Below are 56,893 nucleotides of genomic sequence, written 5' to 3'. Positions count from 1 at the left end.
GGGGAACAGCCTGGGAGTTACTCTCCAGAGAAGATTCCATTATGTTCATCGTCTTTCACGCCGCAGATGCGTTGGCTTCATCTGCTCACCCGGGCATAAGCTCCTGGGGATTCCCAGATTTGCCGCCTTTCTGCAACGCGTAGTACATAGAACATATACCGGTAAGGACTGCAACCCGCAGCCCGCTAACTGCCTGAAAAATCAATACGTCTTACGCCATTGCTGCGTTGATGATCTGTCTGGCAAAATGGGTCATTCCGTAAAATTTCTTGTTTTAACAAGGTTCGACACGGAAACGGTTACATTATTCCACTGCTAACCTTGTTATAGCAAGATGACTTTTACCATTTATCACCCGGTTACTCACAGTTTTTTCACTTCCTCATGGTGATTGGTTTAATAACCAGCAAATTGGTCATGTTGAACGTGAGTAACAGGATATAGAAGTAAATATAAGCATAGAAAAATGAGTGGCGCTAATCCTTATGGCTATTTAGAATCGGCCCCCATGAAAACTGAGACTCCATCCGTAAAAATAGTTGCCATTACTGCCGACGAAGCGGGGCAACGCATCGATAACTTTTTGCGCACGCAACTCAAAGGCGTACCGAAAAGCATGATTTACCGCATTTTGCGTAAAGGCGAAGTGCGGGTGAACAAAAAACGCATCAAACCGGAATATAAGCTCGAAGCCGGGGATGAAGTGCGTATTCCGCCGGTGCGCGTCGCCGAACGCGAAGAAGAGGCCGTTTCGCCGCATTTGCAAAAAGTGGCGGCGCTGGCCGATGTCATTTTGTATGAAGATGACCATATCCTTGTGCTGAACAAACCTTCCGGTACGGCGGTGCATGGCGGAAGCGGGTTGAGCTTCGGCGTTATCGAGGGGCTGCGCGCGTTGCGGCCAGAAGCGCGTTTCCTGGAACTGGTGCATCGTCTGGACCGCGATACTTCTGGCGTACTGCTGGTTGCGAAAAAACGCTCAGCGCTGCGTTCTTTGCATGAGCAACTGCGTGAGAAGGGGATGCAGAAAGATTATCTGGCGCTGGTTCGCGGCCAGTGGCAGTCGCATGTTAAATCGGTACAGGCGCCTTTATTAAAGAATATTCTGCAAAGCGGCGAACGTATTGTACGTGTGAGTCAGGAAGGAAAACCCTCCGAAACGCGCTTTAAGGTTGAAGAGCGCTATGCGTTTGCGACGCTGGTGCGCTGTAGCCCGGTGACGGGACGTACGCATCAGATTCGTGTGCATACGCTGCATGCGGGCCATCCGATCGCGTTTGACGATCGTTACGGCGATCGCGAATTTGATAAGCAGCTTGCGGGAACGGGGCTGTCACGGCTTTTTCTGCACGCGGCAGCGCTGAAGTTTACCCATCCGGGGACTGGCGAGGTGATGCGTATCGAAGCGCCGATGGATAACCAACTCAAGCATTGCCTTCAGGTGTTACGTAACAAAGCCTGATGCGCGTTGCGATATTATCGCGCTAAACCTGTAGGCCGGATAAGACGTTTACGTCGCCATCCGGCATCTTTACTGATGGCGCTGTGCTTATCAGGCCTACGGGCATTGCTCCGCTGTGGGCCTGATAAGATGTTTTAGCGTCGCCATCAGACGCATCCACTATGCCATCAGCGGGTTCATCTCTTCCCGGCGCAGCATCTGGCACAGCGCAATCAGCGGTAGCCCAATAAGGGTATTGGGATCTCGCCCCTCCAGGCGCTCGAAAAGGGCAATGCCAAGACCTTCGCTTTTAAAACTTCCGGCACAATGCAATGGACGCTCTTTGCGGACATAGTCCTCTATTTCCGTTTCGCTTAAATGGCGGAAATGTACATCAAACGGTTCGACTTCCGTTTGTAAATGTCCGGTTGCAGAATTATAAAGCGCCAGTCCGGTATAAAACGTCACAATATTACCGCTGGCTTTGGTTAATTGCTGGCGCGCTTTTTCTTCGGTTAACGGTTTGCCGGTAATTTCGCCATCCAGAACGCAAATTTGATCGGAGCCAATAATCAGATGATCGGGGAAACGGTGGGCGAGCGATTGTGCTTTCGCCTGTGCGAGGCGAGAGACTAAATGGCGCGGCGCTTCGCCAGACATGGGCGTTTCGTCAACCTCGGGAGCCGCGCACTCGAAAGGGATCGCCAGTTTTTCGAGCAGCGCGCGACGCCAGGGAGAGGTAGAAGCAAGGATGAGACGGGGCATATTTTTTCCCTCAGATATAGCGTATTAATGAGAGCCATCTTAAACTATGCTCTTCGTCCTTCAAGCATGACATACAGTCACGGTTTGAGCGAAAATAAGTCTGTAACCCGCAATGTGTGCGAATTATTGGCAAAAGGCAACCGCAGGCTGCCTTTTTCTTTGACTCTATGACGTTACAAAGTTAATATGCGCGCCCTATGCAAAAGGTAAAATTACCCCTGACTCTTGATCCGGTTCGTACGGCTCAAAAACGCCTCGATTATGAAGGTATCTATACTTCTGATCTGGTAGAGCGCGTCGCCGATTCTGTAGTCAGTGTGGACAGTGATGTGGAATGCTCCATGTCGTTCGCTATCGATAACCAACGTCTCGCCGTTATTACGGGTGATGCGAAGGTGACGGTATCGCTCGAATGCCAGCGTTGCGGGAAGCCGTTTACCCATCAGGTTCACACAACGTATTGTTTTAGTCCGGTTCGTTCTGACGAACAGGCTGAAGCACTCCCGGAAGCGTATGAGCCGATTGAGGTTAACGAATTCGGTGAAATCGATCTGCTTGCAATGGTTGAAGATGAAATCATCCTCTCCTTGCCGGTAGTTCCGGTGCATGATTCTGAACACTGTGAAGTGTCCGAGGCGGACATGGTCTTTGGTGAACTGCCTGATGAAGCGCAAAAACCAAACCCATTTGCCGTATTAGCCAGCTTAAAGCGTAAGTAATTGAGGAGTAAGGTCCATGGCCGTACAACAGAATAAACCAACCCGTTCCAAACGTGGCATGCGTCGTTCTCATGACGCTCTGACCGCAGTCACCAGCCTGTCTGTAGACAAAACTTCTGGTGAAAAACACCTGCGTCACCACATCACTGCCGACGGTTACTACCGCGGCCGTAAGGTCATCGCTAAGTAATCACGCGCAAGCGTGATGAAGCTTAGTGAGGATTTCCCCGCGTAAGCGGGGAAACACCAAACCAGGCAGCGACGATACCTTGACACGTCTAACCCTGGCGTTAGATGTCATGGGGGGAGATTTCGGCCCTTCCGTGACAGTGCCTGCAGCACTGCAGGCACTGAATTCTAATTCGCAACTCACACTTCTTTTAGTCGGGGATCCCGATACCATCACGCCATTACTTGCCAAAGCTGACTTTGAACAACGTTCGCGTCTGCAGATTATCCCTGCACAGTCAGTTATTGCCAGTGATGCCCGGCCTTCGCAGGCTATCCGCGCCAGTCGCGGCAGCTCAATGCGTGTGGCCCTGGAGCTCGTGAAAGAAGGTCGAGCCGAAGCCTGTGTGAGCGCCGGTAATACGGGCGCGCTCATGGGACTTGCGAAATTATTGCTCAAACCCCTTGAGGGCATCGAGCGTCCTGCGTTGATGACGGTTTTACCGCATCAGCAGAAAGGAAAAACGGTGGTGCTGGATTTAGGCGCCAACGTCGATTGTGACAGTACCATGTTGGTGCAGTTTGCCGTGATGGGGTCCGTGATGGCGGAAGAGGTGATTGGGATAACCAATCCCCGCGTGGCGTTGCTCAATATTGGTGAAGAAGAAACCAAAGGTCTCGACAGTATTCGTGATGCCTCTGCGTTGCTCAAAACAGTCCCTTCCATCAATTACATTGGTTATCTTGAAGCCAATGAATTATTGACGGGAAAAACTGATGTGCTGGTATGTGACGGATTTACAGGTAATGTCACATTAAAGACAATGGAAGGGGTTGTCAGGATGTTCCTTTCACTGCTGAAATCTCAGGGTGAGAGTAAAAAACGGTCGTGGTGGCTGCTGTTATTAAAACGTTGGTTACAAAAAAGCCTGACGAGGCGATTCAGTCACCTCAACCCCGACCAGTATAATGGCGCCTGTCTGTTAGGATTGCGTGGCACGGTGATTAAAAGTCATGGTGCGGCCAATCAGCGAGCATTTGCCGTCGCGATTGAACAGGCAGTGCAGGCGGTGCAGCGACAAGTTCCTCAGCGAATTGCCGCTCGCCTGGAATCTGTATACCCAGCCGGATTCGAACTGTTGGAAGGTGGCAAAAACGGACACTCACGGGTGCACAATTAACGGTGTAACCTGAGCGCAACCAACATACCAGCAGTTTGCACGCGGTGGTATATAACCGAAAAGTGACTGAGCGTACATGTATACAAAGATTATTGGTACTGGCAGCTATCTGCCTGAACAAGTGCGTACTAACGCCGATTTGGAAAAGATGGTAGAGACGTCTGACGAGTGGATTGTCACGCGTACAGGCATCCGTGAACGCCATATTGCAGCGCCAAACGAAACAGTCGCGACGATGGGCTATACAGCCGCAAACCGCGCGCTTGAAATGGCGGGCATCGATAAAGACCAGATTGGCTTGATTGTGGTGGCGACCACGTCAGCAACACATGCTTTCCCAAGCGCAGCATGCCAGATTCAGAGTATGCTGGGCATTAAAGGCTGCCCGGCGTTTGACGTTGCAGCGGCCTGCGCCGGTTTTACCTACGCGTTAAGCGTTGCCGATCAGTATGTAAAATCAGGCGCCGTTAAATATGCGCTGGTCATCGGTTCCGATGTCCTGGCGCGCACCTGCGATCCCACCGATCGTGGGACGATCATTATCTTTGGTGACGGCGCGGGCGCAGCGGTTCTGAGCGCATCCGAAGAGCCAGGCATTATTTCGACGCATCTTCATGCAGACGGCAGCTACGGTGAGTTGCTGACGCTGCCAAACGCCGATCGCGTCAATCCAGAAAATCCGATTTATCTGACGATGGCGGGCAACGAGGTGTTTAAAGTGGCGGTAACTGAACTGGCACACATCGTTGACGAGACGCTGGCGGCGAATAATCTGGATCGTTCCGCTCTGGACTGGCTGGTTCCGCACCAGGCTAACCTGCGCATCATCAGCGCGACAGCGAAAAAGCTGGGTATGTCGATGGATAATGTGGTGGTTACGCTGGACAGACACGGCAATACCTCTGCGGCCTCTGTGCCGTGCGCACTGGACGAAGCCGTGCGCGACGGGCGGATTAAAGCCGGGCAGTTGGTATTGCTTGAGGCCTTCGGGGGTGGATTCACCTGGGGCTCCGCGCTGGTTCGTTTCTAGTATAAGGATTTAAACATGACGCAATTTGCTTTTGTGTTCCCGGGGCAGGGTTCCCAGACGGTTGGGATGTTGTCTGAAATGGCAGCCAGCTACTCGATCGTAGAAGAAACCTTTGCTGAAGCTTCTGCGGCGCTGGGTTATGATCTGTGGGCGCTGACGCAGCAAGGGCCTGCGGAAGAACTGAATAAGACCTGGCAGACTCAACCCGCATTGCTGGCCGCTTCCGTTGCGCTGTATCGCGTATGGCAGCAGCAGGGCGGTAAAGCGCCTGCGCTGATGGCGGGACACAGCCTGGGAGAATACTCCGCGCTGGTATGCGCTGGCGTCATCGATTTCGCCGACGCGGTTCGTCTGGTTGAACTGCGCGGCAAATTCATGCAGGAAGCAGTGCCGGAAGGCACCGGCGCAATGGCGGCGATCATCGGTCTGGATGATGCGTCCATCGCCAAAGCGTGTGAAGAGGCGGCTGAAGGCCAGGTGGTTTCTCCGGTGAACTTTAACTCTCCGGGCCAGGTGGTTATCGCCGGGCATAAAGATGCGGTTGAACGTGCGGGCGCAGCCTGTAAAGCCGCTGGCGCAAAACGTGCGCTGCCGCTGCCGGTAAGCGTGCCGTCACACTGTGCGCTGATGAAACCTGCGGCAGATAAGCTGGCGGTTGAATTAGCGAAAATCACCTTCAATGCCCCGACCGTACCGGTTGTGAATAACGTTGACGTGAAGTGTGAAACCGACGCTAACGCTATCCGTGATGCGCTGGTACGCCAGCTGTACAACCCGGTGCAGTGGACGAAGAGTGTAGAATTTATCGCAGCACAAGGTGTTGAACACCTTTATGAAGTGGGTCCAGGTAAAGTCCTCACTGGTCTGACTAAACGTATTGTTGACACCCTGACGGCCTCGGCGCTAAACGAACCGGCGGCACTGTCAGCGGCGCTTGAGCAATAAAAGAGGAAAACCATGAGTTTTGAAGGAAAAGTCGCGCTGGTTACCGGTGCAAGCCGTGGCATTGGCCGCGCAATTGCTGAGACGCTCGTTGCCCGTGGCGCGAAAGTCATCGGTACTGCTACCAGCGAAAATGGCGCTCAGGCCATTAGCGAATACTTAGGTGCGAACGGTAAAGGTCTGATGTTGAATGTGACCGATCCGGCATCTATTGAATCTGTTCTGGAAAATATTCGCGCAGAATTTGGTGAAGTTGATATCCTGGTCAATAATGCCGGTATCACTCGCGATAATCTGCTGATGCGAATGAAAGATGATGAGTGGAACGATATTCTCGAAACCAATCTGTCATCTGTTTTCCGTCTGTCAAAAGCGGTAATGCGCGCTATGATGAAAAAACGTCATGGACGTATTATCACTATCGGTTCTGTGGTTGGTACCATGGGAAATGCGGGTCAGGCCAACTACGCTGCGGCGAAAGCGGGTCTGATTGGCTTCAGTAAATCACTGGCGCGTGAAGTTGCGTCGCGTGGGATTACTGTCAATGTTGTGGCTCCGGGCTTTATTGAAACGGACATGACGCGTGCGCTGTCTGATGATCAGCGTGCGGGTATTCTGGCGCAGGTTCCTGCGGGTCGCCTCGGCGGCGCTCAGGAAATCGCCAGTGCGGTTGCATTTTTAGCCTCTGACGAAGCAAGTTACATCACTGGTGAGACTCTGCACGTCAACGGCGGAATGTATATGGTTTAACCACGAAAAATATTTGCGTTATTGTAGGTCTTGGCCTCAAAATAACGTAAAATCGTGGTAAGAACTGCCGGGATTTAGTTGCAAATTTTTCAACATTTTATACACTACGAAAACCATCGCGAAAGCGAGTTTTGATAGGAAATTTAAGAGTATGAGCACTATCGAAGAACGCGTTAAGAAAATTATCGGCGAGCAGCTGGGCGTTAAGCAGGAAGAAGTTACCAACAATGCTTCTTTCGTTGAAGACCTGGGCGCAGATTCTCTTGACACCGTTGAGCTGGTAATGGCTCTGGAAGAAGAGTTTGATACTGAGATTCCGGACGAAGAAGCTGAGAAAATCACCACCGTTCAGGCTGCCATTGATTATATCAACGGCCACCAGGCGTAAGTGAACATCTCCAGGCGGTCATTCGACCGCCTGAGTTTTATCTTTTTGTCCCACTAGAATCATTTTCCCTCCCTGGAGGACAAACGTGTCTAAGCGTCGTGTAGTTGTGACCGGACTGGGCATGTTGTCTCCTGTCGGCAATACCGTAGAGTCTACCTGGAAAGCTCTCCTTGCCGGTCAGAGTGGCATCAGCCTGATCGACCATTTCGATACTAGCGCCTATGCAACGAAATTTGCTGGCTTAGTAAAGGATTTTAACTGTGACGACATCATCTCGCGCAAAGAACAGCGCAAGATGGATGCCTTCATTCAATATGGAATTGTCGCTGGCGTTCAGGCCATGCAGGATTCTGGCCTTGAAGTAACGGAAGAGAACGCAGACCGTATTGGCGCCGCTATCGGCTCTGGTATCGGCGGTCTCGGACTGATCGAAGAAAACCACAGTTCCCTGGTGAACGGTGGGCCGCGTAAGATCAGCCCGTTCTTTGTTCCGTCGACGATTGTTAACATGGTGGCAGGTCACCTGACCATCATGTACGGCCTGCGTGGGCCAAGCATCTCTATCGCTACCGCCTGCACCTCAGGCGTACATAACATCGGTCATGCCGCGCGTATCATTGCATACGGCGATGCGGACGCGATGGTAGCGGGTGGTGCGGAAAAAGCCAGTACGCCGCTGGGTGTCGGTGGCTTTGGCGCAGCGCGTGCGCTGTCTACACGTAATGATAACCCGCAAGCGGCCAGCCGCCCGTGGGATAAAGAGCGTGACGGCTTTGTTCTCGGCGATGGCGCGGGCATGGTGGTACTGGAAGAGTACGAACATGCAAAAGCGCGCGGCGCGAAAATTTATGCCGAAATCGTTGGCTTCGGGATGAGCAGCGATGCTTATCACATGACGTCACCGCCGGAAAACGGCGCGGGCGCCGCGCTGGCGATGGTCAATGCGCTGCGTGATGCGGCCATTGAGCCGGGTCAGATTGGTTACGTCAACGCCCACGGTACGTCTACGCCGGCAGGCGATAAAGCGGAAACTCAGGCGGTAAAATCTGTCTTTGGCGATGCGGCAAGCCGTGTGCTGGTCAGCTCGACGAAATCCATGACGGGTCACCTGCTGGGTGCTGCGGGCGCGGTAGAGTCCATTTTCTCTATTCTGGCGCTGCGCGACCAGGCTGTTCCGCCAACCATCAACCTGGATAACCCGGATGAAGGTTGCGACCTGGACTTTGTGCCTCACGAAGCTCGTCAGGTTAACGGAATGGAGTATACGCTGTGTAACTCCTTCGGCTTTGGCGGTACTAACGGCTCGTTGATCTTCAAAAAGGTCTAAGTCGTTCCACCAGAGAGTAAAAAGGTCCGCTTGTCGGGCCTTTTTTATTCAGCTTTCTTCCCTTGTCCTGTGTTAACCATCCTGCCACACTAATCGACCACGAATAAGGAGCCACTATGTTCTTAATTAATGGCCGTGAACAGGATTCTCTTGCCGCAAGCGATCGCGCGACGCAGTTTGGTGATGGCTGTTTCACTACTGCGCGAATCCGTGACGGTAAAATTTGCCTCCTGCCCGCACACCTTCGCCGTTTGCAGGATGCCTGCGAAAAACTGCTGCTTCCCTTCAGTCAATGGACGGAGCTGCAACACGAAATGACGGCGATGGCAGCAGGCCAGAACAGTGGCGTACTGAAAGTTATCCTGAGTCGTGGCAGCGGCGGCAGGGGCTACAGCCCGTCAAACTGCCGTGAGGCCACGCGAATTTTATCCGTTTCTCCTTATCCCACCCATTATGAACGCTGGCGTACGGAAGGTATTACGCTGGCGCTAAGCCCCGTAAGGCTGGGGCGTAACCCTATGCTTGCGGGTATAAAACACCTTAACCGGCTGGAACAGGTACTGATCCGGTCTCATCTTGAGCAGACAAACGCCGATGAAGCGCTGGTTCTTGACAGCGAGGGATGGGTTACGGAATGCTGTGCGGCTAATTTGTTCTGGCGTAAAGAGAATGTGGTGTACACGCCGCGCCTGGATCAGGCGGGGGTAAACGGCATTATGCGACAATTTTGTTTACAGTCGCTGGCACAATCGCCTTTCCAGGTTGTCGAAGTGTATGCCAGGGAGGACGCGCTTATGCAGGCCGATGAGATGGTTATCTGCAATGCGTTGATGCCCGTGATTCCCGTGCGCGCCTGTGGCGATAAACTGATGTTTGCACGTTCATTGTTCGATTTTTTAGCCCCACTTTGTGAGCACCCGAATTAGTCATGAAAAGAATGTTACGCTTTTTCCTTCTGCTGGTCGTTGTGTTGGGCATTGCCGCTGGCGCAGGAATGTGGAAAGTGCGCCAACTGGCCGACAGCCCCTTGTTAATAAAAGAAGAGACGATCTTTACCCTGAAGGCCGGAACCGGGCGTCTGGCATTAGGCGATCAACTCTACGCCGACAAAATTATCAATCGGCCGCGTGTGTTTCAGTGGTTGCTGCGCGTTGAACCTGAATTATCAAACTTTAAAGCGGGCACCTATCGTTTAACGCCTGACATGACCGTACGGGAGATGCTGAAACTGCTGGAAAGCGGTAAAGAAGCACAGTTCCCGCTACGTCTGGTCGAAGGGATGCGCCTGAGCGATTACCTGAATCAGTTGCGGAATGCGCCTTATATTCAGCATACGCTTAGCGATGACCGCTACGAAACCGTCGCGCAGGCGCTGAAGCTGGAGACCCCGGAGTGGCTTGAAGGCTGGTTCTGGCCGGACACCTGGATGTATACCGCCAACACCACCGATGTCGCGCTTCTGAAGCGTGCGCATCAAAAGATGGTTAAAGCGGTAGATGACTTCTGGGAAGGGCGCGCGGAAGGGCTGCCTTATAAAGATAAGAATCAACTGGTGACGATGGCGTCTATTATCGAGAAAGAGACGGCCGTCGCCAGCGAACGCGATCAGGTGGCATCGGTCTTTATTAACCGTCTGCGTATTGGTATGCGTTTGCAGACCGATCCGACCGTGATTTACGGCATGGGGGCGAGTTATAATGGTAAGCTGTCGCGCGCGGCGCTGGAAACGCCGACGGCGTATAACACCTATACCATCACCGGGTTGCCGCCAGGTCCTATCGCCATGCCTGGCGAAGCCTCTTTGAAAGCCGCCGCGCATCCGGCGAAAACGCCGTACCTCTATTTTGTGGCTGACGGAAAGGGCGGTCACACGTTTAACACCAATCTTGCCAGCCATAACCGGTCAGTGCAGGACTACCTGAAAGTGCTTAAGGAAAAAAATGGGCAGTAACTATATCGTCATCGAAGGCCTGGAAGGCGCCGGAAAAACCACCGCGCGTAACGTGGTGGTGGAGACACTTGAGCAACTGGGTATTCACGACATGATTTTTACGCGTGAGCCGGGCGGCACCCAGCTTGCAGAGAAATTAAGAAGTCTGGTGCTGGACATCAAATCGGTGGGTGATGAAACGATCACGGATAAAGCTGAAGTGCTGATGTTTTATGCCGCGCGAGTGCAACTGGTGGAAACCGTTATCAAGCCTGCGCTGGCGAAAGGAACGTGGGTCATTGGCGATCGCCATGACCTGTCCACCCAGGCCTACCAGGGCGGCGGCCGAGGGATCGACCAGACGATGCTGGCGACGCTGCGTGATGCTGTATTGGGCGACTTCCGTCCTGACCTGACCCTGTATCTGGATGTGACGCCGGAGGTTGGCTTAAAACGCGCGCGCGCGCGCGGCGAACTTGACCGCATTGAGCAGGAGTCTCTGGATTTCTTCAATCGCACGCGTGCCCGCTACCTTGAGCTGGCCGCCAGCGATGCCAGCATTCGCACCATTGATGCGACTCAGCCGCTGGAGGCTGTGATGAACGATATTCGCACAACCGTAACGGCCTGGATCAAGGAGCAGGGTGCATGAAATGGTATCCGTGGTTACGGCCAGACTTTGAAAAACTGGTAGCAAGCTATCAGGCGGGTCGAGGCCACCATGCGTTACTGATTCAGGCGTTGCCCGGAATGGGGGATGATGCGCTGATTTATGCCCTCAGTCGTTATTTGCTGTGCCAGCAACCGGAAGGGCATAAAAGCTGCGGGCGCTGTCGTGGCTGCCAGTTAATGCAGGCGGGTACGCATCCTGACTATTATTCGCTGTTGCCGGAAAAGGGGAAAAGCACCCTTGGCGTGGACGCGGTACGCGATGTGGGCGAGAAGCTGTACGAACATTCTCGACTTGGCGGCGCGAAAGTCGTGTGGATCCCGGATGCGGCCCTGCTGACTGATGCCGCGGCGAATGCCTTATTAAAGACGCTCGAAGAGCCGCCGGAGCAAACCTGGTTCTTCCTTGCCAGCCGTGAACCGGCACGCCTGCTGGCGACTTTACGCAGCCGCTGCCGTCTGCATCATCTTGCGCCGCCATCTGAACAATACGCTGTTTCATGGCTTTCTCGTGAAGTGACAATGTCACAAGAGACGTTGCTGGCGGCGCTGCGCCTGAGCGCAGGGGCTCCCGGCGCCGCTCTGGCGTTGTTGCAGGCCGACAGCTGGGCGCATCGTAACGCGCTTTGCGAAGCGCTGGCGAATACGCTGCAATCTGGCGACTGGTATATCCTTCTGTCGGTGTTGAATCACGAACAGGCCGCCGTACGTTTACACTGGCTGGCAACGCTGCTTATGGATGCCCTTAAATACCGGTATGGCGCTTCCAGCCTGACAAATCAGGATGCCGGAACGCTGGTGGCGTCGATAGCTGAACGGTTATCCGTCGCACGCATCCAGGCCATACTCAGTGATGTCTGCCATTGTCGCGAACAGCTGATTAACGTGACCGGATTAAACCGCGAACTGGTATTAACCGATCTTATTCTCCGCATAGAGCATTACCTGCAACCAGGCGCCGTGTTGCCTGTTTCCCATCTTTGAGAGAGACATTATGTTTTTAGTCGACTCACACTGCCATCTTGATGGCCTGGATTATCAATCTCTGCATAAGGACGTGGATGACGTGCTGGCAAAAGCCGCCGCGCGCGAGGTGAAGTTCTGCCTGGCGGTGGCGACAACCCTGCCCGGATACCGGAGTATGCGCGAACTGGTTGGCGAGCGGGATAACGTTGTGTTTTCCTGCGGCGTACACCCGTTAAACCAGGATGAAACATACGATGTGGAAGACCTGCGTCGCTTTGCCGCTGAAGAAGGCGTGGTGGCCATGGGGGAGACCGGGCTGGATTATTTTTATACGCCGGAAACAAAAGTTCGCCAGCAAGAATCCTTCATTAACCATATTCAGATTGGCCGTGAATTAAATAAACCCGTGATTGTGCATACCCGTGACGCACGCGCCGATACGCTGGCGATTTTGCGCGAAGAAAAAGTGACGGATTGCGGTGGCGTACTACACTGTTTTACAGAGGACAGGGAGACGGCGGGTAAATTATTGGATCTTGGGTTTTATATCTCTTTTTCCGGGATCGTGACCTTCCGCAACGCCGAGCAGTTACGTGATGCCGCCCGCTATGTTCCTCTGGATCGTCTGCTGGTTGAGACGGACTCTCCTTATCTTGCTCCGGTGCCGCATCGTGGTAAAGAGAACCAGCCTGCAATGGTTCGCGATGTCGCAGAGTATATGGCCGTATTGAAGGGTGTTGCCGTTGAAGAACTGGCGCAGGCAACCACTGAAAACTTTGCCCGCCTGTTCCACATCGACGCTTCTCGCCTGCAATCAACCCGTTAACTGAGTTTTTTTAAAGCTCGTAATTAATATTCAAAGCGAGTAAAGTTCACCGCCACAAAATGGGCGGTGAATGAGCGAATTGTAACATTCAGACACTCATTTTGTCAGAATGTGATGGTTTTATGGCTGTCAGGAGCTGAAACGTGATAGCCGTCAAACAAAACCGAGCTTATTTATTTTACTCTGTGTAATAAATAAAGGGCGCTTAGATGCCCTGTCCACGGCGAGGTTCTCCCCCCTCGCCAATGCGTGAAAACGTAGAATACACAAAATCATTCAGGCTGCATCAAGGCGGCAAGTGAGTGAATTGCAGGAGCTTACTTGAGTAAGTGACTGGGATGAACGAACGCAGCCAACGCTGAGGCGGTTTGAAGGATGAAGTGTATAAGCACAAATACTCAGGAGCACTCCTAATTATGTTTAAGAATGCATTTGCTAACCTGCAAAAGGTCGGTAAATCGCTGATGCTACCGGTATCCGTACTGCCTATCGCAGGTATCCTGCTGGGCGTCGGTTCCGCTAACTTCAGCTGGCTGCCAGCCGTTGTGTCGCACGTTATGGCAGAAGCAGGCGGTTCTGTTTTTGCAAATATGCCGCTGATTTTCGCCATTGGTGTCGCACTGGGCTTCACCAACAACGACGGCGTTTCGGCTCTGGCCTCGGTTGTCGCTTACGGCATCATGGTCAAAACCATGGCCGTGGTTGCGCCGCTGGTTCTGCATTTACCTGCTGAAGAAATCGCAGCAAAACACCTGGCGGATACCGGTGTTCTCGGGGGGATTATCTCCGGTGCGATTGCAGCGTACATGTTCAACCGCTTCTACCGTATCAAATTGCCTGAGTATCTGGGCTTCTTTGCGGGTAAACGCTTTGTGCCGATCATTTCTGGCCTGGCTGCCATCTTCACCGGCGTGATCCTGTCCTTCATTTGGCCGCCGATCGGGACGGCTATCCAGACGTTCTCTCAGTGGGCTGCTTACCAGAACCCGGTTGTGGCGTTTGGTATCTATGGCTTCATTGAGCGCTGCCTGGTGCCGTTTGGTCTGCACCATATCTGGAACGTTCCTTTCCAGATGCAGATTGGTGAATACACCAACGCAGCAGGTCAGGTGTTCCACGGCGACATTCCTCGCTATATGGCGGGCGACCCGACTGCGGGCAAACTGTCCGGCGGCTTCCTGTTCAAAATGTACGGTCTGCCTGCTGCGGCTATCGCGATCTGGCACTCTGCTAAACCGGAAAACCGCGCGAAAGTGGGCGGTATCATGATCTCCGCAGCGTTGACCTCGTTCCTGACCGGTATCACCGAGCCGATCGAGTTCTCCTTCATGTTCGTTGCGCCGATCCTGTACGTTATCCACGCGATTCTGGCAGGTCTGGCATTCCCGATCTGTATCCTGCTGGGTATGCGTGACGGTACATCGTTCTCGCACGGTCTGATCGACTTCATCGTTCTGTCTGGCAACAGCAGCAAATTGTGGCTGTTCCCGATCGTTGGTGCAGGTTATGCGATTATTTACTACACCGTCTTCCGTGTGCTGATTAAAGCGCTGGATCTGAAAACGCCGGGTCGTGAAGACGCGAGCGAAGACAGCAAAGTGGGCGCAACCAGTGAAATGGCTCCGGCCCTGATCGCCGCGTTTGGTGGTAAAGAGAACATCACTAACCTCGACGCATGTATCACCCGTCTGCGCGTTAGCGTCGCTGACGTTGCTAAAGTGGATCAGGCTGGCCTGAAGACGCTTGGCGCAGCTGGTGTCGTCGTCGCAGGTTCCGGCGTTCAGGCCATTTTCGGTACGAAATCCGATAACCTGAAAACGGAAATGGATGAATACATCCGCAATAGCTAAGCAGTAAGACGTTGGGGAGAACTAAGGCAGCCAAATGGCTGCCTTTTTTACGCTGTGTTGCCGGATGGCGCGTGGCTTATCCGGCCTACGGTTATAGCACAGTTGTAGGCCTGATAAGGCGTTAGCCGCCATCAGGCTTGCGAGAACGTAAAAAAGGGAGCCAGATGGCTCCCTTCTCGTCAGTGACGTTTATCAGAACTGATAGCTTGCAGTAATGCTGACGTTACGTGGTTCGCCGTAGACAATAGAACCATCGATATTGGTGTCGTAGGTTTTGTCTAACAGGTTGTTGATGTTGCCCTGTACAGCGAAGTTTTTGGTTACCTGGTAGCGAGTGAACAGATCCACTAACGCATAGCTGCCTTGTTCCGCACGCCATGTGCCGTATGGTGTGACCGTATCGCTGCCGTGAACACGGTTCTGCCAGTTAACGCCACCGCCGACAGTCAACTCAGGCATGACTGGCAGACGGTAGCTGGTAAACAGCTTCACGGTTGTACGTGGTAAGTTCGGATTCACCGCATTTCCCTCGTTATCTTCCGCGATAAAGCGCGTTGCGCCGAAGGTCATCTGCCAGTTGTCGGTGATAGCGCCGTTAATTTCGAATTCAACGCCTTTGCTGACGGTTCCATCTACCGCTTTATAAGCGGTGTCGCCGTTACTACCTGAAATCGGTCTACCGGTCGACTGAGCGACGTTATCCTGCTCAATACGGAAGACCGACAATGTGGTGGTCAGGCGGCTGTTCATCCAGTCGGATTTCAAGCCCACTTCATAGTTGTTACCCGTAATAGGGGCGAGGTATTTACCCGAGCTATCACGATAGTTCTGTGGCTGGAAGATGGAAGTATAGCTGGCGTAGGCAGACCAGTTATCATCAATGTCATATACCAGTCCGGCATATGGCGTGGTATGGTTTTTCTCCATCCGGTAGGTCAGCGTGTCGATACTCCAGTTGGTGTAGCGAGCGCCGATGATCAGATGCAGCGGATCGGCCAGCGAAATGCGGGTCGCTGCATAGAGCGATTTCATGTGCGTGGTATCATCCTGGGCAACGGTTTGTTGACCCCAGTTTGTTTCCGGGAAGTTACCGTCGTAGTTGTAGAAATTGCCCAGTTCATCCGGGAATACGTTCGCCCAGGTATTCATATAGCGGTTATTCTGTTTGCTGTAGCTTCCGCCGACCATCAGGTTATGCTGACGGCCAAACAGGTCGTAGCCCCCATCGGCGAAAAGATCGACAGCATCGACTTTACGTTTGCCGCTGTTCCAGCCCGTACCGCCAATGTAACCGTACTCTGGCCCATAGTTGGCGTAAGGGCCAACCAGCATACCGGTGTCTTTATTGACATAGGCATCCAGGTACATCATTTTACTGTCGAATTTGATTTCAGAATGCGTGGCGTTGAGCGTTGCCTGCCAGGTATCCGCAAAACGCTGCTTCAGCGTGACAAAGACTTTATTAAACTCTTTATCGTTGTAAGCCCAGTCTGGAGCGGTACTGCGCGAGCGGTCATATTTGTTGGTGCTGCCATCCGTATTCCAGCGAGGTAAACCGCCCCAGGTCGGGCTGTTAACGTCGATGCGTTGATATTCATACCCGGCGGAAAGGCTGGTTGTGCTCCCCAGATCGGCATCGATAATGCCGGAGAAGAATGTTTTCTCGCTGTTATAACGATCCAGCCATGAGTCATTGTTCTGATAACCCGCAACAATCCGCGCACGTACGTTACCGTCTTCTGTCAGCGGGCTTTGTAAATCGGTTACGTAACGCTGTTTGTTCCAGCTTCCATATTCCGCAGACACATTACCTTTGAATTCACGGCTGGTGGCATGTTTGCGGATCATATTGATAGACGCGGAAGGGTTGCCGGTTCCGGTCATTAATCCATTTGCGCCGCGTACGACTTCCACACGTTCAAACAGGGCCGTGTCAGAAAGGGCATCGCCAAGATTCCAGCGTGATTCAAAATAGGTGGGGATGCCATCGACCATGTAGTTGTCGATGAGGAAACCGCGTGAGTAGTAGAGGTTGCGGTCGGAGTCTGACTGGCTTCTGCTGATACCCAGCGTGCTGTCCATTACATCGCCAAGGGTTTGTAATTGCTGATCAGCCATGCGTTGCTGGCTGATGATACTGACAGACTGAGGAATATCGCGCTGCGCCATCTGCATTTTAGTGCCAGCGGTTGTCGTTTTAACGTTGTAGTCCTGTTCTTCATCGCTGGACGTGTCGGCTTGTGATGCGCTATCAACAACGATTGTTTCTTCTGTTGTGGTAGCGGCGAAGCTGGTGGAAGGCATCAATGCCATAGCGATGCAGGCTGCCAGCAGTGTGGGAACTGCGGCAGGCTGACGCTGCTCATCCTGGGTGTGTGTTGTGAAAGACATCGAAAAACCCCTAATAATGATGAACGTTAAGTTCAAACCATGAAATGGCATGGTGAACCCTTTTAATTTTCTAACCGTCAAATGCGCATGAAAATGCAAATGCGAAATATACGCACTTGCATTAATGCTGTAAACAGATGTTACGGGTGAAAATGAAATCTTGTTTCAGTGCTATGAGGTGCAAAGAGAAGAGGGAAATGAGTATAAGCGCAGCAACTGACAGATTTTTTGCTTAATAAATCGTGGGTTAAAGTTGAAAGAGCGTGAGTAACTCGCTCATACTCTATACTCGCAGTGTGGCTCGGCGTAGCATGGCGCAACGTTATGGCTAATTTTGAAAAAAGGAAAAATGTCGTGGCAGAAGAAACTATATTCAGCAAAATTATCCGTCGTGAAATCCCCTCGGATATCGTTTACCAGGATGAACTGGTTACCGCATTTCGCGATATTTCGCCGCAGGCGCCCACGCACATTCTGATCATCCCGAATACCCTGATCCCAACGGTTAATGATGTCACGGCGGAGCACGAACAGGCGCTGGGCCGTATGATCACCGTCGCGGCAAAAATTGCCGGGCAGGAAGGCATTGCCGAAGACGGCTACCGCCTGATCATGAATACTAACCGTCATGGCGGGCAGGAGGTTTATCACATTCATATGCACCTGCTGGGCGGGCGTGCGCTGGGGCCGATGCTGGCGCATAAAGGCTTCTGACAATGACCAGAGGATGCCTTGCGATGTCACTGGCCTTACTGTTGCTTGCGGGTTGTCGCTCACACCCTGAAATTCCGGTCAGTGATGAACAGACACTGGTGATGGAGTCAACGCTGCTGGCGGCCGGTATCACGGCGGAAGCGCCTGCGTTGACGACGTTCGATATTCAGCCTTCTGCATCCTCACGCCTCTATAACGAAAGGCAAGAACCCGTTACCGTGCATTATCGGTTTTACTGGTATGACGCCAGAGGGCTGGAAATGCATCCTCTGGAAGCGCCACGCAGTGTGACTATCCCGGCGCGTTCGTCGGTCACGCTGTATGGCAGCGCCAATTATCTGGGGGCGCATAAGGTTAGACTTTATCTTTATTTGTAAGGGGTGAATTTTGATGATGAAAATGAATCGCTACGCACTGGTGGCCGCGCTGGCGATATTTCTCTCCGGTTGTGTGGGGCAACGTGAACCCGCACCGGTTGATGAAGTCAAACCGGCGCCGGAACAGCCAGCCGAACCGCAGCAGCCTGTGCCGGTCGTGCCATCGGTGCCGACGATCCCGCAACAGCCGGGCCCGATTGAACACGAAGACCAGACCGCACAGCCTGCGCCGCGCGTGCGCCATTATGACTGGAACAGCGCGATGCAGCCGATGGTCGGAAAAATGCTTCAGGCTGATGGCGTAACGGCGGGTAACGTACTGCTGGTCGATAGCGTAAATAATCGCACCAACGGTTCGCTCAACGCGGGCGAGGCCACAGAAACTTTACGTAATGCGCTGGCGAATAACGGTAAATTTACGCTGGTTTCCGCGCAGCAACTGGCGATGGCGAAGCAGCAACTGGGTTTATCACCGCAGGACAGCCTCGGTACGCGCAGTAAAGCGATTGGCATCGCCCGTAACGTAGGGGCGCAATATGTGCTCTATTCCAGCGCGGCGGGTAACGTCAATGCGCCATCGCTGCAAATGCAGTTAATGCTGGTACAAACTGGCGAGATAATCTGGTCAGGTAAAGGTGCAGTCCAGCAACAATAATCTACTGACGCGCGACGACGTTTTGTCGCGCTACTTCCCGCAATATCATCCCGTCGCCGCCTGCCACAACGGATTAAGCGGCGGGAGTTGCATCATTGAACATGACGCCCGCCGTCTGGTGCTCCGTTGCCATCATGATCCCTTCGCGCCTGAATCTGATTTTTTGCGTCAGTATCACGCGTTGTCACGTTTACCGGAAACCCTTGCTCCCAGACCGCGTTTTTATATTCCCGGCTGGATGGCGGTGGACTATTTGCAGGGAGAGGTAAAATCTGGATTACCGGATACCGACGAACTGGCGGGCTTACTGTATCATCTGCACCAACAACCGCGTTTTGGCTGGCGTATTTCGCTGTTACCGCTGCTTATGCGCTACTGGCAGGGGAGCGATCCGGCACGCAGGACGCCGTACTGGCTACGGATGCTAAAACGGCTGCGAGCGGTGCGGGAACCTCGTCCGCTGCGTCTGGCGCCTTTGCATATGGATGTCCACGGCGATAACCTGGTACAGACGGCATCGGGGCTACGGTTGATTGACTGGGAATACGCCGGGGACGGCGATATCGCTCTGGAGCTGGCCGCTGTATGGGTAGAGGATGAGCGGCAGCATCAACGGCTGGTGAGATCCTATGCCGCCGTTGCGCATATCTGTCCGCAAACGCTATGGCGGCAGGTCAGGTTATGGCGCCCCTGGGTAATGATGCTGAAAGCCGGATGGTTTGAATACCGCTGGCAGCAAACCGGCGAACAACAATTTATCAGGCTGGCCGACGACGACTGGCGGCAGCTGAAAAAGAAAGGATAAGGAGAGCAGTGTGGGTCCAGTAATGTTGGATGTCGAAGGGTTTGAGCTGGACGCAGAAGAGCGCGAGATTCTGGCCCATCCGCTGGTGGGGGGGCTGATCCTCTTTACGCGTAATTATCATGACCCGGAGCAGTTGCGCGAGTTAGTCCGCCAGATTCGGGCGGCTTCGCGCAATCATCTGGTGGTGGCGGTTGACCAGGAAGGCGGACGCGTACAGCGTTTTCGTGAAGGTTTTACCCGCCTGCCAGCCGCACAATCTTTTGCTGCGCTGCACGGGCTGGAAGAAGGGGGCAAACTGGCGCAGGATGCCGGGTGGCTAATGGCCAGCGAGATGATCGCGATGGACATTGATATCAGTTTCGCGCCGGTGCTGGATGTCGGGCATATCAGCGCAGCAATTGGCGAGCGTTCTTACCATGCCGACCCGCTTAAAGCTCTGGCAATGGCGACGCGTTTTATCGACGGGATGCATGCTGCCGGAATGAAAACCACCGGTAAGCACTTCCCCGGACACGGGGCAGTCACTGCCGACTCGCACAAAGAAACGCCAACCGATCCGCGTCCTGAGGCGGAAATTCGCGCCAGGGATATGTCGGTGTTCCGTTCGCTAATCACCGGGAACAAACTTGATGCGATTATGCCGGCGCACGTCATATACAGCGATGTCGATCCGCGTCCGGCGAGTGGTTCACCGCACTGGCTGAAAACGGTGCTGCGTGAGGAACTTGGTTTTGATGGCGTGATTTTCTCCGATGACCTGTCGATGGAAGGGGCGGCGATTATGGGGAGCTACGCGGAGCGCGGGCAGGCGTCGCTGGATGCGGGTTGCGATATGATCCTGGTCTGTAATAATCGTAAAGGAGCGGTCAGCGTGTTAGATAATCTGTCGCCGATCAATGCAGAACGTGTTACGCGTTTGTATCATAAAGGTTCATTTTCGCGTCAGGAGTTGATGGACTCCGCACGCTGGAAAACGGTCAGCGCCCAGCTTAACCAGTTGCATGAACGCTGGCAGGAAGAAAAAGCAGGTCATTAACCCGAGTTTTGTGTGAGGATGCGATGATTATCTATTTACACGGTTTTGACTCCAACAGTCCGGGTAACCACGAGAAAGTGTTGCAGCTACAGTTTATTGATTCGGATGTCAGACTGATCAGCTATAGCACACGGCATCCCAAACATGACATGCAGCATCTGCTGAAAGAAGTAGACAAAATGTTGCAACTGAATGTGGACGATCGGCCATTAATTTGTGGCGTAGGACTGGGTGGGTATTGGGCGGAGCGGATTGGCTTCCTGTGCGACATACGCCAGGTGGTATTCAACCCTAATCTGTTCCCCTATGAGAACATGGAAGGCAAAATCGACCGCCCGGAAGAGTATGCCGATATCGCAACGAAATGCGTCACCAATTTCCGCGAAAAAAACCGCGATCGCTGCCTGGTGATCCTGTCCCGGCATGATGAAGCGCTAGACAGCCATCGTTCGGCAAAAGAGCTGCATCATTTCTATGAAATTGTCTGGGACGAAGAGCAGACCCATAAATTTAAGAATATCTCTCCTCATTTACAGCGGATAAAAGCGTTTAAAACGTTAGGTTAAGCCGTTGTAACCCGATCACCCCCCTCAGAAACCAGCCTTCGGGCTGGTTTTTTTATGAGCATTCAGGCAGGGTTGTCTATCTTTTCAGCGAGAAAACTTGATGTACATCAATTTTGGTATGACCAATGCACCGTTCGTGTTATTCTCACTAGCGAAGTCACTTTGCATTACCGTAACTTGTTGTTAATTAAAGGCTATATTTATAACTTTTACTTAACAATTGGTTAATAAATTTAAGGGGGGTCACGTTGACTACACCATTGAAAAAGATCGTGATTGTCGGCGGCGGTGCTGGCGGGCTTGAAATGGCGACTCAGTTGGGTAAAAAACTGGGTCGTAAGAAAAAGGCAAAAATCACGCTGGTGGACAGAAACCACAGCCATCTGTGGAAGCCGTTGTTGCATGAAGTGGCGACCGGTTCACTGGACGAAGGCGTGGACGCTCTGAGCTACCTGGCGCATGCGCGTAATCATGGTTTCCAGTTCCAGTTGGGTTCGGTTATGGATATCGATCGTGAAGCGAAAACGATCACCATTGCGGAACTGCGTGACGAGAAAGGGGAACTGCTGGTTCCTGAGCGTAAAATCGCGTACGACACCCTGGTGATGGCGCTGGGCAGCACTTCTAACGACTTCAACACCCCTGGCGTTAAAGAACACTGTATTTTCCTGGACAACCCGCATCAGGCGCGTCGCTTCCATCAGGAAATGCTGAACCTGTTCCTGAAATACTCTTCCAGCATGGGTGTTAGCGGTAAGGTCAACATTGCGATTGTCGGTGGCGGCGCAACGGGCGTGGAGCTTTCTGCGGAACTGCATAACGCTGTGAAACAGCTGCACAGCTACGGCTACAAAGGCCTGACTAACGAAGCGCTGAACGTGACGCTGGTTGAAGCCGGTGAGCGCATTCTGCCTGCGCTGCCGCCGCGTATTTCCGCTGCGGCGCATAGCGAACTGACCAAACTGGGCGTACGCGTACTGACTCAGACGATGGTGACCAGCGCAGACGAAGGCGGTCTGCACACGAAAGATGGCGAACACATCAAAGCTGACCTGATGGTGTGGGCGGCAGGGATTAAAGCGCCTGATTTCCTGAAAGACATTGGCGGGTTGGAAACTAACCGCATCAACCAGTTAGTGGTTGAACCAACGCTGCAAACCACTCGTGACCCGGATGTTTATGCCATCGGCGACTGTGCTTCCTGCGCACGTCCTGAAGGGGGCTTTGTGCCGCCGCGCGCACAGGCCGCGCATCAGATGGCAAGCTGCGCACTGAATAATATTCTGGCGCAGATGAAAGGCAAACCGATGAAAGACTATGTTTATAAAGATCACGGTTCGCTGGTATCGCTCTCTAATTTCTCGACTGTCGGCAGCCTGATGGGGAACCTGATGCGCGGTTCAATGATGGTGGAAGGGCGTATCGCGCGTTTTGTTTACATTTCGCTTTACCGTATGCACCAGATTGCGCTGCACGGTTACTTTAAAACCGGGTTAATGATGTTAGTAGGCAGCATTAACCGTGTGATTCGCCCGCGTCTGAAACTGCATTAATCCTTACCGTATCGCCTGATGGCGCTTCGCTTATCAGGCCTACGGCTCGCACAGCATGTAGGCCGGATAAGGCCATCGGCCGCCATCCGGCAATTTAATCGCGCCATCTGCTTCAGAGTTCTCTGAATCGTGTCTGTTTGCCGCATAACCCCGCACTTTTCATCCTCTTTCTGATTTGCTTAACCCCACTGCTGGTTGCAAAATTGTTACTAATAGCAAAAAAGGAGGAATTCCCGTGAATAAATCAATGTTGGCGGGTATAGGGATTGGCGTAGCTGCTGCGCTGGGTGTGGCGGCGGTGGCCAGTCTGAACGTTTTTGACCGTAGCCCGAAATATGCGCAAGTCGTATCAGCCACACCCATAAAAGAAACCGTCAAAACACCGCGTCAGGAATGCCGCAACGTGACGGTCACGCACCGCAAACCTGTTCAGGACGAAAACCGCATTGCCGGTTCGGTGCTTGGCGCGGTTGCTGGCGGCGTGATTGGTCATCAGTTCGGCGGTGGCCGTGGTAAAGATGTGGCGACCGTCGTCGGGGCGCTGGGCGGAGGGTACGCCGGTAACCAAATCCAGGGATCAATGCAGGAAAATGACACCTACACCTCTACGCAGCAGCGTTGTAAAACGGTGTATGACAAGTCAGAGAAAATGCTGGGCTATGACGTCACTTACAAGATTGGCGATCAGCAGGGGAAAATCCGCATGGATAAAGATCCCGGAACGCAAATCCCGCTGGATAATAACGGTCAATTGATTCTGAATAACGACGCGTAAAAAAAGCTGTACTCTGCACGTTAGCCCCTCATTCGCTCAGGCTGAGGGGCTTTTTTTATCAGACGGTCAGGCGCTAAGCCTTCAGCATCTCCGGCCACAGCCGTAGGGTGGTGCGGGTTATCTGCATCAGCTTGTCAAACGTCGCGCCTTCACGCGCGCTGATCGACATTCCTTGTAAAATACAGTTCAGATATTCCGCCAGCGTTTGTGGATTGCAGTGCGCCGGAATTTCCCCGCGTTCCTGCCGCTGGCGCAAAAACTGGGTCAGCGTCTGCTCCTGCATCGCGTGGCGGGATTTCACCGTATGGGCGATTTCACGGGAGGAGGCGGCCAGTGTGGCGGACGTGTTGATCATAAAGCACCCGGCAGGGGTGTCTTTACTGGTGAAGCATGTCGCGACGGCGGTGAAATAGTCTTCCAGCGCGGACTCAACGCTTTTTTCTTCACAAAAGAGCTGGGCCTCATGCTTTGCCGCAAAGCGGCTGATATAGCGATCCAGCACTGCGCGGAACAACCCTTCCTTGTTCGTAAATTCTGCGTACAGCGTGGGCGCTTTTGCGCCGGTCGCTTCCACGAGGTCGGCGAGCGATGTTGCTTCATAGCCGTGCTGCCAGAAGAGTGTCATGGCCTTATCAAGCGCGGCTTCCCTGTCGAACACTTTTGGTCGGCCACGGCTTTTTTTTACGCAACCTGTCGAGTCAGTTGTCATGATGCCGTTGTACCTTGTTGGGTTTGTTGAACAACCATTATAAAAATAATCCCGCTCAGTCTCCAGCGCATTCAGAAGAAAAATAATTCACCTGTATTGATATGAAAAATAAGTCATTTTTAATTTATATAATGATCGTTATAAAAAAATGTTGACGTGTGACCTGGATCACATCTATGATTTACCTATCGATCGTTAAGTAAATATTTCGACACCGTTCATCTGCTAAAGGTCACTATCATGAAAAACGTAAAAACCCTCATTGCTGCCGCTGTACTGAGTTCACTCTCTTTCGCAAGTTTCGCTGCTGTTGAAGTTCAGGCGACGCCTGCGGATCAACAGAAAGTAGGCACCATTTCCGCAACCGCCGGGACTAACCTGGGATCTCTGGAAGATCAACTGGCGCAAAAAGCGGATGAAATGGGCGCGAAATCTTTCCGCATTACTTCGGTAACCGGTCCTAACACCCTCCACGGGACTGCGGTTATCTACAAATAAGCATTAACCCTCATTAATGCCACTGCTACTGCCACAAAAAAGCCCCGCTGTCTGAGCGGGGCTTTTTTATTATCCGACGTTACATCGACTGCTGTGTTATCCCGGGATGGCGGGTGACATCGACCGGCATTCCTGAACGCACTTCCATAACATGCTCCATAACGGCGGCATCGGTCTGTGCGGCATCTTTGAAAGCCTGCATTTGACCGTTCAATACGATCGGCAATATCTGCGGATCGTCATCAATATTCTTCGATAACGGCTGGTGGACTTCTACCAGGCGCATGCCGCCAGGTTCAACGGACGCTTTGATCGGCGTATTAATAATGTTGACCTTCGTACCCGGCGTGACCTGACGGAACAGCGTCTCAATATCACCGTCACGCAGGCGAATACAGCCGGAACTGACGCGCATCCCGATACCGAAATCAGCATTCGTGCCGTGCAGCAAGTAGACGCCGCCATAAGCCGCTAAGCGGATCGCATGATGGCCCATTGGGTTATCCGGCCCGGCGGGAACCACGGCAGGGAGGTCTATCCCCTGAGCTTTGTAACGGGCGCGGATATTCGCCGTAGGCGTCCAGGTTGGGTTCGCGCGCTTATCCGAGACGGTAGTGACCATCGTTGGCGTCAACGTATCGCCACCCAGTTGACCGATACCGATTGGATACACGGTCACCGAATTTTTTCCGGGAGGATAGTAATACAGACGCAATTCGGCGAGGTTAATCACAATACCTTCGCGCGGCGCATCCGGTAGTAAGGTTTGCAGAGGGATGGTCAGAACGCTGCCCGCGCGGGGAACGTAAGGATCAACGCCCGGATTTGCCTGTAGCAACGCTAAAAAACCGACATTGTATTTTTTAGCAATCGCCTCCAGCGAGCCGCCGTTGTTTTCGACAACGTGAAATGTATTTTCGCCCACCAGTTTGCTGCCGGGAGGAGGAAGCGGCCAGGTGTTTGCCTGCGCCGGTATCGCCAGCGCTACGGACGCGGCGAGCGTAAAAAACGCCAGCCAGCGGGAAAGTCGCATGTTATTCATTATCATCACAAATCAAAGGGTTATTGTAATAAATTGAGTCAATGATCATTATGGCGGGTTGTCATGTCTTGAAGTGCAAGAGAAGTGCAAAGTGTTGTAAATGTGGGCGAAAACGCGGGGGATGGCAGAGGGCATTACGCCCGGTGGCGCTGTGCTTACCGGGCCTACAGGATATGCTTCCCGTAGGCCGGATAAGGCGATGTGCCCGGTGGCGCTGCGCTTACCGGGCCTACAGGGTATGCTTCCCGTAGGCCGGATAAGGCGCTTGCGCCGCCATCCGGCGTCGTAGATGTTACGCCGCCGCGTTTTCTTCCAGTTGCGCCATAAACTGGCGCACCCAGTCCATACGCGTTTTACGCTCCGCCAGATCCTGAATAAACTTCAGGCGTGTCGGGCCGTCGAGGCGGAAGTGCTGCGGTTGTTTTTGCAACAGACCAATCAGCCAGGTTGGGTTAACGTGATTTTTCTCGGCAAACTCAATCGTACCGCCTTTCTCGTTGCCTTCCAGTTTTCGAATGCCCAGCTTCTGTGCCTGTTGGCGCAGACGCGCGATATCCAGCAGATTGCGCGCCGGGTCAGGCAGCAGGCCGAAACGGTCGATCAGCTCTACCTTGAGCTCCTCCAGCTCGTTTTCGTTTTTCGCACTGGCAATGCGTTTATAGAACGACAGACGCGTATTCACATCCGGGATAAAATCATCCGGCAGCAGCGACGGCATACGCAGTTCGACTTCCGTCTGCTGGCTGGTGAGGTCTTCCAGCGACGGCTCACGTCCGGCTTTCAGCGCATCCACGGCGTTCTCCAGCAGCTCCATATACAGCGAGAAGCCGATGGTCTCCATCTGCCCGCTCTGATCTTCGCCAAGCAGCTCGCCAGCGCCGCGAATTTCGAGGTCGTGGGTCGCCAGCGCAAAACCGGCGCCCAAATCTTCCAGCGAGGCAATGGCTTCCAGACGTTTTTGCGCGTCGGTCGTCATCGCTTTTGGATGCGGCGTCAGCAGCCAGGCATACGCCTGATGGTGCGAACGTCCAACGCGGCCACGTAGCTGGTGTAGCTGCGCCAGGCCGAAATGGTCGGCGCGCTCAATGATGATCGTGTTCGCGGTCGGAATATCAATACCGGTTTCGATAATGGTGGTACACACCAGAACGTTAAAGCGCTGGTGGTGGAAGTCGTTCATAACGCGCTCAAGTTCGCGCTCGCGCATCTGCCCGTGACCAATCGCGATGCGGGCTTCCGGCACCAGTTCCGCCAGTCGGTCCGCGGCTTTCTGGATATTCTCCACGTCGTTATACAGATAATACACTTGGCCGCCGCGCAGAACTTCACGCAGGATAGCCTCGCGCACCACCAGGTTGTCATATTCGCGGACGAAGGTTTTTACCGCCAGACGACGGGCGGGCGGTGTGGCAATGATCGACAGATCGCGCATACCGCTCATCGCCATGTTGAGCGTACGAGGGATTGGCGTTGCCGTCAGCGTCAGAATATCGACGTCGGCGCGCATTGCCTTGATGCGCTCTTTATGCCGTACGCCGAAACGGTGCTCTTCATCGACAATCAGCAAGCCCAAATCTTTTAATTTCACATCGCTTTGCAGCAGCTTATGAGTGCCGATCAGAATGTCGATTTTCCCCTCAGCGACCTGCTCAAGGATCTGCGCTTGCTCTTTGGCGCTACGGAAACGGGAGAGCATTTCGATGCGCACCGGCCAGTTGGCGAAGCGGTCGCGGAAGTTATCGAAATGCTGTTGCGCCAGCAGGGTGGTAGGCACCAGCACCGCGACCTGTTTGTGGTTTTCCACCGCCAGGAACGCGGCGCGCATCGCCACTTCGGTTTTCCCGAAGCCGACGTCGCCGCACACCAGACGATCCATTGCCAGCGGTTGGCACATGTCGCTCAGGACGGCGTTAATGGCCTGCGCCTGGTCTGGCGTGGTTTCGAACGGGAAGCTGTCGCAGAACAGCTGATACTGCTCGCGATCGTGCTTAAAGGCGAAACCTTCTTTCGCCGCGCGCTGGGCGTAAATATCCAGTAGCTCTGCCGCCACGTCGCGCACTTTCTCCGCGGCTTTCTGTCGGGCGCGAGACCAGGCGTCGCCGCCCAGTTTATGCAGCGGCGCGTTCTCTTCGGCGCCTCCGGCATAGCGGCTGATGAGATGCAAAGATGACACCGGTACGTACAGTCTGGCGTCGTTGGCGTAGGTGAGCATCAGGTACTCGCCCTTGATGCCGCCGGCTTCCAGCGTCGTCATACCCGCATAACGCCCCACACCATGCTCAAGGTGTACCACCGGCTGGCCAGGATGCAGCTCCGCCAGGTTGCGGATCAGCGTGTCGGGGTTAATCGTGCGGCGTGAGTCCTGACGGCGACGCGCAACGCGTTCACCCAGCAAATCGCTCTCGCAAATAAGCGCCAGATTACGCTGCGTATCGATGAAACCATGCTCCGCAGCGCCAATCATCAGGTAACGTCCGGCGTCGAGCGCCTCATCCAGGCGCAAAATTCGTTTGGGTGAAATTTTAATACGGGCGAGCAGTTCCCCGAGCGCTTCGCGGCGGCCTTCGCTTTCTACGGAGAAAATGACCGGCCCGTTGAAGGATTCAAGAAACCTACGCAGCGCGTCCAGCGGCGCTTTTTGCTGCGCCTGTACCGCCAGATCCGGCAGTTTCTGGAAACCCAGATTGGTATTCGCCGCCTTACCTGGCAGATGTTCGGTTTTTAACTGTATGCGGGGCCAGCGTTTGAGTTCGGAGAACAGCTCATCGACCCGCAGCCACAGGGATTCCGGCGGCAAAAGCGGGCGCATAGGATCGACGCCACGGTTTTCAAAACGCGCCAGGGTATCGGCCTGGAAGCGTTCAGCGCTGTTTTCCAGCGCGCCGGTATTCACCAGCAGCGTGTTCGCCGGGAAGTAGCTGAACAGAGGCGGCAGCGGCTCGTTGAAGAACAGCGGCTGCCAGTATTCGATCCCGGCAGGCAGCGTGCCTTTACTGACCTGCTGGTAAATATGCTCGGCGTCGCGTTTAACTTCAAATGTGTCACGCCACTGGCTGCGGAACAGCTCGATGGCCGTTTTATCGGTCGGAAATTCATGCGCGGGCAGCAAATTGATGGCGTCGACTTCTTCCAGCGTACGCTGGGTATCGGCATCAAACAGGCGCAAACTGTCGATTTCATCATCAAAAAAATCAAGACGATAGGGCTGTTCGCTGCCCATCGGAAACAGATCCAGCAGCGCGCCGCGAGTGGCGTATTCACCATGTTCCATGACCTGATCAACATGACGATAGCCCGCGCTATCCAGCTGTGCGCGCAGGGCGTCGCGCGACAAACGCTGACCCTTTTTCATCACCAGGGCGTGGCCGTGCAAATAACTGTGCGGGCAAACGCGCTGCATCAGCGTATTTACCGGAACAATCAATACGCCGCGCTGCATTGACGGCAACTGGTAAAGCGTGGACAGGCGTGAAGAGATGATTTCCTGGTGTGGGGAAAAGCTGTCGTAAGGGAGCGTTTCCCAGTCCGCCAGATTCATCACCAGTTGGTCGGTGAACTGGCGAACTTCGTCATGCAGGCGCAGGGCGTTTTGCATGTCAGGTGCAATAAGCACGATTGGGCCAGCATGGCGCTCGGCAATCTCCGCCACCAGCGTGGCGCAGGCGGCGCCGGTAAGCTCACCCAACTGGCGCTGATCGCCGGGTTTGGTTGGCAGAGTATAACGTTGTTGTTCAGGCATAGTGGTTGCAGGATCTCTATTGGGTATACACCACACTATGGGGGCATATCACTGATAAGCAATGCTCTTTATTATCCGTGATCGTTTCTCTTTAGCAAATTGATTCGCCCCCGGGAGGGGGCGAAAAGATTAACGCGAATAGCTGGTAACGGCGGGGAGTGAAGGCGGAGAGAAGAAGAGATCGGCAAACAGGCGTTGCGAAATTTTTCGGACGGTAAGGCCCGTCAGCGTGCAAATCAGCAGACTGGCAAAGGGGTAAACCAACAGCAGAGCAAACTCAAGCTGCGGCGACCATGCCGCGCCGTTGATTTTCGGAATCAACGTTAAGCTGAACGCTTCGACCAGGATACGGTGGGTTGTATAGATAGCAATAGTGTTTGAGCCGATGACATTCAGCAGGCTGGAAGAACGCATGCCGAAGCGCTGCTCATACTGATAGAAAAGCTTCATGATCAGCACAATCGACACCAGTGAGAGCAGCAGGGATACATTAGCCAGCCAGGCGATGACGGCGAGCAGCGCAATGCCCGCAAACGCGATAGCATAACGACGCAGTGGGACATGCTTAATCCACTCCATCAGCGTGGCGCCAAACCAGGCGCCGAGGCTGTAGTAAGGCAGGTTGCGGATCACGCTGTTCATTCCCCACCACGGCGTCGGCACGAAGTTTATCGTCACGCTCAGCAGTACAAACAGTACGAACAGTGGTTTTGCCCATTGGCTGAAAACTTTACACAGCACAAAATAGACAACCAGCGCATACAGATACCAGAGGCTGGTGCTGGCTGTCAGCATTCCGTGAATAAACTCGCCGACGGACCCGGCATAAGCGGCGTTGGAGGCGTTGTTGATGTCGCGTTCGGGCGCCAGCCAGTGGTTGAGCCAGCTAAGCGCCAGCCATTGCGCCACTCCCCAGAGCGCCAGTACCCAGACAATGCTCCAGATCCGTTTATCAATACAGGTTCCCCAGGGCACGCTGTCAATATAGCGGCGGATCAGATACCCGGAAATAAAGAAAAACACCGGCATGCGAAACGGCGCCAGATAGAGGTTAAAGTAGATCCAGCATTTCGTCAGGATCTCCGATAACGGATACTGGAAAGCGGTCAGGTGGGGATAGAACGTAATCACAGAGTGATAAATGACCACCAGGCAGATGCATAACCCTTTGATTTGGTTGATCCACAATTCTTTTTGTTTCATCAGGACGGCGTACTCGTGTTATTCAACATAGCCTGTGATCCTGCGGGCGGGGATCGGTGTTGTAATGCGTAACATTCTGTATTTTATTTTTTTAAGATAAAGATCAGGGTCAAGGGTGAGTATCAAAGCAGGTATCTTCAGGAAGTTGATTTCTTGATACTTTTCAGAATTACGCTGACGAACACTTACGGTTCAGTCATTTACCCATTCCGCTTTCGCTTATATACTCAGGGCTTTGCTAACAGCAACCAGACGGATTTCATGTACCAACCTGTCGCTCTATTTATTGGCCTGCGTTATATGCGTGGGCGTGCAGCAGATCGTTTCGGTCGTTTCGTCTCCTGGCTTTCCACCATTGGCATTACTCTCGGGGTGATGGCGCTGGTCACGGTATTGTCGGTGATGAATGGTTTTGAGCGTGAACTGCAAAACAACATCCTTGGCCTGATGCCGCAGGCAATTCTCTCGTCTGAGCAGGGCTCCCTTAATCCACAGCAGATACCCGAAAAAGCGGTTACGTTGAATGGCGTCAACCGTATCGCGCCGCTTACCACGGGAGATGTCGTGCTGCAAAGCGCGCGTAGCGTCGCCGTGGGCGTGATGCTGGGTATCGACCCGGCGCAAAAAGATCCCTTAACGCCGTATCTGGTCAATGTGAAGCAAACCTCTCTTGAACCGGGCAAGTATAATGTCATCCTCGGCGAGCAGCTTGCCGGGCAGTTGGGCGTCAATCGCGGCGATCAAATTCGCGTGATGGTGCCTTCCGCCAGCCAGTTCACACCAATGGGACGGCTGCCGAGCCAGCGCCTGTTTACGGTGATTGGCACCTTCGCGGCGAACAGCGAAGTGGATGGCTACCAGATGCTGACCAATATTCAGGACGCGTCGCGTCTGATGCGCTACCCGGCAGGCAATATCACCGGCTGGCGCTTGTGGCTCAATGAGCCGCTGAAGGTGGATACCCTCAGCCAGCAGACGCTGCCGGAGGGGACGAAATGGCAGGACTGGCGTGAGCGAAAAGGCGAACTGTTCCAGGCCGTGCGCATGGAAAAAAACATGATGGGTTTGCTGTTAAGCCTGATCGTCGCCGTGGCGGCGTTTAATATTATTACTTCGTTAGGTTTGATGGTGATGGAGAAGCAGGGCGAAGTGGCTATTTTACAAACCCAGGGGCTGACGCCGCGCCAGATCATGATGGTGTTTATGGTTCAGGGCGCCAGCGCCGGGATTATCGGCGCGCTGTTGGGGGCGGTGCTGGGCGCATTGCTGGCCAGCCAACTGAATAACCTGATGCCGATCATTGGCGCATTCCTGGATGGCGCTGCGCTGCCGGTGGCGATTGAACCGCTACAGGTTGTTGTTATTGCGCTGGTGGCGATGGCCATCGCGTTATTGTCCACGCTGTATCCTTCCTGGCGCGCTGCCGCCACCCAACCCGCTGAGGCTTTACGTTATGAATAAGATCCTGTTGCAATGCGACAACCTGTGCAAACGCTATCAGGAAGGCTCCGTGCAAACCGACGTGCTGCACGATGTCAGCTTCAGCATTGGCGAAGGCGAAATGATGGCGATTGTCGGCAGCTCCGGCTCCGGGAAAAGTACGCTCCTGCACCTGCTGGGCGGCCTGGATACGCCGACGTCGGGCGATGTCATTTTTAGCGGCCAGCCGATGAGCAAACTCTCGTCGGCGGCGAAAGCGGAACTGCGCAACCAGAAGCTTGGCTTTATTTATCAGTTCCATCACCTGCTGCCGGATTTCACCGCGCTGGAAAACGTCGCGATGCCGCTGCTGATCGGCAAGAAAAAACCGGCTGAAATTACCGAGCGGGCGCGTGAAATGTTGCAGGCGGTGGGGCTGGATCACCGAGCTAACCATCGTCCATCCGAACTTTCCGGCGGCGAGCGTCAGCGTGTCGCCATCGCCCGAGCGCTGGTCAACAATCCGCGCCTGGTGCTGGCGGATGAACCGACCGGCAACCTGGATGCGCGCAATGCCGACAGTATTTTCCAGCTTCTGGGTGAACTCAATCGCGCTCAGGGAACGGCGTTTCTGGTAGTGACTCACGATTTGCAGCTGGCGAAGCGAATGAGCCGTCAGCTTGAAATGCGCGACGGTCTGCTGACGGCAGAACTGAGCCTGATGGGAGCTGAGTAATGGCTTCGCCTTTATCGTTATTGATCGGCTTGCGCTTTAGTCGTGGTCGTCGACGCGGCGGTATGGTGTCGCTGATTTCCGTTATCTCGACTATCGGCATCGCGCTGGGTGTGGCGGTACTGATTGTCGGTTTAAGCGCGATGAACGGTTTTGAGCGCGAGCTGAACAACCGTATTCTGGCCGTGGTGCCGCATGGTGAAATTGAAGCGGTGAATCAGCCGTGGACTCACTGGCGCGAAGCGCTGGAAAAAGTGCAGCACGTACAGGGGATTGCAGCGGCAGCGCCCTATATCAACTTTACCGGGCTGGTGGAGAGCGGGGCGAATCTGCGCGCAATCCAGGTGAAGGGCGTGGACCCGAAACAGGAACAGCGCTTGAGCGCGCTGCCGTCGTTTGTGCAAAACCATGCCTGGGATAACTTCAGGGCGGGCGAGCAGCAGATCATCATTGGCAAGGGCGTTGCTGATGCGCTGAAAGTGAAGCAGGGCGACTGGGTGTCGATCATGATCCCCAATGCCAGCGCCGATCATAAATTGCAGCAGCCTAAGCGAGTGCGTCTGCATGTGACGGGGATTCTGCAACTGAGCGGTCAGCTCGATCACAGCTTTGCCATGATCCCTATGGAAGACGCGCAGCAGTACCTGGATATGGGGGCCAGCGTGTCCGGCATCGCGATTAAGGTCAACGATGTCTTTAACGCCAATAAATTGGTACGGGACGCTGGCGAAGTGACCGACAGTTACGTTTACATTAAGAGCTGGATCGGTACTTACGGCTATATGTACCATGATATTCAGATGATCCGCGCCATCATGTATCTGGCGATGGTGCTGGTGATCGGCGTGGCCTGCTTCAATATCGTTTCGACGCTGGTGATGGCGGTAAAAGATAAGAGCGGCGATATCGCGGTATTAAGAACCTTAGGGGCGAAAGATGGCCTAATCCGCGCCATTTTCGTCTGGTATGGGCTGCTGGCGGGTCTGCTCGGCAGTCTGTGCGGCGTGGCGATTGGCGTGGTCGTCTCGTTGCAACTGACCCCTATCATCGAAGGCATCGAAAAGCTGATAGGGCATCAGTTCCTTTCTGGAGACATCTATTTTATCGACTTCCTGCCATCCGAATTACACTGGCTGGACGTTATTTACGTACTGGTTACGGCATTGTTGCTGAGCTTGTTGGCGAGCTGGTATCCGGCGCGACGCGCCAGCAATATTGACCCCGCGAGAGTGTTAAGCGGCCAGTAGTCGCAGTACATAAGAACAAGGAGCGGTGCGTGATGTATTACGGGTTTGACATTGGCGGGACAAAAATTGCCTTAGGCGTGTTTGATAACGAGCGACGTTTGCGCTGGGAAAAACGCGTACCGACGCCACGCGAAGGCTATGAGGCTTTTTTAACGGCGGTCTGCGATCTGGTGGCGGAAGCCGACCAGCGGTTTGACGTAAAAGGTTCCGTGGGCATTGGTATTCCCGGGATGCCGGAAACGGAAGACGGAACGCTGTATGCCGCCAATGTTCCGGCCGCCAGCGGTAAACCGCTCCGCGCCGATCTCAGCGCCCGGCTGGATCGTGATGTTCGCCTGGATAACGACGCGAACTGCTTTGCACTGTCGGAAGCCTGGGATGATGAGTTCACGCAGTATCCGCTGGTCATGGGGCTTATCCTCGGGACGGGCGTAGGCGGCGGACTGGTGCTCAACGGTAAGCCGATCACCGGTTGCAGCTATATTACCGGCGAGTTTGGTCATATGCGTCTGCCTGTCGATGCCCTCACCCTGATGGGGTTCGATTTTCCTCTGCGTCGCTGCGGCTGCGGTCAACTGGGCTGCATCGAAAATTATCTTTCCGGCCGCGGGTTTGCGTGGCTGTATCAGCATTACTATCATCAACCTCTACAGGCGCCGGAGATTATTGCTTTGTGGGAGCAAGGTGATGAACGCGCGCGTGCGCATGTTGAACGTTACCTGGATTTACTGGCGGTCTGCCTGGGGAATATCCTCACGATCGTCGATCCCGATCTGGTGGTGATTGGGGGAGGATTATCAAACTTCACTGCTATAACAACGCAACTGGCAGACAGGTTGCCACGTCATCTCCTTCCTGTTGCTCGTGTACCGCGTATTGAGCGGGCGCGACACGGTGATGCGGGCGGGATGCGCGGCGCTGCCTTCTTACATCTTACCGATTAATCAAAAGAGGTTGTTATGCAGTCGCGTCGGGCTCATCGATTAAGCCGTTTTCGTAAAAACAAACGCCATTTGCGTGAACGCCTGCGTCAGCGAATCTTTTTCAGAGACAGAGTGGTGCCGGAAATGATGGAAAAACCAAGAGTATTAGTTCTTACTGGAGCGGGAATCTCTGCCGAATCCGGCATTCGTACATTTCGCGCCGCTGATGGTCTCTGGGAAGAGCATCGGGTAGAGGATGTGGCGACCCCGGAAGGGTTTGACCGCGATCCAGAACTGGTTCAGTCATTTTACAACGCCCGCCGTCAGCAGTTGCAGCGGCCTGAGATTCAGCCCAACCCGGCGCATGTCGCGCTGGCAAAACTGGAAGAGGCGCTGGGCGATCGTTTCCTGCTGGTGACGCAAAATATCGATAATCTGCATGAACGCGCGGGCAACAAGAATATCATTCACATGCACGGCGAGCTGTTGAAAGTGCGCTGCTCCCAGAGCGGACAAATTCTGGACTGGACGGGCGATGTGACTTCAGACGATAAGTGCCACTGCTGCCAGTTCCCGGCTTCGCTTCGCCCGCACGTCGTGTGGTTTGGTGAAATGCCGCTTGGCATGGATGAGATCTATATGGCGCTGGCGATGGCGGATGTGTTTATCGCTATCGGAACATCCGGGCATGTTTATCCGGCTGCCGGGTTTGTGCATGAGGCCCGCCTGCATGGCGCGCATACGGTCGAGCTAAATCTTGAACCAAGCCAGGTCGGCAGCGAGTTTGAAGAGAAATATTATGGCCCGGCAAGCCAGGTTGTACCGGCGTTTATTGAGAAATTATTGAAAGGACTGTGATTTTTTTGCCGGATGGCGGCGAATGCCTTATCCGGCCTACGGTTTGCATTTATCCAGGCCCGATAAGCGCAGCGCCATCGGGCATTCTTTACAACGCTGAATTAGCGTCCCGCTTTCAGCTTCTGATAATACTCTTCATAGATAGCACTGGCGGAACCCACGTCGTTCTGCCATTCCCCTTTATTGATGGTGTCGGCATCAGGGTAGAGTGATTTATCATTTGCCACTTCAGGACTTAACAGCTTACGTGCGGCCAGGTTCGGCGTCGGATAACCGATGGTTTCCGCCACTTCTTTCGCCACATCCGGGCGCAACAGGAAGTTGATCAGCTTCAGCGCGCCTTCTTTGTTTTTGGCGTTCGCCGGAATAGAAAGGCTGTCCATCCAGAAAATACCGCCTTCTTTCGGCCAGATAACCTCAAGCGGCGTCCCCGCCTGACGTGCAACGTACGCAGAACCGTTCCACACCATCCCCAGGTTGACTTCGCCTTCCATATACGGGTTAGCCGGGTTGTCTGAGTTGAACGCCGCCACGTTTGGCATCAGTTTTTTCAGTTCGTTATACGCCGCTTCAATCTCTTTAGGATCGGTGGTGTTGCCGGAGTAACCCAGCTTACGCAGCGCCATCTGGAACACTTCACGCGCATCGTCAGTCAGCAGCAGACTGCCTTTATACTCAGGCTTCCACAGGTCCGCCCAACTGGTGACGGTTTTCGGGTCAATTTCGTCGCTGTTAACGCCAATTGCCGTTGCGCCCCAGATATACGGGATGGAGTAGTCGTTATTCGGGTCAAACGGTTTGTTGAGCATTTCAGGATCGAGGTTGTGGAAGTTGGTTAACTTCGTTTTGTCGATCTTCTGGATCATGCCCTCTTTACGCATTTTATCGACGTAATAGGTGGAAGGCACCACCAGGTCGTAGGCGCCGTCTTTATACGTTTTCAGCTTGGCATACATGGTTTCATTCGACTCGTAGGTCGAATAGATAACCTTAATGCCCGTCTCTTTAGTGAACTGTTCCAGCAGTCCTGGTGGAACATACTCGGTCCAGTTGTAGAAATAGAGCGTGTTGTTGTCATCAGCGTGAGCGGCGCTCATGCCCAGTGCCAGAGCACCCGCCGCGAGCAGGTGGCGTGACCATTTTTTCATTTAACGTCCCCTGAATAGTGGGCCTCAACGGCCCTTGGTTTTATCACGAGCAATAAGCTGGCTGGCGATGACCATAACCAGCGACAGAACCAACAAAATCGTTGCCAGCGCATTAACTTCCGGTGAAACGCCGACTTTTACCATTGAGTAAATTTTCAATGGCAGAATCTCATAGCCAGGCCCGGTGACGAATGACGAAACCACCACGTCATCCATCGACAGGGTGAAACTGAGCAACCAGCCAGCCGCGACCGCAGGCATTGCCAGCGGCAGAATGATCTTACGCAAAATCGTGACTTCACTGGCCCCCAGGTCTTTTGCCGCTTCCAGCATCCGCACGTCAAACCCTTTCAGGCGCGAGTAAACGGTAACGACCACGAAGGGCAGGCAAAAGGTGATATGCGAAAACAGCAACGACCAGAAGCCCAACTGGATGCCGAGCAGCATAAACAGCACCAGCAGTGAAATCGCCATTACAATATCCGGCGACATCATGACGACGAACAGCATGCCGCTGACAAACGGTTTACCGCGAAAACGATAGCGATACAGCGCCACTGCCGTTAGCGAGCCGATGATTGTGGCAAAGGTGGCCGAGAACACCGCCATCGTCAGCGAGTGCTGTGCCGCCTGCAACAGGCTGTCGTTATTCATCAGCAGGCTGTACCAGTTGGTGGTAAAACCCTGCCAGTTGATGCCAAAGCGCGAACTGTTAAAGGAGTTCACAATCAAGATGATGATTGGAATATACAGGTACGCGTAGATAGCGGTCATAAAACCGCCACGAAGCAGTCGACCGATCATTCGAGTTCCACCTTCTTATTCAGCAGCCGCGATGCGCGCCAGTAAACCAGCAGCATCAGGCCCATCACAATCGTCAGCGTAATGCTGGTGGCTGCGCCAAACGGCCAGTCGCGAATGTTCAGGAACTGAACCTTAATAACGTTACCAATCAGCAGGTTCTTTGCTCCACCCATCAGGTCAGAGACATAGAACAGCCCCATCGCCGGCAGCATCACCAGCAGACACCCGGCGATGATCCCCGGCATGGTCAGCGGAATAATAATGCGAATAAAGGTCTGCAATTTACCGGCGCCCAGATCGCGGGCGGCCTCCAGCAGCGGCTTATCCAGTTTTTCAATGCTGGAGTAGAGTGGCATCACCATAAACGGCAGCAGGATATAGACCAGACCGATAATGACCGCGCCCGGCGTGAACATGATGCGGATCGGGGTGTCAATCACACCCAGCCACAGCAGGAACTCGTTGAGATAGCCCTTGGTGCTGAGAAAAATTTTCAGGCCGTAAATACGGATCAGCGAGTTGGTCCAGAACGGTACGATCAGCAAAAACAGCAGCAGCGGACGCACTTTTTCCGGCAGTTTCGCCAGAAACCAGGCAAAGGGATAGCCGAGCACCAGGCTGGCGAAGGTGGCGATGAGCGCCATATTGAGGGAATGCAGCAAGACCTCAAAATAGAGCGGATCGAGCAAACGAGCGTAGTTATCCAGCGTAAAGACCATTTTGACGAAGTTCGCGTCATCACGGGTCAAAAAGCTGGTACCAATAATCATCAGGTTGGGCAGAAAGACAAATAACACAAGCCAACCAACGACAGTGACAATCACCACATTCTGGAATTTACTTGTGTTCTTCATCAGCCAGTACGACCTCCCAGCTTTCTACCCAGTTAATGGCCATTTTTTGGTCGAGAGAGTGGTCGAAGTCAGGATCGTCTTCATTGAAGAATTCGCTGACCATCACCATTTTGCCATTTTCCAGTTCGACGACGGATTCCAGCGTCATACCTTTGTAGTTGCGCTCGCGCACGTAGCCAATGAGACCTTCAATGTGGTTATCATCGTTAATTTCATCAACGCGCAGATCTTCCGGGCGTAACAGTACGTTCAGTTTCTGACCAGGAACGACGGCAAAGTTAACATAAATATTGCACTCGCGTCCTTCTACATTGGCGCGTACGCGTTGTTCGTCGAGACGTTCAATTACCGTGGCGTTAAACATGTTGATTTCGCCAATGAATCCGGCGACGAACAGGTTTTTCGGCTCCTCATAGATTTCTCGCGGCGTGCCGTCCTGCTCAATAATGCCGTCGCGCATCACCACGATACGGTCAGACATGGTCAGCGCTTCTTCCTGATCGTGCGTAACGAACACAAAAGTGATGCCCAGCTTACGCTGCAACGCTTTCAGTTCGTTCTGCATCTGCTTTCGCAGCTTGTAATCCAGCGCGGAGAGGGATTCATCCAGCAGCAATAAACGCGGTTTATTGACGACGGCGCGGGCGATGGCCACACGCTGCTGCTGCCCGCCGGAAAGCTGATGCGGCTTTCGCTGCGCAAACTCTTCCAGTTGCACCATGCGCAGAGCGTCGGTGACGCGAGGGGTAATCTCGGCGGCGGGGGTTTTCTGCATGCGTAAACCGAAAGCCACATTTTCAAATACGGTCATGTGGGGGAATAACGCATAGCTTTGAAAGACGGTGTTCACATAGCGGTGTTCCGCTGGAACGTCGGTGATGTCCTGGTTATCCAACATGATATGACCGGCATCAACATTTTCCAGACCGGCAATCAGGCGCAGAACGGTTGTTTTACCGCAGCCAGAGGGGCCAAGCAGCGTGAGGAATTCGCCGTTATTGATGGTCAGATTCAGATTAGAAATGACCTCTTTTCCGTCGAAGCTTTTGCGAATTCCCGCCAGTTGTACCAGCGGTGAAAGCGAACGCGGTTGTTTATTCAATTTTTTACTCTGTCCCATGTAGACGCAACGGATGGCTGACCGATGCGGGGTTTGTGGTTAACCACCTTGGTGACTCTTAATGAGGGCGGCCATTCTACGGCAAACCGCTAAAATCGCCAATCCTTGTTGCGAATTACTGGCTTAGCTTTATAGTCAGAAAAAGTGTCTACGCGAAATATTCTCGTTTGCAGGGATAAAAGTGACCTGACGCAATATTTGTCTTTTCTTGCTTATTAATAATGTTGTCACGAAAAGTGAGGGTGACTGCATGGATAAACTACTTGAGCGTTTTTTACACTACGTGTCGCTGGATACCCAATCAAAGGCGGGCGTACGGCAAGTGCCCAGCACTGAGGGCCAGTGGAAATTATTACATTTGCTCAAACAACAGCTCGAAGAAATGGGGCTGGTGAACGTCACGTTAAGTGACAAAGGGACCGTCATGGTGACGCTGCCAGCCAACGTTGCTGGTGATATTCCCGCGATTGGTTTTATCTCTCATGTGGATACCTCACCTGATTTCAGCGGTAAAAATGTGAATCCGCAGATTGTGGAAAACTACCGTGGTGGCGATATTGCGCTAGGGATCGGTGATGAGGTGCTGTCGCCGGTGATGTTCCCGGTTCTGCATCAACTGCTGGGGCAGACGCTGATCACCACTGACGGGAAAACGCTGCTGGGCGCTGACGACAAAGCGGGCGTGGCGGAAATCATGACCGCGCTGGCGGTACTGAAACAGAAAGACATTCCGCACGGTGATATTCGCGTGGCCTTTACGCCGGATGAAGAGGTCGGGAAAGGGGCGAAACATTTTGACGTTGAGGCTTTCGGCGCGCAGTGGGCTTATACCGTTGATGGCGGCGGCGTAGGGGAACTGGAGTTTGAAAACTTCAATGCGGCCTCCGTGAATATCAAAATCGTGGGCAATAACGTACACCCCGGTACGGCGAAGGGCGTGATGGTGAATGCGCTGTCGCTGGCGGCGCGTATTCATGCCGAGGTTCCGGCGGATGAGAGCCCGGAGACGACCGAAGGCTATGAAGGCTTCTACCATCTGGCGAGTATGAAAGGCACCGTTGATCGTGCGGATATGCACTACATCATTCGCGATTTCGACCGCAAACAGTTTGAAGCCCGCAAGCGCAAAATGATGGAGATCGCTAAAAAGGTCGGGAAGGGGCTGCACCCGGACTGCTACATTGAGCTGGTGATCGAAGACAGCTATTACAATATGCGTGAGAAAGTGGTCGAACACCCACATATTCTCGATATTGCACAGCAGGCAATGCGTGACTGCGATATTGTGCCGGATATGAAGCCGATTCGTGGCGGCACTGACGGCGCCCAGCTTTCGTTTATGGGCTTACCGTGCCCGAACCTCTTTACCGGCGGCTATAACTATCATGGCAAGCATGAGTTTGTGACGCTGGAAGGGATGGAGAAAGCGGTGCAGGTGATTGTGCGTATTGCGGAGCTAACTGCGAAGCAGCAGTAATGGTGTCGTGGTGTAATGGCGCTTCACTTATCAGGCCTACCGTGCGTAGGCCTGATAAAACGCGTTCGCGTTGCCATCAGGCTCAATCGCAATAACTTATTACCCTTCGAAGAACCAGTACCCGCTGTTGACCAGTGCGGCCAGCATTGCGAGGAACGACGGGTCTTCCAGCGCATCGCCAAAATTCTCGGCGGTCAGCACGATGTGACTGGAGAGCGCCTCCAGCGCCGGGCGGTGCGGAGAATCAATCTTCTCACCGTTGGCGTAGACCTCATCGCCAATGCGCAGGACGCGTAATCCGCCCAGACGCACCAGCACATCGCCTTGTTTCAGCGCATCATAGATCTCATCCGGCTGATACGGAGGTTCCGGCGGCGCGATGTCCAGTTCGTGACGAGACTGGGAGATAAATTCGCCAAACCACTGTTTAAAGTGTTCAGGCTGATTGATCAGGTCGAGCATCATTTCACGCAGCTTGTCCATCTCCTGCGGCAGAACGTCGGCAGGATGCTCGCGCGACGGGATATCCGGGTCGCTGTAATAGGTGCTGCCCAGCTCGCGTTGCAGAACGTAGTCGGCAAAACCGCTGATCAGTTCACGCGTATTCGGCGCGCGGAAACCAACCGAGTAGTTCATCGCGTTTTCCAGCGCGTAGCCTTCGTGCGGGAATCCGGGTGGGATATACAGAATATCGCCGGGCTCCAGCTCTTCATCAATGATGGCTTCAAAAGGATCGACCTGGAGCAGATCCGGGTGAGGGCAATGCTGCTTCAGTTGCAGCTTCTCGCCTACGCGCCAGCGGCGGCGACCGGTTCCCTGAATGATAAAGACATCGTACTGATCCAGATGCGGACCCACGCCGCCGCCAGGGACGGAAAAGGAGATCATCAGATCGTCAATACGCCAGTCTGGCAACGCGCGGAAAGGACGCATCAGCGCAGCGGTAGGTTCATGCCAGTGGTTTACGGCCTGAACCAGCAGCGACCAGTTGTTCTCGCCGAGGTGGTCGTAACTCTCGAACGGGCCGTGGCTGACCTGCCATTTACCATCCTGATGACTGACCAGACGGCTATCGACTTCGCTTTCCATCGCCAGTCCCGCCAGTTCGTCAGGGGAGAGCGGATCAATGAAGTTGTTGAACCCGCGTTTTAACACCACCGGGCGTTTTTGCCAGTGGCGTTCAAGAAATTCGGGCCAGTTAAGTGTTAATTGATATTCCATGTTGATTATCCGCAGGCTGGTATCTGACACCGATTATAACGGATGCTTAACGACATGCGGTGAAGAACATACATAAATATTACACGCCAGCGTCATTCATCGCGCTGAATCGGGTGCTGGCGACCAAAAATCACCTCCATCCGCGCTCCGCCGAGCAAACTGTCACCGGCGACGATCTTCCCTTCATATTGCTCAGTGATCTCACGGGCGACCGCCAGCCCCACGCCTTGCCCTGGTCGCAGGGTGTCAATGCGCTGACCGCGATCGAAAACCACATCACGCTTGCTTTGCGGAATGCCCGGGCCGTCGTCTTCTACCAGAATATGCAGATGCTCATCGGTCTGCCGGGCTGAAATTTCAACAAACTCCAGGCAGTATTTACAGGCGTTATCCAGCACGTTGCCCATCACTTCAACAAAGTCATTCTGCTCGCCGACAAAGCTGATTTCCGGCGAAATATCGAGGCTAATGTTGACCCCTTTACGCTGATACACCTTATTGAGCGCGCAGGTGAGATTGTCCAGTAACGGCGCTACGGGGTGCAGCTCACGGCTGAGTAACACGCCGCTTCCGCGCATGCTGGCTCGATGCAGGTAATAACCGATCTGCTGGGAGATACGGCTGATCTGTTCCAGCATGACCGGTTCGGCGTCGCTGACGCTCATTTTTTCGCTGCGCATTGAACGCAGGGTGCTCTGCAATACCGCCAGCGGCGTTTTCAGACTATGGGTGAGGTCGGTTAACGTGGTGCGGTATTTATCATAACGTTCACGTTCGCTCTTCAGCAGCCGGTTGAGGTTGCGCACCAGGCTGGTCAGTTCCCGCGTGGTTTCCGGGTTGAGCATTTCGCGGTGGTGTTCTTCCAGCTCGCGCACTTCACGCGCCAGCGCTTCGATAGGGCGTAAACTCCACCACGCGGCGACCCAGAGCAACGGGATGACTAACAGCAGGTTTGCCGCCAGCACATAAATAAACCAGCTCCAGACCATATACGAGCGTTTCAGCTCAATGGGGATGGTATCGACAACCACTATCGTCAGTTGCGGCATCCGCGCGGTAGCCGGATAGACATTCACCGCCACGGAGTGGGTCATTTCCGCATCGTCGTCATCTTCCCGCACCTCTTTGAGCTGCTGTTGGGCGGAATGATCTTCACTCAGCAATGTGCTGGTGGCATCGACATCGGCTTCAATTTCATGAAAACCGTTGGCTTTCAGCCATTCCGGCTGGATACGTTTCTCCAGCCAGGGAACGTTGCGCTGCGCCCATAACAACTTGCCGTTCTCATCATAGATCAGTGTCATCGTGGGGCTTTGCATATCGAGATTTTCCGGGATCTCGATATTGATTTTATTGTTTTGCCATGACGCGAGGGTGTAGAAAAGGTTGCTTTCACCGCGTAACAGGCGAAAGGTTGTCTTATCGAAACTGACGCTATAGCCAACCAGCGCGACCATGCCGTAGGCCAGAGAGAGCACCAGCACAACGCCTGCCGTCGCCAGCAGAAAGCGCAGGCGCAGCGATAAAGGAAAAAGATGACGCAGTAATTTATTCATTAGCGCAGTTCGAACAGGTATCCCTGACCACGGACGGTGGTAATCACATCATCAGGATATCGCGCCTGAATTTTTTTGCGTAAGCGCCCCATTAATACATCAATGGTATGGCTTTCACGCAGTTCCGCATCCGGGTAGAGCTGTAGCATCAACGAATCTTTGCTGACGACTTTGCCATTATTGCGGATCAGCGTTTCCATAATGGTGTATTCAAACGCCGTCAGTTTTATCACTTCATCATTTACGGACAATTCACGGCGGGAGAGATCCACCTGAAAAGGCGGAATAGAGATAACCTGCGAGGCCAGGCCGCTGTTGCGGCGCATTAACGCCTGCATACGCGCGACCACTTCTTCAATATGAAATGGTTTTGTCACGTAGTCGTCGGCGCCGGCGCTCAGCACTTCCACTTTATCCTGCCAGCCCTCACGGGCGGTTAATACCAGAACAGGAAGGGAAACGTCATTGCTGCGCCAGCGGCGGATCAGCGAAAGCCCGTCTTCATCCGGGAGGCCTAAATCGACGATGGCGATGTCCGGCAGATGCTCGTTAAGATAATAATCGGCTTCCTTTGCATCTTCTGCGTCATCAACCTGGTGCCCCAAATCCTGTAATTGAACCTTCAGGTGGTGGCGTAATAAGGCATTATCTTCGACAACCAGTACGCGCATCATCTTTTCTCCCTAAATTAACGGTATTAGTAGTTTAACGCTGATTGTGTGGATTGAAACCAGCGCTATGAAATTAAATGACTTTTTTCATACTCCCTCGCCCGTGGGGGCGTCCTGGGGGCAGTGCTGTCGGCATCTGATTGTTCAGCATGTTGACCTGATCCTGGTTCATGTCACCAATCCACTTGGAGTAAACCTCGTACACCATACGCGCATCTTCATGCCCCATCTGGCTGGCAATGAACGACGGGTTCGCTCCGGCCATCAGCGTCCAGCAGGCATATGTGTGACGCGACTGATATGGATTGCGCTCACGTATACCTGAAAGTTTAGTTCCACGCCTCCAGCCATAGGAAATCGAGTCCTTGGAAAAGTAACCGCCTTTCGTTGACGAGTATGATGTCGGTGAAAAAACGAAGCGAAGATATTGCTGCTCAGTTTTTCCGATCTCACGATGATGAAACTTAATTTCCTGTTTTGGACTGTTCCCGGTGATTTCGTATTGCTCCAGCAGAGCATCATGAGCAGGTTTCAGCAACGTTATCGTCCTTATCCCGGCATCTGTTTTAGGGGGTACAAATACTCGCTTGTTCGTCAAATTTCTGGATACGTGGATTTCACCTTTTACCAAATCAATATCTTCCCATGCCAGTGCGCATATCTCGCCCGGCCTCATCCCCGTATGCACTGCAATAATGATGATTAATGCCTGGCTACGGGGAAGGGCGGCTATCAGTGCCTGGTACTCATGAAGTAAAAGTGGATCGGGATCATTTTTAGATAACTTGAGTCTCGACACTCCTTCATAAGGAGCATGCAATATAAACTGGCTTCGGTTTGCAAGCTTCAGCATTTCTGATAAAACAGCCATCTGTTTATTGACTGTTGAGGGCGCGCGCCCATTTTTGATGCGGTTTGGCATTGAAGGGTTGAAAACCTCCCCGGTCAGGAGTTCTTTGCGGTAATTCAGAATATCTGCGTGCTGAATATCAACCAGCCGTGTGTTCTCGCCCACGACTCGTTTCAGGGTGTTAACGACTGATGTGATGGATAGCAAAGTGGCTTCAGATACCTCCAGTGACTTTGTATCTGTAAAAAAATCACTCAGTTCTTTGAATGTGGAGATCCGTTTTGTGGACGAAAATTTCTTAAGAGCCTTTGATTCCGGGAAACGATCTGCGTAGTCGAACTTACCGAGTTGTATCTCACTCACAATTGCCGCGCGCAGATTGCCCGCTTTTTTAATATTGCTACTGTTGACAACCCAACCCTGGAGAACTTCGCGGCAACGAATGCCGCGATAGATAAATGTGATCCTGATTTTTCCGTTATGCAGTTCAACACCAGTCGGGTATTTCATTAAGCATCCTGAACTAACTGATTAATCTTCGGGTAGTTGTACCAAAGCAGACCTTTAGAGTTGTCAGTCTGTCCAAGCGCAGTAAGGCGCTTGAAGTGAACACCTTCAACCCATAGTTTCTGGCGATAATTTTTAATCTGTCCTTCAGTAAGTCCTGTTCTTTCGGTAAGTCTGGACTCAACAACCCACTCTTCGTTAAAAATTACCTGTGACATGGTTCACCTCAGGTAACCGGCGCCAGTATAGATGCGCCGGTGTTGTGACATTGATAATTCGTTATCAGGCAATCTGCCCTGGCAGTGCGCGCAGTCGGCGCATACCTGTCATTGCGGTGGCGACATAGCTCTTATGTCGGTTAACAACTTCTACTGTCACCTTCACGCCGTCGACCGCCACGGTATAAGTGGTCTTTGTTTTCTGTCGGCCAAACTCCCCGTAAAGCTCAACATGCTTTGCCAGTGCTGCATCGCATGCCCGACGACCTAACGGAGATTGCTTACTGCGATTGATAAGGCGCATATAACCCCCTGTGACGGGAGGGGCCGCCCTCCCGCCTCCCTTAGCCCACGTATTCCGGTTTCATGTCGTCCAGGGTGATGCGGAACTGGTCGTACAGTTCATCGCCCAAGTGACGTTTGGCGGCATTGAGAACGCCTTCAGCTTTAGCAAACAGTTCTGCCGCTTCTGGTTCGCCCGGGTTAGGCAGGGCATTGATAGCCGCTTCCACCCGGTTGCGGTGATCGACCAGGTAATAACGACGAACGGCCTTATTTTTCAGTTCCGTGTATAGAGCTGTGCCAAGTATTGGTTTTTCGGTCTCGATTTCACCGCGGATAGCGCTTGCCTGGTCGACCGTCATTGCTTTTTCAATGCGGTCACGCAGATCGTCGGCTAACTGATCGATGTTTTTAGTTGATTCCTGCGCGCTGGCTGTCGTGCGCGCACTGCTGGCAATCTCATCAATGGTGACCCTTTCAACAGACGAGGGGTTGATTACCTTCTCCTCACGCTCGTCAATCTCATCGGCGGTATAAACCCCGAGAATCACGTCGGGGCAGTAGAGACGCGCCCAACGTTTAACGGCGAGATAGGCTAACTGCTGGCGTGGGTCGGTTGCCCACAATGTTGAATTGCGTACCTGTGCTTGCGAAAGCATCAGGACCAGCTCGCGCGGTTCAGATTCACCTTTAAGCGTTGCCCAGGCGCGAACGCCCACGCCAGCTTCGTCTTTCAAATTCCAGCCCGGCGCGATGTACTTTTTATTCTGGCTGCTTGTCTTCTCCACGAACCGTCCAACGATATTTTCCCATTCGCCGAACCATTCAAAGTGGATACGATCCTTAGTGGGGGCCATAGTGTTGATCACCGCATTAACCAGCTGCGCTTCATAACCAAGCACACCGGAATTCCCGACGATGAAAGTCTTTTGCGCTACAGCGAAAGGATCCATGCCCCAGCGCGCAGCCTGCATCACAACAGCCATGCAGGCGTCCGGTTTCCCCCGGTAATGATCTGGGACGAAGTTTCCACTGTTGGCCATTACCTCCGAAAGCGTGCGCAGGCGGTTGAACAGTTCCCCGTTCGTCAGGATAGAAACGTTGTCGATTTTCTGAGTTTGGTTTTCAGTGGTGGCGACTAAATTGGACATTGTTATTCCCCCTTATGCCTGTACGCGCAGCGCTTCAAGGCGGCGCACATCAAAATCGTTGAGTTCTTCGGCGTAATCTTCGGTAATCGGCGCTGGCCATTCGCCAGTGTCGAACCCGTTCGCTATGGCGCGCATTGCTTTGCGGTATTCCAGCATGCCGAGTTCCAGCAACTCTTCGGATACCTCGACGATGGCGATCCAGTGGTAGTTCTCGTCTTTGTTGACGAATATCCAGAAAAACTGGTCCAGCGCTGCGGTTTCGCAGTACATGGCAGCGCTCAGGTGATAATCGCGCTCGATGATTTCCCGGTGCAGTTTGGCGCGCAGGCCTTCCTGCTTGATATTCCACATGCTGATGGTTTTCAGGTCCGCACCGATGCGCAGGCCGCCCATGTCGATTTCAAGGTCTGGGCGCACGCGGATTTCCAGCCCGGTTTCCTCATCAATACCGAAATAGCTCACCTCTACGGCGCGGTTCGGATGCGTCAGCAGCTTCCCGGCGGTCGGGTGATTCAGCAGCGCTTTCTGGATGGCCTGCGCGGTGCTCAACTGCTGGCGGGTAACCAGAATTTTATCGCCGGGGTTTTCGCGCCATGCGTCAAGCAGCTCGTCGGCAAACACTGTTTCAGGTTTGACGGATTTCACTGCCTGAATCAGATCCGCTTTGGTGCCGGATACTTTCAACGGCTGTGGCTTCTGTGCTTCCTGTGCGACCAGGTCAGGGTTGATGATCGCCAGTTGCTCAAGCAGCGCGTCACGGCTTCCGCTGGTTTTCACCTGCGGCGGCAGGGTGGCGTTGTATTCTTTGATGCAGGCCTTCATTGCCGCTGCTGTATGCTTAGTCCCGTTTTCGATGCGCTGGAACTCTTCCGGGAGTTGCTCATATGACGCATACGCTTCGTCAACGGATGCCCCAAGCGGTAATGGCGCGGGCAGGGTGGCGTTGTATTCTTCCAGCAACGCTTTGATATCGTCTGCGGTGAGTAATGCCGGCAGGCTGGCGTTGTGTTCGTCGATAACCGCGCGGATCGTCGCTGTCGTCGTGAGCGCACCTTCCGGGATTTCCGGCTCGATGCTGAACTCTTTTTCCAGTTGTTCAGGCTGTAATGCCAGCGCGTGCACCAGATTCCCCATATCCAGGACTTTGGTGCGTTCTTTCTGGATGGTTTTGGATACGTGGCGCGCCTCGAAATACATCAGCGATACCCGGGCATCTTTTACCATCGTCGAACTGGTGCCATTCGCCGCGTGATATACCTCGTTCGGTACGCCTTCATAACGCCCCGGCTCGAAGTATTCCGGCCACACTGGCATTGGTTCTTCCTGTTGCGCTTCTGGCTCAGAATGGCTTGCAGAATCGTTGTTCTGGCTCACTTCCGGTTGATTGTGGTCTACATCGGCTTGTTCGCCGGTATCTGCTTCTTCACCATTCCCCAGATCGCTTTCGCTTGTACGCAGCGCATCACCAGCCTGTTCTTCATTACCGTCAGTTTCTTGAACCTGCACATCGGCGACGTCCTCATTTTCCGTTTTTTCTCCCTCATTTGAGGCGGCGTTGTAGTCTTCATGAACCCACTTCGGATCGTTAGGGTCACTGATACCTTCAACGTAATCACCGCGCGCAGCTGCGAGTTGTCGGTTTACTTCTTCAACGGATGGTTCATCCTGTCTTACTGGCGTTGGCATAGGCATGGACGAACGTCCGCAGGCAATATCAACGACAAGCGGATCGGGATTGGCATGGTCAGTTTCTGTCAGCACCTTATTCAGGTACTCGCGGTGGCGAAATGGGGATTTGTACAGTTCATCTGGTGTGGTTTTTACCGTTGCAACGATGCATGCGCGGGAATAGTCCAGACCACCAGGCATTGACACGAACAGTTCGCGCGTTGCCAGCCACTCAGGGTCGTCAACTGCGTTCATGATTGAATTAGCCTTTAGTTCGATCTGCAATGGCAGAGAATAAATATCAAATTCATACTGACGCGCCAGCAGGCCTAAGGCTATTTCAAATTCAAGACCGAGAGTGGTCTGGGGCATTTTGCGATCGGATGCAATTCCGCCGCCAGCGTTCGCGCCGCTTTCAGTACGCTGAATAGCTGATACACGATTACCTTTGCACCACTCTTTAACGAGCAGCCCGCGATCAATATGAGGGGTATCGAACCATGTTTTCAGAAACTGGATAACGCTTGCCAGCTCAGGGATTTTGCCATCGGCAGGAAACACGTTCTTAACAGCATTTACCGCTTTATGGATATCGTGTTCAATGGCCTTTTTGAATGGTTCAACATTCTCAGACGCAAGTAAAAGGTTCTGGACATATGAGTTATCAGTGTCCATTTCCAGAGCGAGAATTGCTTTTTTCTGCTCTTCATCGACATGATAGAGATACTCGCCATCGCCAATATGTTGAGCCAGAACGCGATGACGGAAGGGCATCGTTGCCACAACAGTTAACTGAGGGTGTTCAGGTCGATCGCCATTGTCTTCAGTTGACGGCTGTTCGTGCTGGGTAATTTCGCCAGTTTCGGTATCAACAACTTCTTCTGTGTGATCTTCCAGCACTTCACCTGTTTCGGTATCAACACCGTTAACGATATGCTGACGTGCTTCGGCGGCAGCATCAGAAGAGGGCAACGTAACACCGGGGATCTGCGCCCAGGTCATGTTGTCGCTTCCAAGCTGGTAGAAATCGCAGAACGTTAAGCTGAGTTCGCCTTCTGGCGGAAGCTCGTTAACGACGGGGAAATTAGTGGCAACAGCTTTAAAATAATCTTTCAGCTTTGCGCCGGATTTAATCAGGAGATAATCCAGTGTGGCATTTGCCGCTTCAAGATCATCGCTGCACCAGAGAACTGCATCTTTCTGGCCTGATGATTTCTTTGCTTTGCGGACTAAAAATACAGGATTAGTTCCACTCATTATTTTATCCTCAATTCGTGTAGAATGGAGGCGCCTTAATGGCACCTCGGTTTTACCAGGTAGAAATGTCCGGTTCGCTTTGGTCGGTGACGCCGGACGGGCAGGCCCACTTCGTGTGGGCTTTTGCTTAATGAACGGTGCTGAAAACCTTTTCTGAGTAATCGAGTTTGTAGCTGCGGTAGTTGCCAAACCCGGCGTTATCGCCATCACTTACTTTTACGGACAGCATTGAAATTGCCTCTACAGCACAAAGAGGACAGTCGAACTTGCCGAATACATAGCCACCGTCAAGAATGACCGTGACCGCGCCCGTTTCGGCTGAATGAATAACGCCTGATACTTTCTTCTCGCAGTTGAATACAGCCAATTCTTTATTCACTGCTTTCAGGTTCATTTCGATTTTTACGATTTCCATAAAACTTCTCCGGTTGTTAAATTCAGGGTGTAAGAAGCCGCGCCAAATTAATGGCGAATTTTTTGTTTCATATTTCAGGACTGCTGGTTAACTTTCGTGCGCCATCTGATCGTATTCAGCGCATTGCTTTGAGCAGTATTCTTTTTCTTTGTTGGCAAGCCGGTTGCCATTGCGATAGAAAAGGATGCTCTTTACTTCTTTGCCTTCTTCAACGGGTTTGCGGCAGTAACCGCATTCTTTCTGCATTACCCCTCCTCAGATGCTTGCTGGCAGCTCTCCGTTGCGAATAATTCCCTCAACAGGCCAGCACTCACCATTAACCTTTTGCTCGACAGCTGCGGCCTGGCATTCCTGCTGGTTGTCATATACACCGAGAATCACATCCTGAAAGTCACCGTTGGTCATTGCGACCGTTAATACCAGTGCGAATAGCGTCTCCATCAGTGAAGAGTCCTCCCGATAGCAAGTGCGTAAATACGTTTGGCTTCTTCCCATACCTGGATATTGCGATGCCGAACGGCGAACCATGCAAGGCGTTGAGCCTCCCGGACTTGCTGCTGGTTAATCATCGTTATCCTCCAGATGCCCGTTATCGCGAAGCCAGCTAATGACCTCGTCAGGAGAAAGACGATCCAGAATTTCCGGTAACTTGCTGTTGTTGTCAGCCCAGTCGATGTAATCCGGCAGGTCGATGGCAGCGAACAGTACATCGCTTTCGATTTCTTCCAGCACATCATCCACTTCAACGCCGCGAATTTCGGCGTTAACAAAATCGCGATAACCGCTGGTTGAAACGTCAACTCCCTGCGCCTTGAGATCTAAATCAATTTTCATTTTCACCCTCTGCTTGCCGTTGTCGCCCGGCTGGCGGAACGTTTGATACCTGCTGCGCGTTAACTCATCCACCTCATTCCGGTCTTCGTATGCCCCGGACGGCTACTTCGTGGGCGTCCTGCCTGGGTGGTCGTGTTGCTGTGATATTGATTAAATCACTGGTTTATAGTTGTGTCAACTTTCAATTAATGTTTGGTGTAAATTTTAGGTTTATATGTTGGGAGAGGGAGCGTGTGTTATGCTCACAAAAACATCAATTGCCGAGGGTTAGTGATGGATTACGAGGAACTGGCGCAGTTGCGCTATCAGGAAATGTGCCGGATTGTGGGTGATGTTGTGTTTGCGATGGTGGCTGAAGGGCATGAAACCAAAAGAGTGGCTATAGCTGACGTGATACGAACGGAGATATCGAAGGGGCTGGATAAGTGGGATGCTGACCAGATTCAGGCGATGGAACTGGCGGTGAAGTTGCTGGAAGAATAGGGCAAAAAAAAAGCCCGGAACGTGTCGTAATCCGGGCTGTAAGTCGGATATATGGTGCTGTTATTTCTTGTTCATGCACCATAACAGAGCTTGTCTTACCAGAGTGTGTTGTCGCGCATGTTTCAGGGAAAAGACCCCTGCAAAATTCACCAGGCCAGCATAACCAGTGAAATCGCGGCGACCATAACAACAGTTACCAGGCATACTATCAGATACTCTCTTATTATTTCCCAACTGATTATTTGCATCATATATCAACAAGGATAGCCTGATTAAGTAGATGTAGCGTGTATAGCTGCTAAACAGTCAAGGGCGCAAAGAGGGATGCTGCGGAGTTTGTGAGGAAAGGGCAATAAAAACCCGGCGCGGTGGCCGGGTTAATTTCATTCCGCGATTAATTTGCTTAAAAATATTTCTGTTGGCTTGTATGCTTCGCCTTTAGATGACGTAAGTTTATAAGTAATGGTTACATCAGCGCGGAAGGCGAATTTATGGGATAGGTCTTCTGGTTTAATCCCGGGTGCCAAAACTAGTTTTACCCTTCGATCAACTAAGCCAGGAATCACGGCAGCCCATCCCTTTGTCGGATTGTCGAGATCAAGAGCTCTTATCTCAAGGTCAACATCGTAATGGTCTCGAGTATATGTATCAGCTTCAAAACTAACCTCGGTTGGTGTTTTAGAGATTAAATCTGAAGGTATTGTTACGGAAGTGTTATCGCTACCTATCATTAATGTTGCATTTTCGTCATTTCGCGCTGGAGATAAAATTTTGACAGCACCTTTGGCAGCGGTTTTTTTATCAACTAATGTACTATTGAGCACCGACTGTATTCTTTCAGGTGAAATGTTAGTTTCGCCAGCACCTATGTTAATGATTATATTATTATTTGCTTCGAAGTGGGAGGCATTATTGGGTGCCATGTTTTTGACGGCTAAATACATACCCGTGGCGAGTACACCTGCTATAACCGTCCAAACTAAGGCGCTACGCATTTTTCCTTCTCCGATGTACCTTTCATGCGCATTTTCGAGAAATTTATCAAAATTCTCTTCGTTGCCAAAACCTAACTTGATAAGAATTTTTTCAGTTAGGCTCCCGACTTCTAACTTTTGAACCCTAACTTCAATATCCAGGATATCACTTCCAGTTAGCTCTGCAAGGACTCCTTTAGATTGTTTGATAATAGCTTCCCAGCCTTGAAGAGACTCAATGATTTCTTTAATGCTGGGGTTATTACCTATTGAATAATAAATGTTTTCAGTGAATTCTAATTGATAAGGTGCTTCCATTACCATTCCCACTATTAAATTTTATTTAAGTTTTCTACCCAGAGGTGGTTCGTATGGCCTATGTGCAATACCCAGCCTCATAAGCTCTCCGTGGGGAGTTATTCCGCATCACCCTTAATCCGCCGTCCCATGTACTTGGCGTACAGCTCGTCGAGTTCCTTAAGGCGCAGAGACACGATCCGCAACATGTTCTGCTGCTCTTCTTCCGGCAACTGGCGATAGAGTTCCAGCAGGCGCTGCTCGTCGGGCTTCATACCATCTTTCTCGCCGACATCTTCCCCGAGTAGCCAGGCGATCGAAACGCCAACAGCATCGGCTATAGCCAGTGCTGATTTTTTGCTAATAACGCCTTTTTTAAACCAGCTATTGACCGCCTGAGGCGAGACTCCGGCTATTCGCGCCATATCTGCTTTGGTAATGCCTCTGGCATAGACCTCATTGAGTCGCGCTATCAATGCTTTGTTGGGTTCTTCTTTTCTCATTCTCTCATTGTAAATGGTTAGTTTACACACTCAATAAATTGAATATTGCTTGAAATATAAATCTGTGGTTTACTTTCTTCGTTGATAGTTAGGAGAAGAAAATGACAGCACTTGATAAAGCAATTAAGGCTGCTGGTTCAGCGAGAAAGTTAAGCATGGCACTTGGTGTAACCAGTATGTCAATTAGCCATTGGAAACATCGCGACAGAGGCATTGTGCCGCCAGATTACATATTAAAAATTCACAGCATAACCGGTGTTACCCCTCACGAATTGCGCCCTGATCTGTATCCGAACCCAACGGATGGATTACCGGCGCAGGAAGCGAGGGCGTAACCGTGCATTCAATTTCATTTCAACAAAATACCGGGTTTCCTCCGGCCACGATGATAAATCGCAATCAGCCTGATCCGGCGGATAAGCATGACCAGATTCGTGCTGCCGTTCGTGCGTGGTCGGCATCGCTGGACAACCAGGACGTAGTCGCCGGGATCATCGTTGAAGAATGGGAACGGCAGGGCGGCGCCGGGTTGGATTTTCCTGATGACTTGAGCCGTAAGCGGCAGAAGCTTTTCCGCTGGCTGGACAGTGATACCGGATATGCGCGCGAAAACATCCGCCAGCTGACTCCTGCAATCCTGGCTGTTTTGCCGATGGAATTTCGTGGGCGTCTTATCGGACAGGATTGTTTCATGACGCGTTTTGCAGCGATGGAGAAGGAAATCAGCGAGGCGAAACAGGCCGTAATGCTGAATGCGCCAAAGCATCAGCTGGTGAAAGAGGTCAGGGAAGGGATTGAGCATCTGCTGAATATGTTGCCGGGTGATGCTGTCGTTCAGGTTCTGAGTGGTATCGCGGCCATAGCGCCGGGTGTCATGTGAGGTTACCAGATGAATCATTTGGAGTTCATAGAAAAGCACGTCCGGGAAGAGTTGATCCGCCAGGGCTTCACCGTAGCGGTGGCTCAGGGGGGGGCATTTCAGGCCGTCGATATGTACAAGCGAATGAGTCAGGCAAGCAGAAAGGGGAGGATTTTTGATGATGTTTTACGCCACGCGAAATTGTGGGCAGAAAAGCAAACATTACCGGCTGATCGGTTTGATTCAAAACGGGCTAAACGGGGCAGGCAACAGGGCTTGTTCTGAAAGGGTGAAGACCGCTGTGCGCCAACACAGACGGCCTTCGGTGTAATTCCAGGCGAAATCACGAGGTCATTATGACAAAGAGTTTTTCAAAACACCAGGCAAGGGAGGCATAGCTATGTCGAATGTCGCCTACGCCGATTTTGCGGCGCGTACCGCCGTCAGGAGCAACCGGATGGAAAACCAGAAGACCGGATTCATCCCGTTGTACCGGAGTGTACTCAAGCAGCCCTGGTCAGAAGATGTTTACCTGCGTACGTTGTGGGATAACCTGCTTTTGGGCGCTGCCAGCCAGCCATACACAGCGAGCTTTAAAGGTCGCCAATGGCCGCTACAAACCGGACAACTGGTGACCACGGCGGCCGATCTGGGCCTGAAACTACGTGACAGAAAAGGCAACCCAACAAGCCGTGATGCTGTTGAGAGAATGCTGACGTTTTTTGTGCGTGAAGGGATGATTTCCATTGAAGGGGAGCGGCAAAGAGGGCGTGTGATCACGATCTCAAATTATGCCGAATATGCTCAAAAAATGGACAATTTGCCCGCACAAACTTCCGCACATACCAGCGCACATATGCCCGCACATGGCGAAGCCAGTAACGGCGCGGGTTTGGCGGTAGGTAGCGCACATGAAAGCGCACATACATCCGCACAAACAAGCGCACATCATGAACAATATATATTAAATACTAACGTATTTAATGTACGTCAGAGAATTTCCAAAGTTGTTCCTGATGCAGCAGTCCAGACTCCGAAAGGTGACAAGTGGGGGACATCTGACGATCTCCGCTGCGCAGAGTGGATGCTGGCGCTGCGTGACATCACCAAACCATCCCTGAAAAAACCAAACATGGCTGGCTGGGCGAATGACATACGCCTGATGCGCCAGCTGGACGGACGCACCCACAAAGAGATTTGTGAGTTGTTCAGATGGGCCTGCAAAGACTCGTTCTGGTACAAAAATATTCTCTCCCCCGCAAAGCTCCGCGCCAAGTGGGACACGTTAACCCTTCACCGTGAAGACACTACCCGCAAGCCACGCGCAGATGTCAGCGCAAGCAAATCCGAAACCGGCCCGCACTGGAACAGTGCTGAAGCATGGGAGAAATTTTTATGACCCCGGATCTTTATCGTGCAATTCAGAATCGCGACAGCGAAATGCTATCGCGCATGGCTGGAGATTCTTACGACGGCCGTAAGGTTGTTAACAGTGACGCTGAAAAGCTGGTGGATATGCTTTTTGAAAATCTCATGCAGGTATTTCCGG

Annotated in this window: 60 protein-coding genes (1 of these 60 running past the window's edge); 36 read left to right on the top strand and 24 right to left on the bottom strand. The window is 52.8% G+C overall.

The window, feature by feature from the left end; all coding sequences use genetic code 11:
* The first annotated feature begins 508 nt into the window (after window positions 1-508).
* Entirely contained in the window at window positions 509-1,462 is a 954-nt protein-coding gene (gene rluC, locus CKO_RS08365) for a 23S rRNA pseudouridine(955/2504/2580) synthase RluC (protein WP_012132836.1), read from the top strand.
* Between the two features lie 159 nt (window positions 1,463-1,621).
* Here the strand turns inward: rluC and CKO_RS08360 are convergent, their stop codons facing one another.
* Window positions 1,622-2,206, bottom strand: a complete 585-nt coding sequence (locus CKO_RS08360) for a Maf family protein (protein WP_012132833.1) — start codon at window positions 2,204-2,206, stop codon at window positions 1,622-1,624.
* A gap of 197 nt (window positions 2,207-2,403) precedes the next feature.
* On the opposite strand from CKO_RS08360, the gene yceD reads away from it, so the two are divergent.
* The 14 genes from yceD to ptsG all read left to right on the top strand — a co-directional run bounded on the left by yceD (window position 2,404) and on the right by ptsG (window position 14,952).
* Window positions 2,404-2,925 carry a 23S rRNA accumulation protein YceD gene (gene yceD / locus CKO_RS08355; protein ID WP_012132832.1) on the top strand — a complete coding sequence of 174 codons (522 nt, stop codon included), beginning with the start codon at window positions 2,404-2,406 and terminating at the stop codon, window positions 2,923-2,925.
* 16 nt (window positions 2,926-2,941) lie between these two features.
* On the top strand, window positions 2,942-3,115 hold the full coding sequence (gene rpmF, locus CKO_RS08350; RefSeq protein ID WP_000290727.1) for a 50S ribosomal protein L32: 174 nt from the start codon (window positions 2,942-2,944) through the stop codon (window positions 3,113-3,115).
* A gap of 79 nt (window positions 3,116-3,194) precedes the next feature.
* A complete protein-coding gene (gene plsX, locus CKO_RS08345; protein ID WP_071818860.1) occupies window positions 3,195-4,274 on the top strand; it encodes a phosphate acyltransferase PlsX in 1,080 nt (359 codons plus the stop codon).
* Between the two features lie 76 nt (window positions 4,275-4,350).
* A complete protein-coding gene (fabH, locus tag CKO_RS08340) occupies window positions 4,351-5,304 on the top strand; it encodes a beta-ketoacyl-ACP synthase III (protein ID WP_012132830.1) in 954 nt (317 codons plus the stop codon).
* A gap of 15 nt (window positions 5,305-5,319) precedes the next feature.
* Window positions 5,320-6,249 carry an ACP S-malonyltransferase gene (gene fabD / locus CKO_RS08335; protein WP_012132829.1) on the top strand — a complete coding sequence of 310 codons (930 nt, stop codon included), beginning with the start codon at window positions 5,320-5,322 and terminating at the stop codon, window positions 6,247-6,249.
* A 12-nt stretch (window positions 6,250-6,261) separates the two neighbouring features.
* Window positions 6,262-6,996 carry a 3-oxoacyl-ACP reductase FabG gene (gene fabG, locus CKO_RS08330; RefSeq protein WP_012132828.1) on the top strand — a complete coding sequence of 245 codons (735 nt, stop codon included), beginning with the start codon at window positions 6,262-6,264 and terminating at the stop codon, window positions 6,994-6,996.
* A 151-nt stretch (window positions 6,997-7,147) separates the two neighbouring features.
* A complete protein-coding gene (acpP, locus tag CKO_RS08325) occupies window positions 7,148-7,384 on the top strand; it encodes an acyl carrier protein (RefSeq protein WP_000103754.1) in 237 nt (78 codons plus the stop codon).
* A gap of 85 nt (window positions 7,385-7,469) precedes the next feature.
* Window positions 7,470-8,711, top strand: coding sequence for a beta-ketoacyl-ACP synthase II (gene fabF / locus CKO_RS08320; protein ID WP_012132827.1), 1,242 nt, complete (start codon window positions 7,470-7,472; stop codon window positions 8,709-8,711).
* A 116-nt stretch (window positions 8,712-8,827) separates the two neighbouring features.
* Window positions 8,828-9,637, top strand: coding sequence for an aminodeoxychorismate lyase (pabC, locus tag CKO_RS08315; RefSeq protein WP_012132826.1), 810 nt, complete (start codon window positions 8,828-8,830; stop codon window positions 9,635-9,637).
* Window positions 9,638-9,639: 2 nt separating this feature from the next.
* Complete coding sequence (gene yceG / locus CKO_RS08310) at window positions 9,640-10,662, top strand: cell division protein YceG (protein ID WP_012132825.1); 1,023 nt, start codon at window positions 9,640-9,642, stop codon at window positions 10,660-10,662.
* Window positions 10,652-11,293: a dTMP kinase gene (tmk, locus tag CKO_RS08305; protein ID WP_012132824.1), complete on the top strand. Its 642-nt coding sequence runs from the start codon at window positions 10,652-10,654 to the stop codon at window positions 11,291-11,293. The genes yceG and tmk overlap by 11 nt, the downstream gene beginning before the upstream one ends.
* Complete coding sequence (gene holB / locus CKO_RS08300; protein ID WP_012132823.1) at window positions 11,290-12,294, top strand: DNA polymerase III subunit delta'; 1,005 nt, start codon at window positions 11,290-11,292, stop codon at window positions 12,292-12,294. Before tmk ends, holB begins: the two co-directional genes overlap by 4 nt.
* Window positions 12,295-12,304: 10 nt before the next feature.
* Window positions 12,305-13,102, top strand: a complete 798-nt coding sequence (locus tag CKO_RS08295; RefSeq protein ID WP_012132822.1) for a metal-dependent hydrolase — start codon at window positions 12,305-12,307, stop codon at window positions 13,100-13,102.
* Between the two features lie 416 nt (window positions 13,103-13,518).
* Complete coding sequence (ptsG, locus tag CKO_RS08290) at window positions 13,519-14,952, top strand: PTS glucose transporter subunit IIBC (protein WP_024130440.1); 1,434 nt, start codon at window positions 13,519-13,521, stop codon at window positions 14,950-14,952.
* A 192-nt stretch (window positions 14,953-15,144) separates the two neighbouring features.
* Here ptsG and fhuE read toward each other — a convergent pair whose 3' ends face one another.
* Window positions 15,145-17,343, bottom strand: coding sequence for a ferric-rhodotorulic acid/ferric-coprogen receptor FhuE (fhuE, locus tag CKO_RS08285; RefSeq protein ID WP_024130439.1), 2,199 nt, complete (start codon window positions 17,341-17,343; stop codon window positions 15,145-15,147).
* 354 nt (window positions 17,344-17,697) lie between these two features.
* On the opposite strand from fhuE, the gene hinT reads away from it, so the two are divergent.
* From hinT to CKO_RS08245, 8 genes are all read left to right on the top strand, one after another.
* Window positions 17,698-18,057: a purine nucleoside phosphoramidase gene (gene hinT / locus CKO_RS08280; RefSeq protein ID WP_024130438.1), complete on the top strand. Its 360-nt coding sequence runs from the start codon at window positions 17,698-17,700 to the stop codon at window positions 18,055-18,057.
* Window positions 18,058-18,059: 2 nt separating this feature from the next.
* Window positions 18,060-18,434: a YcfL family putative periplasmic lipoprotein gene (locus tag CKO_RS08275; protein WP_024130437.1), complete on the top strand. Its 375-nt coding sequence runs from the start codon at window positions 18,060-18,062 to the stop codon at window positions 18,432-18,434.
* Between the two features lie 13 nt (window positions 18,435-18,447).
* A complete protein-coding gene (lpoB, locus tag CKO_RS08270) occupies window positions 18,448-19,089 on the top strand; it encodes a penicillin-binding protein activator LpoB (RefSeq protein WP_012132815.1) in 642 nt (213 codons plus the stop codon).
* Complete coding sequence (gene thiK / locus CKO_RS08265) at window positions 19,070-19,894, top strand: thiamine kinase (protein WP_024130436.1); 825 nt, start codon at window positions 19,070-19,072, stop codon at window positions 19,892-19,894. The genes lpoB and thiK overlap by 20 nt, the downstream gene beginning before the upstream one ends.
* Before the next feature lie 10 nt (window positions 19,895-19,904).
* Window positions 19,905-20,930 (top strand): beta-N-acetylhexosaminidase, encoded by a 1,026-nt coding sequence (gene nagZ, locus CKO_RS08260; protein WP_024130435.1) that lies wholly within the window; start codon window positions 19,905-19,907, stop codon window positions 20,928-20,930.
* Window positions 20,931-20,953: 23 nt separating this feature from the next.
* Window positions 20,954-21,496, top strand: coding sequence for an alpha/beta hydrolase YcfP (gene ycfP, locus CKO_RS08255; RefSeq protein WP_012132812.1), 543 nt, complete (start codon window positions 20,954-20,956; stop codon window positions 21,494-21,496).
* Between the two features lie 248 nt (window positions 21,497-21,744).
* Entirely contained in the window at window positions 21,745-23,049 is a 1,305-nt protein-coding gene (ndh, locus tag CKO_RS08250) for an NADH-quinone dehydrogenase (RefSeq protein ID WP_024130434.1), read from the top strand.
* Window positions 23,050-23,284: 235 nt separating this feature from the next.
* A complete protein-coding gene (locus CKO_RS08245; RefSeq protein WP_024130433.1) occupies window positions 23,285-23,824 on the top strand; it encodes a glycine zipper 2TM domain-containing protein in 540 nt (179 codons plus the stop codon).
* 73 nt (window positions 23,825-23,897) lie between these two features.
* Here the strand turns inward: CKO_RS08245 and comR are convergent, their stop codons facing one another.
* Entirely contained in the window at window positions 23,898-24,533 is a 636-nt protein-coding gene (comR, locus tag CKO_RS08240) for a TetR family copper-responsive transcriptional repressor ComR (protein WP_024130432.1), read from the bottom strand.
* Window positions 24,534-24,773: 240 nt separating this feature from the next.
* Here comR and bhsA point away from each other — a divergent pair, with 240 nt between their 5' ends.
* Window positions 24,774-25,031, top strand: a complete 258-nt coding sequence (bhsA, locus tag CKO_RS08235) for a multiple stress resistance protein BhsA (RefSeq protein WP_012132806.1) — start codon at window positions 24,774-24,776, stop codon at window positions 25,029-25,031.
* A 79-nt stretch (window positions 25,032-25,110) separates the two neighbouring features.
* Here the strand turns inward: bhsA and ldtC are convergent, their stop codons facing one another.
* The 3 genes from ldtC to CKO_RS08220 form a co-directional block, all read right to left on the bottom strand.
* Window positions 25,111-26,076, bottom strand: a complete 966-nt coding sequence (ldtC, locus tag CKO_RS08230; protein ID WP_024130431.1) for a L,D-transpeptidase LdtC — start codon at window positions 26,074-26,076, stop codon at window positions 25,111-25,113.
* Window positions 26,077-26,365: 289 nt separating this feature from the next.
* Window positions 26,366-29,812, bottom strand: coding sequence for a transcription-repair coupling factor (mfd, locus tag CKO_RS08225; RefSeq protein WP_012132801.1), 3,447 nt, complete (start codon window positions 29,810-29,812; stop codon window positions 26,366-26,368).
* A gap of 129 nt (window positions 29,813-29,941) precedes the next feature.
* On the bottom strand, window positions 29,942-31,015 hold the full coding sequence (locus CKO_RS08220; protein WP_012132800.1) for an acyltransferase family protein: 1,074 nt from the start codon (window positions 31,013-31,015) through the stop codon (window positions 29,942-29,944).
* Between the two features lie 261 nt (window positions 31,016-31,276).
* On the opposite strand from CKO_RS08220, the gene lolC reads away from it, so the two are divergent.
* From lolC to cobB, 5 genes are read left to right on the top strand one after another with little or no spacing between them, the layout of a single operon-like run.
* On the top strand, window positions 31,277-32,476 hold the full coding sequence (gene lolC / locus CKO_RS08215) for a lipoprotein-releasing ABC transporter permease subunit LolC (RefSeq protein WP_024130430.1): 1,200 nt from the start codon (window positions 31,277-31,279) through the stop codon (window positions 32,474-32,476).
* Window positions 32,469-33,170, top strand: coding sequence for a lipoprotein-releasing ABC transporter ATP-binding protein LolD (gene lolD, locus CKO_RS08210; protein ID WP_012132798.1), 702 nt, complete (start codon window positions 32,469-32,471; stop codon window positions 33,168-33,170). The genes lolC and lolD overlap by 8 nt, the downstream gene beginning before the upstream one ends.
* Window positions 33,170-34,414 (top strand): lipoprotein-releasing ABC transporter permease subunit LolE, encoded by a 1,245-nt coding sequence (lolE, locus tag CKO_RS08205; protein WP_024130429.1) that lies wholly within the window; start codon window positions 33,170-33,172, stop codon window positions 34,412-34,414. The genes lolD and lolE overlap by 1 nt, the downstream gene beginning before the upstream one ends.
* Window positions 34,415-34,446: 32 nt before the next feature.
* Entirely contained in the window at window positions 34,447-35,358 is a 912-nt protein-coding gene (gene nagK / locus CKO_RS08200) for an N-acetylglucosamine kinase (protein ID WP_012132796.1), read from the top strand.
* Window positions 35,359-35,373: 15 nt separating this feature from the next.
* Window positions 35,374-36,195, top strand: coding sequence for a Sir2 family NAD+-dependent deacetylase (cobB, locus tag CKO_RS08195; RefSeq protein WP_024130428.1), 822 nt, complete (start codon window positions 35,374-35,376; stop codon window positions 36,193-36,195).
* A 101-nt stretch (window positions 36,196-36,296) separates the two neighbouring features.
* Here cobB and potD read toward each other — a convergent pair whose 3' ends face one another.
* The 4 genes from potD to potA are packed head-to-tail and all read right to left on the bottom strand — an operon-like array spanning window position 36,297 to window position 40,121.
* Window positions 36,297-37,343, bottom strand: a complete 1,047-nt coding sequence (gene potD / locus CKO_RS08190) for a spermidine/putrescine ABC transporter substrate-binding protein PotD (protein WP_012132794.1) — start codon at window positions 37,341-37,343, stop codon at window positions 36,297-36,299.
* A gap of 24 nt (window positions 37,344-37,367) precedes the next feature.
* A complete protein-coding gene (gene potC / locus CKO_RS08185) occupies window positions 37,368-38,147 on the bottom strand; it encodes a spermidine/putrescine ABC transporter permease PotC (protein ID WP_012132793.1) in 780 nt (259 codons plus the stop codon).
* Window positions 38,144-39,001: a spermidine/putrescine ABC transporter permease PotB gene (gene potB, locus CKO_RS08180; protein ID WP_012132792.1), complete on the bottom strand. Its 858-nt coding sequence runs from the start codon at window positions 38,999-39,001 to the stop codon at window positions 38,144-38,146. Before potB ends, potC begins: the two co-directional genes overlap by 4 nt.
* On the bottom strand, window positions 38,985-40,121 hold the full coding sequence (gene potA, locus CKO_RS08175) for a spermidine/putrescine ABC transporter ATP-binding protein PotA (RefSeq protein WP_012132791.1): 1,137 nt from the start codon (window positions 40,119-40,121) through the stop codon (window positions 38,985-38,987). Before potA ends, potB begins: the two co-directional genes overlap by 17 nt.
* A gap of 250 nt (window positions 40,122-40,371) precedes the next feature.
* Here potA and pepT point away from each other — a divergent pair, with 250 nt between their 5' ends.
* Window positions 40,372-41,598 carry a peptidase T gene (gene pepT / locus CKO_RS08170; protein ID WP_012132790.1) on the top strand — a complete coding sequence of 409 codons (1,227 nt, stop codon included), beginning with the start codon at window positions 40,372-40,374 and terminating at the stop codon, window positions 41,596-41,598.
* Window positions 41,599-41,697: 99 nt separating this feature from the next.
* On the opposite strand, the gene roxA is transcribed toward pepT, so the two are convergent.
* The 12 genes from roxA to CKO_RS08110 all read right to left on the bottom strand — a co-directional run bounded on the left by roxA (window position 41,698) and on the right by CKO_RS08110 (window position 52,228).
* Window positions 41,698-42,819 (bottom strand): [50S ribosomal protein L16]-arginine 3-hydroxylase, encoded by a 1,122-nt coding sequence (gene roxA / locus CKO_RS08165; RefSeq protein ID WP_024130427.1) that lies wholly within the window; start codon window positions 42,817-42,819, stop codon window positions 41,698-41,700.
* Between the two features lie 92 nt (window positions 42,820-42,911).
* Entirely contained in the window at window positions 42,912-44,375 is a 1,464-nt protein-coding gene (gene phoQ / locus CKO_RS08160) for a two-component system sensor histidine kinase PhoQ (RefSeq protein ID WP_012132787.1), read from the bottom strand.
* Window positions 44,375-45,046 (bottom strand): two-component system response regulator PhoP, encoded by a 672-nt coding sequence (phoP, locus tag CKO_RS08155; RefSeq protein WP_024130426.1) that lies wholly within the window; start codon window positions 45,044-45,046, stop codon window positions 44,375-44,377. The genes phoQ and phoP overlap by 1 nt, the downstream gene beginning before the upstream one ends.
* 73 nt (window positions 45,047-45,119) lie before the next feature.
* A complete protein-coding gene (locus tag CKO_RS08150) occupies window positions 45,120-46,406 on the bottom strand; it encodes a site-specific integrase (protein ID WP_012132785.1) in 1,287 nt (428 codons plus the stop codon).
* Window positions 46,406-46,621, bottom strand: coding sequence for an excisionase family protein (xisR, locus tag CKO_RS08145; protein ID WP_012132784.1), 216 nt, complete (start codon window positions 46,619-46,621; stop codon window positions 46,406-46,408). Before xisR ends, CKO_RS08150 begins: the two co-directional genes overlap by 1 nt.
* Before the next feature lie 64 nt (window positions 46,622-46,685).
* Entirely contained in the window at window positions 46,686-46,925 is a 240-nt protein-coding gene (locus tag CKO_RS08140; RefSeq protein ID WP_012132782.1) for a DUF4060 family protein, read from the bottom strand.
* Window positions 46,926-46,965: 40 nt separating this feature from the next.
* Window positions 46,966-48,054: a RecT family recombinase gene (locus CKO_RS08135; RefSeq protein ID WP_012132781.1), complete on the bottom strand. Its 1,089-nt coding sequence runs from the start codon at window positions 48,052-48,054 to the stop codon at window positions 46,966-46,968.
* 12 nt (window positions 48,055-48,066) lie between these two features.
* Window positions 48,067-50,979 carry a RecE family exodeoxyribonuclease gene (locus CKO_RS08130; RefSeq protein WP_012132780.1) on the bottom strand — a complete coding sequence of 971 codons (2,913 nt, stop codon included), beginning with the start codon at window positions 50,977-50,979 and terminating at the stop codon, window positions 48,067-48,069.
* A 127-nt stretch (window positions 50,980-51,106) separates the two neighbouring features.
* Window positions 51,107-51,394 (bottom strand): hypothetical protein, encoded by a 288-nt coding sequence (locus CKO_RS08125; RefSeq protein ID WP_012132779.1) that lies wholly within the window; start codon window positions 51,392-51,394, stop codon window positions 51,107-51,109.
* 87 nt (window positions 51,395-51,481) lie between these two features.
* On the bottom strand, window positions 51,482-51,640 hold the full coding sequence (locus CKO_RS08120; protein ID WP_012132778.1) for a YdaE family protein: 159 nt from the start codon (window positions 51,638-51,640) through the stop codon (window positions 51,482-51,484).
* A gap of 9 nt (window positions 51,641-51,649) precedes the next feature.
* A complete protein-coding gene (locus CKO_RS08115; protein ID WP_012132776.1) occupies window positions 51,650-51,835 on the bottom strand; it encodes a YdfD/YebW family protein in 186 nt (61 codons plus the stop codon).
* Between the two features lie 120 nt (window positions 51,836-51,955).
* Entirely contained in the window at window positions 51,956-52,228 is a 273-nt protein-coding gene (locus CKO_RS08110) for a hypothetical protein (RefSeq protein WP_024130425.1), read from the bottom strand.
* A 273-nt stretch (window positions 52,229-52,501) separates the two neighbouring features.
* On the opposite strand from CKO_RS08110, the gene fumD reads away from it, so the two are divergent.
* Entirely contained in the window at window positions 52,502-52,711 is a 210-nt protein-coding gene (fumD, locus tag CKO_RS08105) for a fumarate hydratase FumD (protein ID WP_012132772.1), read from the top strand.
* A gap of 383 nt (window positions 52,712-53,094) precedes the next feature.
* On the opposite strand, the gene CKO_RS08100 is transcribed toward fumD, so the two are convergent.
* Together CKO_RS08100 and CKO_RS08095 are read right to left on the bottom strand one after the other, a co-directional pair.
* The gene (locus tag CKO_RS08100) at window positions 53,095-54,003 is read right to left on the bottom strand and encodes a hypothetical protein (protein WP_024130424.1); all 909 of its coding nucleotides are present in this window, start codon (window positions 54,001-54,003) and stop codon (window positions 53,095-53,097) included.
* Between the two features lie 98 nt (window positions 54,004-54,101).
* Entirely contained in the window at window positions 54,102-54,485 is a 384-nt protein-coding gene (locus CKO_RS08095) for a helix-turn-helix domain-containing protein (protein WP_012132769.1), read from the bottom strand.
* A 101-nt stretch (window positions 54,486-54,586) separates the two neighbouring features.
* Here CKO_RS08095 and CKO_RS22385 point away from each other — a divergent pair, with 101 nt between their 5' ends.
* The 5 genes from CKO_RS22385 to CKO_RS08075 form a co-directional block, all read left to right on the top strand.
* Complete coding sequence (locus CKO_RS22385) at window positions 54,587-54,820, top strand: transcriptional regulator (RefSeq protein ID WP_024130423.1); 234 nt, start codon at window positions 54,587-54,589, stop codon at window positions 54,818-54,820.
* A gap of 2 nt (window positions 54,821-54,822) precedes the next feature.
* The gene (locus tag CKO_RS08090; protein ID WP_024130422.1) at window positions 54,823-55,365 is read left to right on the top strand and encodes a toxin YdaT domain-containing protein; all 543 of its coding nucleotides are present in this window, start codon (window positions 54,823-54,825) and stop codon (window positions 55,363-55,365) included.
* 9 nt (window positions 55,366-55,374) lie between these two features.
* On the top strand, window positions 55,375-55,629 hold the full coding sequence (locus CKO_RS23465) for a hypothetical protein (RefSeq protein WP_012132767.1): 255 nt from the start codon (window positions 55,375-55,377) through the stop codon (window positions 55,627-55,629).
* Window positions 55,630-55,744: 115 nt separating this feature from the next.
* Window positions 55,745-56,743, top strand: coding sequence for a replication protein (locus CKO_RS08080; protein WP_012132766.1), 999 nt, complete (start codon window positions 55,745-55,747; stop codon window positions 56,741-56,743).
* Window positions 56,740-56,893, top strand: the 5' portion of a protein-coding gene (locus CKO_RS08075) for a replication protein P (protein WP_012132765.1). The gene runs 536 nt beyond the window's last position; only the first 154 of its 690 coding nucleotides appear in the window; it begins with the start codon at window positions 56,740-56,742; its stop codon lies off the right edge, out of view. The genes CKO_RS08080 and CKO_RS08075 overlap by 4 nt, the downstream gene beginning before the upstream one ends.

This window comes from Citrobacter koseri ATCC BAA-895, assembly GCF_000018045.1.
GTDB classification, from domain to species: domain Bacteria; phylum Pseudomonadota; class Gammaproteobacteria; order Enterobacterales; family Enterobacteriaceae; genus Citrobacter_B; species Citrobacter_B koseri.
This window is presented reverse-complemented; position numbering and strand designations above follow the sequence as displayed.

Excerpts from the sequence above, each read along its gene's own strand:
- CKO_RS08095 (WP_012132769.1), bottom strand. The coding sequence starts at position 54,485 with ATGAGAAAAGAAGAACCCAACAAAGCATTGATAGCGCGACTCAATGAG.
- lpoB (WP_012132815.1), top strand. The coding sequence starts at position 18,448 with ATGATGAAAATGAATCGCTACGCACTGGTGGCCGCGCTGGCGATATTT.
- CKO_RS08120 (WP_012132778.1), bottom strand. The coding sequence starts at position 51,640 with ATGCAGAAAGAATGCGGTTACTGCCGCAAACCCGTTGAAGAAGGCAAA.
- CKO_RS08360 (WP_012132833.1), bottom strand. The coding sequence starts at position 2,206 with ATGCCCCGTCTCATCCTTGCTTCTACCTCTCCCTGGCGTCGCGCGCTG.
- CKO_RS08275 (WP_024130437.1), top strand. The coding sequence starts at position 18,060 with ATGACCAGAGGATGCCTTGCGATGTCACTGGCCTTACTGTTGCTTGCG.
- phoQ (WP_012132787.1), bottom strand. The coding sequence starts at position 44,375 with ATGAATAAATTACTGCGTCATCTTTTTCCTTTATCGCTGCGCCTGCGC.
- pabC (WP_012132826.1), top strand. The coding sequence starts at position 8,828 with ATGTTCTTAATTAATGGCCGTGAACAGGATTCTCTTGCCGCAAGCGAT.
- comR (WP_024130432.1), bottom strand. The coding sequence starts at position 24,533 with ATGACAACTGACTCGACAGGTTGCGTAAAAAAAAGCCGTGGCCGACCA.
- CKO_RS08140 (WP_012132782.1), bottom strand. The coding sequence starts at position 46,925 with ATGCGCCTTATCAATCGCAGTAAGCAATCTCCGTTAGGTCGTCGGGCA.
- fabH (WP_012132830.1), top strand. The coding sequence starts at position 4,351 with ATGTATACAAAGATTATTGGTACTGGCAGCTATCTGCCTGAACAAGTG.
- fabG (WP_012132828.1), top strand. The coding sequence starts at position 6,262 with ATGAGTTTTGAAGGAAAAGTCGCGCTGGTTACCGGTGCAAGCCGTGGC.
- ptsG (WP_024130440.1), top strand. The coding sequence starts at position 13,519 with ATGTTTAAGAATGCATTTGCTAACCTGCAAAAGGTCGGTAAATCGCTG.
- acpP (WP_000103754.1), top strand. The coding sequence starts at position 7,148 with ATGAGCACTATCGAAGAACGCGTTAAGAAAATTATCGGCGAGCAGCTG.
- fumD (WP_012132772.1), top strand. The coding sequence starts at position 52,502 with ATGGATTACGAGGAACTGGCGCAGTTGCGCTATCAGGAAATGTGCCGG.
- CKO_RS08130 (WP_012132780.1), bottom strand. The coding sequence starts at position 50,979 with ATGAGTGGAACTAATCCTGTATTTTTAGTCCGCAAAGCAAAGAAATCA.
- phoP (WP_024130426.1), bottom strand. The coding sequence starts at position 45,046 with ATGCGCGTACTGGTTGTCGAAGATAATGCCTTATTACGCCACCACCTG.
- potA (WP_012132791.1), bottom strand. The coding sequence starts at position 40,121 with ATGGGACAGAGTAAAAAATTGAATAAACAACCGCGTTCGCTTTCACCG.
- xisR (WP_012132784.1), bottom strand. The coding sequence starts at position 46,621 with ATGTCACAGGTAATTTTTAACGAAGAGTGGGTTGTTGAGTCCAGACTT.
- CKO_RS22385 (WP_024130423.1), top strand. The coding sequence starts at position 54,587 with ATGACAGCACTTGATAAAGCAATTAAGGCTGCTGGTTCAGCGAGAAAG.
- potD (WP_012132794.1), bottom strand. The coding sequence starts at position 37,343 with ATGAAAAAATGGTCACGCCACCTGCTCGCGGCGGGTGCTCTGGCACTG.
- lolE (WP_024130429.1), top strand. The coding sequence starts at position 33,170 with ATGGCTTCGCCTTTATCGTTATTGATCGGCTTGCGCTTTAGTCGTGGT.
- CKO_RS08220 (WP_012132800.1), bottom strand. The coding sequence starts at position 31,015 with ATGAAACAAAAAGAATTGTGGATCAACCAAATCAAAGGGTTATGCATC.
- yceG (WP_012132825.1), top strand. The coding sequence starts at position 9,640 with ATGAAAAGAATGTTACGCTTTTTCCTTCTGCTGGTCGTTGTGTTGGGC.
- lolD (WP_012132798.1), top strand. The coding sequence starts at position 32,469 with ATGAATAAGATCCTGTTGCAATGCGACAACCTGTGCAAACGCTATCAG.
- CKO_RS08110 (WP_024130425.1), bottom strand. The coding sequence starts at position 52,228 with ATGAAAATTGATTTAGATCTCAAGGCGCAGGGAGTTGACGTTTCAACC.
- yceD (WP_012132832.1), top strand. The coding sequence starts at position 2,404 with ATGCAAAAGGTAAAATTACCCCTGACTCTTGATCCGGTTCGTACGGCT.
- CKO_RS08125 (WP_012132779.1), bottom strand. The coding sequence starts at position 51,394 with ATGGAAATCGTAAAAATCGAAATGAACCTGAAAGCAGTGAATAAAGAA.
- rpmF (WP_000290727.1), top strand. The coding sequence starts at position 2,942 with ATGGCCGTACAACAGAATAAACCAACCCGTTCCAAACGTGGCATGCGT.
- CKO_RS08135 (WP_012132781.1), bottom strand. The coding sequence starts at position 48,054 with ATGTCCAATTTAGTCGCCACCACTGAAAACCAAACTCAGAAAATCGAC.
- CKO_RS08115 (WP_012132776.1), bottom strand. The coding sequence starts at position 51,835 with ATGGAGACGCTATTCGCACTGGTATTAACGGTCGCAATGACCAACGGT.
- bhsA (WP_012132806.1), top strand. The coding sequence starts at position 24,774 with ATGAAAAACGTAAAAACCCTCATTGCTGCCGCTGTACTGAGTTCACTC.
- CKO_RS08080 (WP_012132766.1), top strand. The coding sequence starts at position 55,745 with ATGTCGAATGTCGCCTACGCCGATTTTGCGGCGCGTACCGCCGTCAGG.
- CKO_RS08295 (WP_012132822.1), top strand. The coding sequence starts at position 12,305 with ATGTTTTTAGTCGACTCACACTGCCATCTTGATGGCCTGGATTATCAA.
- rluC (WP_012132836.1), top strand. The coding sequence starts at position 509 with ATGAAAACTGAGACTCCATCCGTAAAAATAGTTGCCATTACTGCCGAC.
- potC (WP_012132793.1), bottom strand. The coding sequence starts at position 38,147 with ATGATCGGTCGACTGCTTCGTGGCGGTTTTATGACCGCTATCTACGCG.
- CKO_RS08100 (WP_024130424.1), bottom strand. The coding sequence starts at position 54,003 with ATGGAAGCACCTTATCAATTAGAATTCACTGAAAACATTTATTATTCA.
- lolC (WP_024130430.1), top strand. The coding sequence starts at position 31,277 with ATGTACCAACCTGTCGCTCTATTTATTGGCCTGCGTTATATGCGTGGG.
- fhuE (WP_024130439.1), bottom strand. The coding sequence starts at position 17,343 with ATGTCTTTCACAACACACACCCAGGATGAGCAGCGTCAGCCTGCCGCA.
- mfd (WP_012132801.1), bottom strand. The coding sequence starts at position 29,812 with ATGCCTGAACAACAACGTTATACTCTGCCAACCAAACCCGGCGATCAG.
- nagK (WP_012132796.1), top strand. The coding sequence starts at position 34,447 with ATGTATTACGGGTTTGACATTGGCGGGACAAAAATTGCCTTAGGCGTG.
- ycfP (WP_012132812.1), top strand. The coding sequence starts at position 20,954 with ATGATTATCTATTTACACGGTTTTGACTCCAACAGTCCGGGTAACCAC.
- fabD (WP_012132829.1), top strand. The coding sequence starts at position 5,320 with ATGACGCAATTTGCTTTTGTGTTCCCGGGGCAGGGTTCCCAGACGGTT.
- potB (WP_012132792.1), bottom strand. The coding sequence starts at position 39,001 with ATGAAGAACACAAGTAAATTCCAGAATGTGGTGATTGTCACTGTCGTT.
- holB (WP_012132823.1), top strand. The coding sequence starts at position 11,290 with ATGAAATGGTATCCGTGGTTACGGCCAGACTTTGAAAAACTGGTAGCA.
- roxA (WP_024130427.1), bottom strand. The coding sequence starts at position 42,819 with ATGGAATATCAATTAACACTTAACTGGCCCGAATTTCTTGAACGCCAC.
- tmk (WP_012132824.1), top strand. The coding sequence starts at position 10,652 with ATGGGCAGTAACTATATCGTCATCGAAGGCCTGGAAGGCGCCGGAAAA.
- pepT (WP_012132790.1), top strand. The coding sequence starts at position 40,372 with ATGGATAAACTACTTGAGCGTTTTTTACACTACGTGTCGCTGGATACC.
- CKO_RS23465 (WP_012132767.1), top strand. The coding sequence starts at position 55,375 with ATGAATCATTTGGAGTTCATAGAAAAGCACGTCCGGGAAGAGTTGATC.
- CKO_RS08150 (WP_012132785.1), bottom strand. The coding sequence starts at position 46,406 with ATGAAATACCCGACTGGTGTTGAACTGCATAACGGAAAAATCAGGATC.
- cobB (WP_024130428.1), top strand. The coding sequence starts at position 35,374 with ATGCAGTCGCGTCGGGCTCATCGATTAAGCCGTTTTCGTAAAAACAAA.